Raw genomic sequence first — 53467 nt, 5'->3', positions numbered from 1 at the left:
TGTCACCTGCCGAACGGGCCGACCTGAAAAAACTGCAAGACCGCCTTGCTTTCACGCTCGACGCGCAGCGCCCCGAAGCGGTGGCCAAGCGCCATGCAAATGGCCTGCGCACCGCGCGCGAAAACATCGCCGATCTGTGCGACCCGGATTCTTTTGTGGAATACGGCGCATTGGCCGTGGCCGCGCAAAGCCGCCGCCGCAGTGCCGACGACCTGATGCGCAACACGCCCGCCGACGGCATGGTCACCGGCATCGGCTGCGTGAATGGGCGGCGGGTGGCCGTCATGGCCTATGACTTCACCGTGCTGGCGGGCACGCAAGGCATGCGCAACCACCAAAAAACCGACCGCATGCTGGGCGTGGCCTTGCAAAACAAGCTGCCCGTGGTGCTGTTCGCCGAAGGCGGCGGCGGCAGGCCGGGTGATGTCGATGTGGCCATCGTGGCGGGCCTGAACCTGGCCACCTTCGCCTCGTTTGCGCGCCTGAACGGCCGGGTGCCGGTGGTGGGCGTGGTGGCGGGGCGCTGCTTTGCGGGCAACGCGGCTTTGCTGGGTTGCTGTGACGTGATCATTGCGACGGCAGGCAGCAACATCGGCATGGGTGGCCCGGCCATGGTCGAAGGCGGGGGGCTGGGCTTGTTCAAGCCCGAACAGATCGGGCCGAGCGAATTGCAGCACGGCAACGGCGTGATCGATGTGTTGGTGGATGACGAAGCGCAGGCGGTGTCGGCAGCGCGGCATTACCTGTCGTTTTTTCAAGGCGCGCAAACCGAATGGCAAGCCCCGCCCGCCGAGGCCCTGCGCCATGTCGTGCCCGAAAACCGCCTGCGTGTATACGACACCTGCGCCGCCATGCAGGGCATCGCCGACGAGGGCAGCTTGCTGCATTTGCGCACCGGCTTTGGCGTGGGCATCCACACCGCGCTGGCGCGCATTGGTGGCCACCCAGTTGGCCTGATGGCCAACAACCCGCTGCACCTGGGTGGCGCGATCGACGCCGATGCTGCCGACAAAGCCGCCCGCTTCATGCAGCTGTGCAATGGGCATGGCCTGCCCATCGTGAGCTTGGTGGACACACCCGGCTTCATGGTCGGGCCGGACACCGAAGCCACAGCACAGGTGCGCCATGTCTCACGCATGTTTGTGGCGGCCGCGCACCTGCGGGTGCCGCTGCTCAGCGTGGTGCTGCGCAAGGGCTATGGCTTGGGCGCAATGGCCATGACGGGCGGGGGCTTTCACGAAACGCTGGCCACCGTGGCATGGCCCACGGGAGAATTTGGCGGCATGGGCCTGGAAGGTGCGGTGCGGCTGGGTTACCGCAAAGAGCTGGAGGCCGTGCCCGAAGGCCTTGATCGAGAGGCTTTGTTTGACCAGCTGTTGGCACAGCAGCACGACAACGGCAGCGCGATCAACATGGCGGCCACGCTGGAGATCGACGCGGTAATCGACCCAGCCGAAACGCGGGCGTGGTTGGTGGCGGGTCTGGAGGCTGGGCGGGTTCGGCCCGACGATGGCGCGCTGGCCATCGACACTTGGTAAGGACATTCACAACCGCTGATCCACAGACATGGAGCGTTAACCCATGAAACAGCACCGGTTCATCTCATCTTGATACTGAGTTGATGAAAGCCGCTTGGCCCGAGGTTACCAATTAAAGGTCAGGCTGTCCGTGAAGGCCTAGCCGAGCCTGCGTGCAGTGTTCAGCAGAGGTGTGACGCCCAACTCGCAGCACGCTTTGTGCGCGCGGGTCGCACTAAAACATCAAGCCAACGGTAGTCGTAATGCTCTGGGTTCTGACCCAGGTAAATGGTGATGCTGCCGCCCTTGTCGCGCAAGACGGCTTCGTCCTCGATCACGAGAACTCGGGCTTGTGGTGTGTTGCGTTGTTGCAAGCGATCAGTTTGGCGGATTTGTTTCAGCCATTGAACGAAATCATCAGCCGCAATCAACTGCAAAACTCTGATCAGAGATTGACGTTGGCTTAAAGAAATTTTTCAAGAATAACTACAAATCGTATAAACATTACCGGAAAATGTATAGAATCTAAAAAATTCATAAACTCGGAGTGATCATGAGATTTTTTCTTAAACTTTTAGCAGTAATTTCATTTTTCTTTGTAAGTTTGGTCAACGCCCAGGTAACCATACCTTTTAACAATACTCTAGGTCCCAATCAATTCATAGACATTACGCCAGTTGGCGGTTTCGCTGCAGGAACAACGCTTTCTTCTTTTTCAATAACAATGACAAACTATGTCGCTTCTGGCGGATCAGTGCTTGAAGATTTGGCAGTTGCAGTTGCCCCAGCGACGCCAACCTCAGCAAACGCTGTTTTTGTTACTGACAACGCTGGGGGATTAACTGCACCAGCGATGGCAAATTGGACTCCGGGTCTGGCAGTACCTGGAACTGGAGCCGTAAATCTGACTACACCCATCCCTTTATTCGGTATGAAACTCTGGATTGGAAATGCATATCCCGCCGCCACCGCCACTTGGGCTGGATCGTTTACTTACCCGTCAATACTAGCTACTCCGGCACCAACTGTTACATCAATTACTCCTGTGCAAGGTTCGACTACAGGTGGCACTTCTGTCACATTGACTGGTACCAACTTAACGGGTGCCACCTCCATCACTGTTGGCGGGGCGGCTTGTACCAGCGTCTCGGCTTCAGCCACTTCGGCTACTTGCACAACGCCTGCCGGCACAGCGGGCACAGCGAGCGTACTTGTTACTACACCCGGAGGAACCAATGCTGCCAACACGCTGTTCACATATGAAACCCCGGTTGCGGCCCCCATTCCCACCTTGTCCGAATGGGCCATGATATTGCTGGCCAGCTTGATGGGCATGTTCGCATTTGCCCGGATTCGCCGTCAAAGCTGATCGGACTTGGGTCAACTGAATAAGCCCGCCTCGGCGGGCTTTTTTTCGGGCTGTCGTGTTTCTGAAAATTAAAACAACGCCGTCCAAGTTCACCGGGGTGCGCCACCCCAAACCGTCCCATTTGCCTATGCCCAAGTCGTGCATTTCATGCGCCCATGTTTTGGTCACCGACTCTGCCCCGACTGGCTTTCGGTGTGGAGAAACTTATATCAGCCAGCGCCCTGCGGAGCGCAAGATGCTGCGCATGGAGACCTATCCGCAGACGCATGAAGACGCAGTGTGTGACCGGCACCAAGACCGTGATCGCAAATTGCGCACCGACCTCACAGCGCGGGGAAGATAACGCTGATCAAGAGCGAAAGATTTGCCTAGCTGGAACTTCTGACGTGGGCAAAGCATCAACGTCCATTGAACGTGTAGATTTTAGAATTAATCACACTAATTCTGAGGAAAGTAATATGGAATTGACAACTGAAATGGTCAAAAAATCTGTCCCAACCAACAACATGAATCTGCATTTTTTAAAACCGATCTTAGCTGTCTGCTTGGTCTCGCCAACTTTTTCATTTGCTCAAGTTTGTACTGGTCAGACGGGGACCATCGGTGCATTTGCAGTCACTGCTTCGTGTAGTAATGGCGCGCAAACGGGTGTGAACCAAGCTCGGATCCAAAACTGGAATCATTCATGCACGTTCAGTTTTTCACCTGCAGCAACACCCGCAGACTTTTCTATAAGTATCCAAGGCCTAAACAATGCGCCCTATGAAGTCGTCTCGTTTGTTTTCAATGGCGGCTCCACCCCTTACTCTTTAAGTGCATCTGAGTTATCACCTGGTTACGTCTTGTCAGGTTCCGGTGCCTCAACGAATACAAGTGCTGCTGCAGATGGCACCAGTTATTTTTCTTTTGCCAATGCGCCCTCCTCAGTCAGTTCCATCACCAGCAATCAAGCAGGGGCTGGTGGAACTTTTTAAGCGGGCTTGTGTATGACACCTGCTTCTGCCACTGCGGCTCCCATCCCCACTTTGTCCGAATGGGCCATGATCTTCCTGGCCAGCTTGATGGGCATGTTCGCCTTCACCCGGATTCGCCGTCAAAGCTGACAGTACTTATGTCTTGTGACCCAGCCCGCTTCGGCGGGCTCCTACCAAGACAACCTTAGCAGCCCCCTCCAGCACCATCTTGCCCCACATGCCCAAGCCCCTTGGTTTTAGGCCTCGGTTCGGACAAGAATCGCTGGCCCCTTGCATCTGGTGAAGGCATCCAGATCAGCTGGCGCCCCATATGGACGTATGGTTACCTTGGACTTGCCAAACAGTAACGCATGGCGTTATTATGCAAGGGATGGCGATCCGCTCTTTTTCATGCACAGACACGCAAAAGCTGTTTGAAGGTGTGCGTGTGGCACGTTGGGTGGCCATCGAACGCCCAGCTCTGCGCAAACTGGAACAGCTGGATTGGTCGATCATTTTGGAAGATTTAAGAGCACCACCGGGCAATCGACTAGAAGCCCTGAAAGGCGACCGAAAAGGCCAGTACAGCATCCGCATCAATGACCAATGGCGCGTGTGCTTTAAATGGACCGCAGAAGGTGCTTTCAATGTCGAAATTGTCGACTACCACTGACTCAAGGGGATTCAACATGAGAACCGTTGCACCTGTAACACCCGGCGAAATGCTGGAAGAAGAGTTCCTCAAGCCGATGGGTTTGAGCAAGTACCGCTTGGCCAAAGACATTGGCGTGCCCGCCCAGCGCATTGGCGACATCGTGGCAGGCAAAAGGTCCATCACCGCCGACACGGACTTGCGCTTGTGCCGCTATTTTGGATTGAGCGATGGCTGGTGGCTGCGTGGCCAGAGTAATTACGACATGGCCGTGGCGCGCGAAAAAATGGGGGATGCCTTGTCAAAGATTCAGCGCTGCACTTTGTTGGTCGCTTGACCCAGAAGCCCGTTGTCACAGACAAACGCCGTCACGGCGGGGGTTTTTGGGGCTGAGTTTTGTCATCTCGGGCGAAGTTTTTTGTAGGAGCCCACCCCTGTGGGCGATGGGGGTGGCACACGCCGTGCAAGCCATCGCCCACAGGGTGGGCTCCTACGAAGGCAGCTGTAGCCGCTTTATTTACTGAGGCTTGCTGCGCTGGCCCGCCTCGGCGGCCCCCACCAGCACCATTTCCACCCACAGCTGGCGGAGGAAGGCGCGGTCCAGAATCAGCCACAAAATGACCGGCATCAGGGGCGTGATGACCAGGAAGCCGAGTTGGTCGAAATAGGCGATGACTTCCAGCATCCAGCGGGGCACGCCGGTGTAGCTGACCCTTTCCACACCGCCGCTCAACAAAGCCTCGCGCAGCCAGCGAAAGCACATGCTGAAGACCTGAGACGGCACCAAAATCAAGGTGCCCAGTGCCATCTTGCCCCACATGCCGACAGGGCGCGATGCAATCAGCAGGGCCCAAAACAGCACCAGCCCGTAACCAAAGGTTCGGTAGTTGACCTCGGGGGCCAACTCGCCAATGACCATGCGCCCTTGCTGGTTGACCAGCACTTTCAAAGAGGTGATCAGGGTGCCCACGGTCTCATGGCGCTCATAGCCCTGCACCCAGACAAACATGAAGTCCATGAGTTGACCCGCCACTGAAATCACCGGGGCGGCTAGGTAGGGCGACAGGTAGTACCAGGGGATGATCAGCACCACCAGCGCCAGCACACTGGTCACCAGAAAGCGAAACAGACGGCTATACGGCAAGGTTGGCCCCTTGGTTTCGGGCCACGGCCCGAATCCACAGCAACCACACCACCAGCACATCCAGCATGATCAGCGCCTGCCACAGGTACAGGTGCGCAAAGTCAAACACCTCTTTGTCCCACTTGCCCAAGTAATACAGGCTGATCACGCGCAAGATGTTGGCCGCCTGCACAGCAATGCAACCGGCCGCAATGCCCGCCAGCTTGAGCCTGAGCGGCGATGGAAATGCCACCATGCCCGCGATCAAGATGAGGACGGCCTCGACACCGTTGCACCCGGCTTCAATCGAGACACCAAAGCCTGCGGCTTGGCTCTGGATGACGCGGCCGTGGCTGATGACGTCCGAATCGAAGACGGTCATGATGCCTGCACTGAACCACGCCAAAAAGCTGGTCCAAGGGGTGATCAGGGCCACCTGCACGGGGTTGAGCTTTTCGATGCCAAAAAGCACGGCCAAAACAATCAGGAACAACGCGATGAAACGCCACATGATCAAACGAGCTTTCTCGACAGGAGCTTATCGGGTGGGGCGGCTCAGGCGCTGGAGTTCTTGCTCCGAGATTTCCTCAAAGACGCGCACCACCTTGGTCACGCCGCTCATGCCACGGGCGATGTCCGTGGCGCGTTTGGCCTCGCGCGCCGTCACGCGGCCCATCAAGTAGACGATGCCGCGCTCCGTCACCACCTTGACGGCGTTGACCTGCAAATCCTTGGCGTCCACAAAGGCCGCCTTGATCCTGCCGGTGATGACGATGTCCTTGGAGCGCTGGGTCAGTGAGCTGACAGGCATCACAACCAAGTCGTTGACCACCGCGTTCACGTTTTCTTGGCTCGAAGCGAGTTTTTCGGCACGCTCCTTGTCGGCCGCGGTGCGCACCTCGCCACTGAGCAGCACTTGGCGGTTGAAGCTGGTCACATTGAGGTGAACGCGATCACCCAAGTCTTGGCGCACGGCGCTGGCCACTTTGATCTCGATGCTCTCGTCTTCGACCTGCGTGCCTGTGGTGCGGCGGTCAGTGACCATCACACTGGTCATGACAGCGCCCCCCACGATCAAAGGCGCGCAAGCGCTCAGGCTGGCCAAAGAGGCCAGCAACACGGCACCATAGACCACTGTTTGAAGTTGACGTTTCATTTAATAAGACTCCTGTTCACCCAACAACTGGGTGTCAATGCCATCACACAAACAGTGCAGCACCAACTGCTGCACCTCGCGAATTCGGGCCACGCGCTCGTGGGGCACGCACACATGCACATCGGTCTCGCGCAGTTGGCGGGCCAATGCGCCGCCCTGGTGACCTGTGAGTGCCACCACGCTCATTTCACGCTCGTGCGCGGCTTGCACCGCCTGCACCATGGCGTTTTCCGAGCCTTGAGAGCTGATGAGAAAGAGCACATCCCCGGTGTGGCCCAAGGCACGCACCTGGCTGGCCAGCCCCTGCTCTTCGGGCCATAAAGTGGCCATCTGGGCATCGGCCGACAAGGCCATGGCCGACAGGCCCGGTCTTTCTCGCTCAAAGCCGCCCACCAGCAGCCCCGCCAAATATTGCGCCAGACCCGCCGATGCACCCAGCCCAGCCGTCAGCACCTTGCCGCCACCAGTGACGCAAGCCAAAACGGCCTGAACAGCCGCATCAACAGGCTTGGCCAAGCCATCGGCCACCTGGTAGTGCAGGTCGGCACTGTCGATGAAATGCTGTTGTATGCGCAGGTCTAACATAAGCCGGCATGATAACCCCGCCAGCCCGGGGCAGAGCCTATTTAGCCCGAGTGTGTGTGCCCAATCACTTGCGATGCGCGGTCAAAGCTGCTTTATGGATACGGCTTGATGAAGTTTGAATGGCCCATGTGGGTTTCGTCCATGCGGCTATTGTTGACTTTGTAGGAGCCCACCCTGTGGGCGATGGTTTGCAGGACGTGTTCCACGTCCATCGCCCACAGGGGTGGGCTCCCACAAAAAACCCATCGCCCACAGGGGTGGGCTGCTACAAAAATGCGATCACTTGGATGCTGCTGAAGACTTCAAGGAGCCGAATCACTGGCTGGCGTCAAAGGCCGCCTGCAGCCACTGCGGCCCCTGGCCTTCCAGCGTCACCACATCAAAGCGGGCAGGCGGCAGTTTCCGCCAACTGAGCAGGTAATGCCGGGCCGCAAACACAATGCGCCGCTGTTTGACAGCCCCGATGGTGGCGGCCGCACCGCCAAAGTCACTTCGGCTGCGTTTTCGCACCTCGACAAACACCACCGTGCCGTCCGGACTTTGCATGATCAGGTCTATTTCGCCCCCGCCTCGGCCCGGGGTCCGATAATTGCGCTGCAGCAGCCGCAAGCCGCGTGCTTGCAAAAAGGCCAACGCCTCGTCTTCGCCCGCGTCGCCCCGGGCTTTGGTAGAGGGCTGACCCACTTTGTCTTTTTTGAGGAATTGCATTGACTCCGTCTCCCTTGTCTGCCTCGTTTGCCAACGCCTTGGCTGCTGCGCACGAAGCCGCTGGTGCACAAAACCACCCAGCCAGCACACTGTATGTCGTGGCCACCCCGATTGGCAACCTGGCCGACATCAGCCTGCGCGCCTTGCATGTGCTGGCCCGGGTAGACGTGGTGGCCTGCGAAGACACCCGCCACACGCAGCAATTGTTACGCGCCTACGGGCTGGACCGCCCGGGCAGCCAACTGTTGGCGGTGCACCAACACAACGAAGCCGAAGCCGCCCACAACGTGCTGGAGCGCTTGGGCCAAGGCCTGCGCGTAGCCTATGTGAGCGACGCAGGCACCCCCGCCATCAGCGACCCGGGAGCGCGGCTGGTGGCCGCTGTGCGGCAGGCTGGTTTTAGGGTGATGCCCTTGCCCGGCGCCAGCAGCGTGACCACTGCTCTGAGCGCATCGGGGATGACCGGTGACAGCGGCTTTGTGTTTGCCGGATTTTTGTCCAGCAAAGCCACCGAACGCCAATTGGCCGTGCAACAGCTGGCCCAAGAAAGCCGCGCCGTGGTGCTGCTGGAGGCGCCGCACCGCATCGAAGCCTTGGCCCAGGCGCTGGCCGTGTTGGGCCAGCGCCGCGTCACGCTGGGGCGCGAGCTGACCAAGCAATTCGAGCAAATCGAAACCCTGCCCGCGCAAGATTTGAGCGCTTGGCTGGCCGAAAAGCCCGAGCGCCTGCGGGGTGAATTTGTGCTGGTGCTGCATGACGCGCCGGTGGACGACACCACGGGTGAGGGCTTGCGGGTCTTGCATCTGCTGCTGCCCGAATTGCCCCTCAAAACAGCGGTCAAACTGGCGGCCGAGATCTCGGGCGAATCCAAAAACACCTTGTACGACCTGGCCTTGGCTCTGAAAAAATCCAGCTGATGGCGACCCCCACTGCGTCAGCAAGGCACAATCGGCCCCCATGAATTTCACCCGAATCCTCACCCTCGCCGCCATCGCCGTCCTGACCGTTGGGGCTTGGCAAGCCTTTGGCTGGCCGGGCATTGCCCTGGCCGTGGGCGGCATCGTCATGTGGGTGCTGCTGCACTTCACGCGCTTGCTCACCATCCTCAAAAAAGCTGCCGACCGCCCGATCGGCCATGTGGCCAGCGCGGTGATGCTCAATGCCAAGCTGAAAAAAGGCGCCACCTTGATGCATGTGATCGCCATGACCCGCGCCCTGGGCGAGCTGCAAACCGAAAAAGACGCCCAACCCGAGGTCTACCGCTGGACCGACACCGGCCAGTCGAGCGTGAGCTGCACCTTTGTGGGCGGCAAGCTGACCGAATGGACACTGCAGCGGCCCGAGCAGCCAAACCCTTAAAATCTCTTTTTGCACTAATTTAATGCCCCTTCTTCAAAGGACACTTTCATGAGCGTTGTCATTCCCTCCATGTCAGACCGTGACGGCAAAATCTGGATGGACGGCCAGATGGTCGATTGGCGCGATGCCAAGATCCATGTGCTGAGCCACACCTTGCACTACGGCTGCGGCGCTTTTGAGGGCGTGCGCGCCTACAAAACCGAGCAAGGCACCGCCATCTTCCGCCTGCAAGAGCACACCGAGCGCCTGTTCAACAGCGCCAAAATTTTGCGCATGAACATCCCCTTCACGCAAGATCAGGTCAACGAAGCGCAACGCGCCGTGGTGCGCGAGAACAACTTGGAAAGCGGTTACATCCGGCCCCTGACCTGGATTGGCGACAAAAAGCTGGGCGTCAGCCCCAAAGGCAACACCATCCACCTGATGGTCGCCGCCTGGACCTGGGGCGCCTATTTGGGCGAGGAAGGCATGAAGCGCGGCATCCGCGTGAAAACCAGCAGCTACACCCGCCACCACGTCAACATCACCATGACGCAGGCCAAGGCGGTGAGCAACTACACCAACAGCATTTTGGCCAACATGGAAGTGACCGACGAAGGCTACGACGAAGCCCTGCTGCTCGACACTTCGGGCTTTGTGTCCGAAGGCGCTGGCGAAAACATTTTTGTGGTCAAAAACGGTGTGATCTATACGCCCGATTTGTCAGCCGGCGCCCTGAACGGCATCACCCGCAACACGGTGTTCCACATCGCCAAAGATTTGGGTCTGGAGATCGTGCAAAAGCGCATCACGCGTGACGAGGTTTACATCGCTGACGAAGCGTTCTTCACGGGCACTGCCGCCGAAGTCACGCCGATTCGCGAACTTGACCGCATCGAGCTGGGCAAGGGCGATTACGTGGGCAGCCGCGGCCCGATCACCGAAAAAATCCAGAGCGGCTTCTTTGACATCGTCAACGGCCGCAACCCCAAGTACGCGCATTGGCTGACCCAGGTTTGAACCATGAGCACCGCGACTGTTGAACTGCTGACCGCCGACCTGAACCCCCAGGGCGGTGTGTTCTGCCCAAGCCCCAAGGCCGACATGAAAATCTGGAACAGCCACCCCAAGGTCTACCTGGACGTGGCCAAAACCGGCCAGGCCAAGTGCCCTTATTGCGGCACCTTGTACAAACTCAAAGCTGGCGAGGTGGTGGGGCACCACCACTGAAAATCAAACAAGGCCATCCCTGCGGTGGCTGGGCACGCGCACGGCGAACCCTCAGGGGTTCGCCGTTTTGCTTTGGGGCAAATCCACCTCAAAGCAGGCACCGCCACCGGGGCGGTCTGCGCACCTTACCCGCCCGCCATGGCGCTCTGAAATCGACTTGACGAGCGAGAGCCCCAAGCCCACACCGCCCACACGCTCACTGGCCCCAGGCAATCGGAAAAAGGGCTCAAAGATCCGATCTCGGTAGTCAGAGGGCACGCCCGGGCCGTGGTCACACACCCGAATTCGGACCGTCTGGCCTTGCTGAGTCAAGCTCAGGGCAATGCCCTGGCCTTGCGCGGTTTCGTGGCCGCTGGCACCGTGCCGCCCTGCGTTTTCCAGCAGGTTGCGCACCAGGCGGCGCAGCAGCTTGGCCACCCCCAGCACCTCCAGCTGCGACTGGCCTGGTGGCACTTCCAGCTCGGCCCCCACGCGCGCGCACTCTTCAGCACACAGGCCCACCAGGTCCACCGCCTCCACGGTGCCGATATCCGCTTCTTTCGCGTCAAGGCGACTGGCCAGCAAAATCTCGTCGATCAGCTGATCCAGCTCGGCCATGTTGCGCAAAATTTCGGTGCGGCTGCGGGCATGCGCGTCCGAGTCGGCAGCGGGGCCGTTCAACAGCTCCAGCCCCATGCGGATGCGTGCCAGTGGCGAACGCAGCTCATGCGAGGCGTTGGCCAGCAAGGATTTTTGCGAGGCCATCAGGCCTTCGATGCGCGCGGCCGCCGCGTTGAAACGTTCGGACAAATCGGCCACTTCATCGTCGCCTTGCACCGGCACGCGCGCCGACAAGTCGCCCTCCCCCCAGCGCTGCACGCCGCGCTGCAGGCCTTCAAGCCGCTGCGTGAGCCTGCGCACCACCGGGTACAGGCCCAGCGCCACGGCCAAGCCGATCAGGCCCAGCATCCAGAAAAACCCCGTGGGCTTGGCCCACCAAGGCATGTCTCTGCGCAAGTGGGGCGGTAAGTGGGGCGACTGGTGGGGCGGAAAGTGCCCTGGCGCGCCCGGCCCCATGCCAAGCATGCCCGGCCTGCCTTCTGAAGCGGGGGGGCGGTGGCGCTCACCGGCACGTTCGCCGCTGCGCTGGACCTGAAGCGCCAAGGTTTGGCCATCGGGCAAGGGCACCTCAAAGACCAAAGGTGCAAAAGGCCCCGCCCGAGTGGTGCTGGCCAACACATCACCCTGCGCGTTCAGCACCACCCATTCACGCGGGGCGGGCGGCGCGGCATGGTGCTCGACCGTGGCACGCCAGGCCCAGCCCACCACCAGCATCAACAGGGTCACGACACCCACAACCGCGAGCCAGATGCGCAGGTACAGGTGGCGTGACCAGCGGCGCGACAAAGCTTGGATCGGCATGCAATCAGTCTTGTTGGCGGGCAAACACATAGCCCACACCGCGCACGGTCAGGATGCGTTGCGGTGCTTTGGGGTCGTCCTCGATGGCGGCTCGGATGCGCCCCATGTGCACATCAATCGATCGGTCAAAGGCTTCGAGTTCGCGACCCCGCACAGCCTCCATGATCTGGTCGCGCGTCAGCACGCGGCCCGCACGCTCGGCCAGAACCACCAACAGGTCGTACTGGTGGGAAGTCAAATCGCATTCCTGCCCCTTGACGCTGACGCGGCGGGCATCTCGGTCAATCTCGAGCGAGCCAAATTGCAGCAGCTTTTGGGTCGTGTCATGGACGGTGTTGTGGCGGCGCAAGATGGCTTTGATGCGGGCCAGCAATTCGCGGGGCTCAAAGGGCTTGGGCAAATAATCGTCAGCCCCCATTTCCAGGCCAATGATGCGGTCCATCGGATCGCCTTTGGCCGTGAGCATGAGCACAGGCACTTGGCCCAAAGCGCCGGGCAGGGCGCGGATGCGTTGGCACACCTGCAGGCCATCCAGGTCGGGCAGCATCAGGTCAAGGATGACCAGCTCCACGCCCGCGCTTTGCAATCGGGCCAGACCTCTTTGCGCGTTGGGCGCAAGGCTGACGCCAAAACCGTTTTGCCCCAGGTAGTCCGCCACCATGCCCGCGAGGCGCGCATCGTCTTCGATCATCAAGAGTTGTTGCATGGCTTGATCATCCACTCTGGTTCTGGGTCACGGGACATCCAAACGGTAAAGTTTGGTAAACGTAATATGGATGGCCGCGTCGCTTCGCTCCTCGCCATGACAAAACAGTGGTCATTGCGAGGCACTAAGCAATTGACCCATGTCATTGCGAGGCACGAAGCAATCCATGGACTGCCGCGCTTCGCTCGCAGTGACGGGAGAGCCGTCATCGCTAGGAATGAAGCGATCCATGTTCCGAAGAACGCGCATGCACCCTCGAGGCAAAGGCCACCAGCACAAGCACCGGCAAGCCCAGCCAGGCCGTGGCCGTGAAGAAGCTGGCGTAGCCATGCGCATCCACAAATTCCCCCGAAAATCCGGCGATGAACTTGGGCAGCAGCAGCATCATGGAGCTGAGCAGCGCGTATTGCGTGGCCGAATAGCTGATGTTGGTGAGCGAGGACAAATAGGCGATGAACGCGGCAGAGGCAATGCCGCTGGCCAGGTTGTCTGCCGAGATGACCCACACCAGCGCTTGTACGTCGTGGCCCACGCCACTGAGCCAGACAAACAGCAAATTGGTGAGCGCACTTAAGGCCGCCCCCAACATGAGCACCCGCATGACGCCCAGCCGCGCCGACAGCACACCGCCCACAAACGCGCCCACCAGGGTCATGATGACGCCGTACAGCTTGGTCACGCTGGCCACTTCGCTTTTGGTAAAACCCATGTCCACATAAAACGGGTTGGCCATGATGCCCATGACCACGTCACTGATGCGGTAAACCGCGATCAGCGCCAGCAGCAACACCGCCTGCCAGCGGTAGCGCAGCCAGAAATCGGCAAAGGGCTCGACCACCGCGCCCTTGAGCCACTCGGCCACATTGCGCGCAGGCGCAAAGGGTGCAGGCACCGGTTCGGGCGAAGCCAGAACCACCCACATGCCTGGCAGCATGCTCAGTGCCATGACCAGGTAGGCCGCTTGCCAAGCCGACTGCGCATAGCCGGGCGTTTGCTCGCCTTGGGCCAAAGCCGCGATCCACAGCACGCCCGCCCCGGCCCAGATCATGGCCAAGCGATAACCCGTTTGGTAGCTGGCCGCCAAGGCGGCTTGGGCGTTCACCTCGGCCGACTCAATGCGGTAGGCGTCCAGCGCAATGTCTTGCGTGGCTGAAGCGATGGCCACCGCCAAAGCACAAGCCACCAACGGACCGAGCAATTGCGAAGGGTCGTTCAGGGCCATGCCCACCAGCCCGAACGCGATCACCAGCTGCGACACCAGCAACCAGCTGCGCCTGCGACCCAGCTGCCGTGTGAGCCAGGGAATGGGCATGCGGTCCACCAGCGGGGCCCACATCCACTTCACGCCATAGGCCAGCCCGACCCAGCTGAGGTAACCAATGGTGCTGCGATCAATGCCCGCCTCGCGCAACCGAAAACTGAGCGTGCCCAGCACCAACAGCAGCGGCAAGCCCGCTGAAAAGCCCAGCGCCAACATGCGCAGGCTGGCGGGCTGAAGGTAAAGGCGCAGCGCCTCGCGCCAGGTGCGCACCGTGGCAGGCGGCGTGTTGTCGTTGGGGGCGGCAGTTGGGGCAAGGTCAGACATTGGCGGATTATCAACTGCACAAGGCCCAACGGCTGGGTGACTTGCAGCCGCTGACATTTGCCAACGAATCGAATGCGTGAAAGTATTCAAGACCCGCTGCATTCGTTATGATTTGCATACCATGTGCTTTATTTGCAACCTCAAAACCTCCGCCGCCCACGCCCACGCCCACGCTGACACCGACATCGACGCTGCGGCCCCTTCATCGCCGCGCTGGCAAGCCCGCCGGGCCTTCCTCTTGGCCGCTGGTGCGGGCGCTGCAGGCTCCGCAATGGCCCAGGTCGATGTGGGCTCGTCCTCAAGTTTGCGCAAACTGGTTCCGGCCGAGACACTGGAAAATTCGGCCCGCCAGCAATACGCGAAAGTCTTGGCAGAAGCCCGCGCTCAAAACGCATTGGCGTCCGATGGTCACCCGCAACTGCAACGTCTGCACGCCATCGCCCAAAAACTCATCCCGCACACCACGCCCTGGAACCAGCGCGCACGTGATTGGAAGTGGCAGGTCAATCTGATCGGCAGCAAGCAGATCAATGCCTGGTGCATGCCCGGCGGCAAGATCGCGTTTTACACCGGCATCCTGGATCAGTTGCGCCTGAACGACGACGAAGTGGCCATGATCATGGGGCATGAGATGGCACACGCCCTGCGCGAACACGCCCGCGAGCGCTTGGCCAAAACCCAGGCCACCGGCATAGGCTTGTCAATCGCTTCGCAATTGTTGGGACTGGGCTCTTTGGGTGATGTGGCCGCCAGTTTGGGCACCCAATTGCTCACCTTGAAGTACAGCCGCGACGACGAAACCGAGTCCGACCTGGTGGGTCTGGAAATCGCAGCGCGTGGCGGCTACCGGCCCGAAGCCAGCGTGACTTTGTGGCAAAAGATGCAAGCGGCCAGTGGCAATGGCGGGCCATCGTTTTTGTCCACCCACCCCAGTGGCAACAACCGCATCGAAGAGCTGCAGGCCAACCTGCCCAAGGTGCAGCACCTCTACGAACAAGCGCGTCGGGGCTGAGCAACGGTCATAGCACCATAGACTGCCGCGTCGCTTCGCTCCTCGCAGTGACGGGGGTACGTGTTAGGCAGCTGCAACGTTCGTCAGAACACAGTGCAAAGCAAACTTGTATCCCATCCCGTCATTGCGAGGCACGAAGCAATCCATGGACTGCCGCGTCGCTTCGCTCCTCGCGGTGACGGGAGCGCTTGCTAGCAAGCTGTAATGAGCTGCAGCTAGGTCTCACTTGTCCCGAACGTAGGGGTTGCTCTGCCGCTCACGCCCAAAGGTGCTTTCCGGTCCGTGCCCTGGAATGAACACCGTGTCATGGCCCATGGGCCACAGACGCTGAGTGATGCTGGCGATCAGATCGTCGTGATTGCCTTGCGGAAAATCGGTGCGGCCAATGCTGCCCGCAAACAACACATCGCCCACAAAAGCGCGCTTGATTTCAGGCGAATAAAACACCACATGGCCGGGCGTGTGGCCCGGGCAGTGGCGCACCTGCAAAGTGTGTGACCCCAGCGTGACGGTGTCACCATCGGCCAGCCAGCGCGTGGGCTTGAAGACCCGCGCAGGCGGAAACCCATAAGCCGCTGCCGCCGCAGGCAATCCATCGATCCAGAACTGGTCTGCAGGATGCGGCCCAATGATGGGCAAGCCCCCCAGTTGTTCGGCCAGGTCGGCCGTGCCCGAAGCGTGGTCCAGATGGCCATGGGTGATCCAGATTTGCTCCAGCGTGACGCCATGGCGGCGCACGGCGTCCAAAATCAAATCCAGATCGCCCCCCGGATCAACGACCGCCGCCTGGCGACTCTGGTCGTCCCAAACGAGAGAACAGTTTTGCTGGAAGGGCGTGACGGGAATGGTTTGGTATTGCAGCATGCTCCGGATTATCCCAAAAGCCAAGGTGCAAGGCATCCCACTCTGCTAGGCCTGGTGTACATTGCTCATCAGCCAGCGCCTTTTGATCATTGGCTTGCGCGCTGCAACGATTGTTTTTTTGCAAACCAGTTCACCCGGCTACCTGACCCGTCAGGAATGCATCGCGGTTTCGGGCGTGGATGACCTGCTCATCCGTTCCTTGCTCGATAAAAACCAGTTCCACGACCCTTTGGACGAGGCCCTTAACTTGGGCATTTCCTCAGCCAATTGGCCCCTTTTCGGCCTCTTGTGGCCCTCGGGCATCCGCATGGCCGAACGCATGGCACGCCGCCCCGTGACGGGGGAGCGCATTTTGGAAATCGGTTGCGGCTTGGCATTGTCCAGCCTGGTGGCGCACCGCCGCGGCGCGCTGGTCACAGCCAGTGATTGCCACCCGCTAACCCATGCGTTTTTGGACGAGAACACGCGCATCAATGGCCTCTCCCCCATCACTTACCGGCACGGTTTGTGGGGCACGGCCGCGCTTCGCCAAGACGGCTTGCCTGTGCTGACAGAGGCCAAGGATGCGGCCGTGTGCGGTGAATATGACCTGATCGTGGGCAGCGATATCCTCTACGAACGCGATGATGCGGGCACGCTGGCTCAGTTCATTGTTGAACACGCCGCCCGCAGTTCAGAGATCTGGGTGATCGACCCCAACCGGGGCAACCGCGCCGCCTTTCACAAACACATGGCGCATGAGGGTTTTGCGATGCATGAACAGGTGCTGGACCAGGCCGCACACGACGGCGTGGAGGCTTACAAGGGCCGTATGCTGACGTACACGCGCCATTGATCCGGCCCAATGAAATTGAAACATCCATGAAACTTTTGTCATCTCGGGCGAAGACCCGGGATCCAGTGCGCACCACGCCACAAGTCACAAACTCATGTCGTAGCCGATCGTGATCGGGGCGTGGTCCGAGAACTTCTCACCCTTGTAGATGTGCTCGGTGCGGGCCTTCTCGGCCACAGCAGGTGTGGCCAGGTGGTAGTCCAGCCGCCAGCCCACGTTGTTGGCATAGGCTTGGCCCCGGTTGCTCCACCAGGTGTAGCAATCGTCGGTGGTGTGCGGCTGCAGTCGGCGGTACACGTCCACCAGACCGCCTTCGGTGGTCAGCTGTGTCATCCAGGCGCGTTCTTCGGGCAGGAAGCCACTGTTTTTCTGGTTGCTGCGCCAGTTTTTCAAATCAGCCTGCTGGTGCGCGATGTTCACGTCGCTGCAGACGATGAATTCGCGCTCGCCCTTGAGGGCCATCAGGTGCGGGTACATCACACTCAGAAAGCGGAACTTGGCCTCCTGACGCTCAGGGCCCGATGAGCCGCTGGGAAAGTAGCAACTGATGATGGACATCTTGCGCGTGGGCGTGTCAAAGCGCAGCTCCACATAGCGGCCCTCCGCGTCGAATTCGCCGCCGTCAAAGCCGGCCACCACATCGCTGGGTTCGTGGCGGGTGTAAACACCCACGCCCGAGTAGCCTTTTTTCTCGGCAAAGTGAAAGTACCCCTTGAGGCCCGCGAGCTCTTCAAACTTGCCCGCCACATCGGGGGCTTGAGCTTTGACCTCTTGCACGCCAATACAATCGGGTTTTTCTTGCGCCAGCCAGGCTTCAACGCCCTTGGTCGTGGCCGAGCGGATGCCGTTGAGGTTGAGGCTGGTGAGTTTGAACAAGGATTTCCCCATGGTGACAGGTCAGGCAAGCAGCGCCGAGATGCAGGCGCTTGCTCAGGAATTTGTGCAGTTTGCGGTGGATTCGGGCGTGTTGCGCTTTGGGCAATTCAAGACCAAAGCCGGGCGCATGAGCCCTTACTTTTTCAACGCCGGTCTGTTTGACGATGGCGCCAAGCTGAGCCGACTGGCGCAATTTTATGCAAAAGCTTTGCTGACCAGTGGGATCGAGTTCGACATGATCTTCGGCCCGGCCTACAAAGGCATCCCGCTGGGTGCGGCCGTGGCCATCGAACTGGCCCGCTTGGGGCGCAACGTGCCCTTTGCCTACAACCGTAAGGAAGCCAAGGACCACGGCGAAGGTGGCTCATTGGTGGGTGCGCCCATTCAAGGACGCGTTCTGATCGTGGACGATGTCATGAGCGCGGGCACTGCTGCTCGCGAGTCGATTGCGCTGATCAAGGCAGCAGGGGCCACACCGCATGCCATCGCGATTGCACTGGACCGTCAGGAAATGGCCACCGAAAAGCAAGACGACGGCTCGGTCAAGGATGTGCCGCACAGCGCGGTTCAGTATGTGCGCCACACCTTGGGCATGCAGGTGTGCACCATCGCCCAGCTGTCGGACCTGCTGGCCTTTTTGGCCCGACAGAGCCAGCCTGAGTTGCTGGCCCACTTGGCCCCTGTGCAGACCTACCGGGACCGTTACGGCGTCTGATCCGGCCTTTTTTGACTTTAGCGTGTCGCTTTGCATTCGCCCAGATGCGAGTGGGCTTCGCCGGTGCGCTTCAATTCTCGACGAAGCGAAGCACCTCTACTGTATTGGCCTTGACGTTATATTTATTGATAAATGATAACTATTTTATCAATAAATATTCATATTAACTATTAATATAGTATTATCAGCTCCTTCAAACGCTGTTGACGTTTCGGAAAATCTAAATTCAGATTCTTTCAGGTACGGGGCGATCTTGCCAGATTGCCCTAATGCTTGTTCTTCATCAAGCAAGCTCCTTCGTTGCCCCTTTTTTCTCCGCAGCGTTGAGGTGCCCAACATCTTTTTTTCACGAAATCACCATTTTTGGCTATTTATTTGGCAGGAGTACGCCAATTGGAGGTTTTATCAATCTTTTTTTTTGGAGAGAATTTCATTTTTACTGTAAATAGTATTTCACCCGCAATGATCCGTCGAAAATACATTCTTTGGTGTACAAAGCAGCAAAAGCTTTTTTTTGGGTCTTTTGCCACTTACACGGCCGCTTGCCTCACTTTGGTGGGCGCCCTTGTGCCTGTTACGTTGCATGCGCAGACATTGCCTCAAGTGGTGAATCAGGCCTTACAAACCTACCCTGCCGTTTTGTCTGCTTCCGCACGTACGGCAGCCGCCCGCAGCGACATCGCACGAGCGCGCAGCGCTCATTACCCCCAACTCGGCGTCAGCGCGACGGCCAATGGCGGTACCCTGTCCGCTGGCACACAGCGAACCGCCATCACCCCAACAGCCCGAGTCAACCTCTGGTCAGGCGGCAAGATTGAAGCCGAAGCACAGCGAGCAGAGGCATTAACTTTGGCCTCCGAATACCAGCAAGCCAACACGCTGGATGAAGTGGCGCAACTGGCTGCTGAAGCCTATATCAATTGGGACAAAACCGCCGATTTGTACAGCCTGGCCGTGCGCAACGTGAACGCCCACCGCGAAACCCTGAACGACATTCAAAAAATTGCCCAAGCCGACACTGGACGCCGGGTGGATTACGAGCAAGCCTTGGTGCGCATGGAAAACGCCACGTTGGCTTTACAGCAGCGCAAGTCAGATTTTGCGCAAGCCATGCAACGCTTGCGCCGCTTCTGGAAAGGCGAAATGGATGCACGTCCCATGAACTTGGACGCGGCCATGTCCGACTCTGGTGTTTTGGGACGCATCCCCACCTCTTTGAGCAAGGCCATTGATCTTGTCTCCGAGGACTTGGCGCCCATTGCGCAAGCTCGCGCCCAACTCCAGGCGGCACAGGCCAGTGTTCGACAGGCCAAGGGGCAATACTGGCCCACCGTCGACTTGGCACTGTCACGTCAAAACAACATCTTGACCGGCAAACAAGAAGCCTTGACCCAACTCCAGGTCAATGCACCCTTTTACAACGGCGGCGGCACCTCGGCATTGGTTGAAAGTGCTGTCAACCAAGTGAAATCAGCAGAGTTTGCATTGGAAGAAGCTCGCCTGCTGGCCCGTGAAAAAGCAGCGCTTGCCTGGCAAGAGTGGGCTTCGGCCAAAGGCCGTTCTGATACGGGCAGTGCACAGACCCTTGTGGGCGACAAACTGGTTGACGCCTACCGCCAGCAGTTTCGGGTCGCCAGGCGTTCCTTGCTGGATCTTTTGAACATCCAGGCCGACACCTTCGGTTACCGCAGTGCTGCCAGAGCCGCTTTTCACGATGAGCGTCTTGCTCGTGTGCGCGTGCTGGCGGCAACCGGTGAACTGGCCAAACGATTTTCAGCCGAGCCCGGTCTGGTGACTGCACCAACCCAATGAACGACGTACTGACCCACATGAATTCAACATGGCCAAATTGATTCCATTGCCCACCACGGGCGGTACTTCATCCCACACCATAGACGATGCCCCGCATCGCCCTACCCAGGGATCTGACGCGATGGCCGACCCCTTGCTGCTGTGCATGACCATGGCCGCGAAACTGTTGGGGCGGCCCGTTCACTATCAAGTGATGCGAGCGGGATTTGCTCTCGACAGTCGAAACCGAGTGCCCTTGTCCGCTTACCCCGACATGGCCCACAAAAACGGCTTGATGGCCGCGTGGTCAAAGGTTCGCTTGTCCGAGATTCCACCCTACGTTCTCCCCGTGTTGATGCCCTTGATCGACGGACGCGCCTGTGTCCTGCGCCACATTCAAGGCGACGAAGCCATCGTCTTGTGGGCAGACAAAGGCATGGAGGACCAACGGATTTCTATGGCCGAATTACAAGCCTTGGCACGCCCCGAGGTCTTGGCCCTGAAACTGCCACCGACGCGTCATGACCAAACCTTGACCCCCATGCAAGGCTCTGCCTTCAACTGGTTTTGGGGAACGCTGTGGCGCTTTCGTGCTTTTTACGTGGAGTCCATGGTGGCCACTGTGGTGGCCAACGTCCTCACGCTGGCCTCGATCTTTTTCACCATGAACGTTTACGACCGTGTGGTGCCGACGGGTGCCTACACTTCCTTGTGGACCTTGGCCATTGGCACATCTGTCGCTATTTTCCTGGAATTCATCATGCGCTGGCTCAAAGCCCGCCTGGTCGATCTGGGGGGCAAAAAGGCTGATCTGGCCATCAACGCAACGCTCTTGCGCGAGATCATGGCCATTCGCCTGGAGCATCGACCCCAGTCTGCAGGTATTTTTGCCAGCTCCATGAGGGACTTCGAATCCTTGCGTGATTTCTTCTCATCGGCCTCTCTCGTCCTGTTGGCGGATATGCCTTTCGTCTTGATGTTTCTGGCCTTGATCGCCATGGTAGGAGGTCCACTGGTCTGGATCCCTGCTCTGGCCGTACCTGTATTGATCATCATCGGGTTGCTGGCACAAAAGCCGTTGATGACCGCCATGCGGGAGAATATGAAGGAGTCGGGTGACAAGCAAAGCGTTTTGGTGGAGTCTGTCCTCAACCTCGAATTGCTCAAAGCCCATAACGCCGAAAGCTATTTGCAGCGGCGCTGGGAAATGTCCAACCTAGCGGGTGCCGACTCCTACAAACGTATTCGCAGTTTGACCAACTGGATCATGGGGCTGACCACATCGGTTCAGCAAATGATCACAGTGGCCATGGTGGTGGGTGGTGTTTACCTCATCCACGCCAACCAGTTGACCTTGGGTGGTCTGATCGCATCGGTGATTTTGGCGGGGCGTGCCATTGCGCCTTTGGCCAGCGTCATGTCCTTGGCATCTCGTTACCAGCAAGCTGCCACGTCGTTGGAAACACTGGATGGCCTGATGAAGCGTCCTCGCGATCGCGTCCATGGTCGAAATTATTTAGTCCCCGACAGTATCCAAGGGGCGCTACAAGCCGATGCACTTGAGTTTGCATACCCTGGCGAACACAAGATCCCGGTGATCAAAAAGTTGTCTATTCAAATTGGCCCGGGTCAAAAAGTCGCCATGCTCGGCCGCGTCGGCAGTGGCAAAAGCACCTTGTTGCGGTTGATGGCGGGTCTTTATGCCCCCGGTGCCGGCAGTATTCGACTCGACGGCGTGGATTTGCAGCAAATCGAGCCCAGCGAGGTTCGCAGCCGCATAGGTTACGTGGGCCAAGACCCACAGTTGTTCATGGGCACTGTGCGCGACAACTTGATCCTGGCCGACAGCTGGATCACCGATGTCAAGATCATTGAAGTGCTCAAAGCTTTGAATATTTATGACATCGTCGCCACTCACCCGCTGGGCTTGGACATGCCTGTCACTGAAGCGGGGGGTGGGTTGTCGGGTGGCCAACGCCAATTGCTCTCCATCGCTCGCATGATGCTGCGCAACCCTCAATTGGTTTTCATGGACGAGCCTACCTCCAACATGGACCAAAACACAGAAGCGCGCGTCATCGCTGTCCTGAAGGATTGGTTGCAAGGACGAACACTCCTGATGGCCACCCACAGGCCCCAACTCCTGGAGTGGGTGGATTTGATTGCCGTCGTCGACAGTGGCCAATGCGTGGCCATTGGACCCAAGCAGGAAATGATTGACAAGTTGTCGCGTGGCATTGATGTCAATGGTGTCAAGAACCAAGGAGCATCGACATGACCATGCGCAAAGCCAGCCGTTCAGGCTTTGGCGTCAAAACTGTTGAAGATGACGAACGTCACGCCAGCCAGATGTTGGTCTGGGCTACCGGGCTGACTTTGGTTTTGGCCTTGGTTTGGGCCGCCATGTTCGAGCTTGACGAAATCACACGCGGCCAAGGCAAGGTGATCCCCACCAGCCGAGAACAAGTTATCCAAAGTCTTGACTCTGGGGTCTTGAGTGAATTGTTTGTCAAAGAAGGCAGTATCGTTGAAAAGGATCAGGTTCTTTTGCGCATCGACGATGCACGAACAGGCGCTGTTTTCAGGGAGGCGCAGGAAAAGTTCCTCTCCTTAACCGCCTTGTCTGCTCGGCTCAAAGCAGAGGCCTATGGCACTGCTCTCGTTTTCCCAACTGCCCTCAATGCACAACCCGACTTGATACAACAAGAGCTACAGGCTTTCAATGCCCGAAAGCGCTCGTTGACCCAGTCTTTGCAAGCTTTGGACACCTCCTTGGCTGCCGTCACTCGGGAGTTGACCATCACAGAACCCATGGTGCGCCAAGGCGTGATGTCTGAAGTTGAGCTGCTCCGCCTTAAACGCCAGCAATCGGAGCTGATGGGACAACGTGCTGAAAGACAAAACCGTTATCTCACAGATGCCAACAATGAGCTGACACGGGTGGCATCGGAGCTTTCCCAGACCAAAGAAAACGCCTCTGCGCGGGAAGATGCATTCCTCCGCACAACGATTCGCTCCCCCATGAAAGGGGTCGTTAAAAATGTACAGATCACCACCGTGGGTGGCGTTGTCCAAGCGGGTCAACCGATTTTGGAAATCGTTCCCACTGAAGATGTGATGCTGGTGGAAGCTTATGTCAAGCCTTCTGAAGTGGCATTCTTGAAAGTTGGCCAAGCAGCTGTGGTGAAGCTGACCGCTTATGACTTCAACAAATATGGCGGACTCGAAGGTATTTTGGAGCATCTGAGTCCCGACACCATGCGCGATGAAAAACAAAAGAAGCCCGGCAATCCTGTGGAGCTGGAAGAAGGCTTCTACAGGATCATCGTTCGCGTGAAAGAGACAACAGATTTGCGCAACGGTTTGCGTCTGACCCCTTCACCCGGCATGACGGCATCTGTAGAAATCCGCACGGGCTACAAGACCGTTCTTGAATACCTTTTCCGCCCTCTGCAGAACGTCACGCAAGCTTTGCGTGAACGGTGAAATAACAACTTAGAAATGGAGCGTCAACATGTCCGATGAATCTACCCCTGTAATCGAAACTGATCGCCCTTACACAGCCCACAAAACCAGTTCTCCATCCAAGACAGTGTCTCAGACGCCTCAATTTTTGAGTACGGCAGAAGCTGCGCGCATTCTCGGTTTGTCCACCACTTTGGTGCAAACTTTGGTCGACCAGGGTGACCTCAAAGGATGGAAAACCCGTGGCGGACATCGCCGCATATCGCTGGACTCGATCATGGAGTACCAAACTGTTTCACGACATGTAGTGGGGGCTCAATACAAACCCCCACACAAGCCCAATGTCACGGTCGTGATCGAATCACCCTCTTTGTTTTTGGAACTCAAAGCGGAATGCGTTTTATGGAAATTGCCGATTGGTGTTAATTTCTTTGATTCGGTAACAGAGGCTTTGCTGGAGTTGTCAAGCCTCAAACCGGACATGATCGTGGTCGAAATGTCAATGCCAAGGCCCCAACAGGAAAAGACTTTCCAGGCTCTTGAAAACTTTAACCAGCGCGGAAATATGCCTTTGTCGGTCGTGTTGATTACAGCCGAAAAAGATTTGAAAGCCAGCATGCCTGCAGGCGCCAGTTCATCAATCCAGGTGGTATCAGGCCCCATGTCGGCGGTCTGGTTACATGCCTACCTCACTGGCGTGATCGCCTCTTGCAGACACTGAATCCTGGAGACGTTTGCTTGGATCCTGCAAAAAGACTCATGTCCATCTATGGGCATTGCGATACCTTAGCCTGCTGAGTCTTCACAAGGCTTCCAAGAAACCCAATGGTGCGGCTGGCGGGGATCGAACCCACGACCCTTGGCTTCGGAGGCCAATACTCTATCCACTGAGCTACAGCCGCACTTCAATGTTTGGATTATGTCACGCCCGCACTCAAGATCACCTGATTTGAAAGTTCGATGAAGGGTGCAACGCTATAATCCGAGGTTGATTTTTGACCTACACATTGGCCCTTGTGGTCACGCCCCAATAGAGGATCTCATGAGCGACAACAGCCACGAACAGCACGAAGCCCACACGGGTCCCGTCAAAACCCCTAAGCAGATGCTTTTGCTGAGTTTCGCCTCTTTCGTCATCCCCGTGTTCATCATCATTGGCTTGGTGTATTACGTGACTTCGGGCAACAAGCCTGCTGCAGGTGCGGTCAATACCGAAAAAGCCACGGCCATGCGTATCCAGAAGGTGGGCGTTGTTGAAGTGCGTGATGCCAATCGCCCCCTCAAACCTGGTGCTGACGTTTACAAAGCGCAGTGTGCTGCATGCCATGACGCCGGTGCGGCTGGCGCGCCGAAGTTTGCAGATGCCGGTGCATGGCGTGCACGTTTGGGCCAAGGCCTTGAGGGCTTGGTGAACTCCGCCCTCAAGGGCAAGGGCGCCATGGGAGCGCAGGGTGGTGGTGATTTCAACGATACCGAAATTGCACGTGCTGTGGTGCACTTGGCCAATGCAGGCGGTGCCAAGTTCGACGAGCCCAAAGCCCCGGAAGCGGCCAAATAAATTACCAACTTTCCATCAAACCGACGTATACCGTCGGTTTTTTTTATGCCTGCTTTTGTCCAGCTTTCAGCTTGAGTGGGCTCAGTTCATACGCATATCGGCCAGGCAAATCCTTTGCTAAAGCATCCTCCAAAGTCCATCGACCCATCTCTATCGCTTGCGCTGCCCTTGCCACATCCAGTGTGTGCACCAGCCCCAAACCCAGCGTGGTGTTCAAGTAGACCATGCCGTTTTCGTCTACCAGAATTTTGTGAACCTCTGCCGTAACCCCGGTGTGCGCCATCACGGTAAAGTCATTTTCAATGCGCCAAATGTAGGGCGTTATTTCGAGTTCGACGTAAACCCTTTGCGGACCGTTCTGGAAATACCATTGCCCTTTCGCATCGAACTCATAGTTGCGTTGGATGAAATCGATCAGTTTTTCATGTCTCAACAACGAGCCTTTGACGCCAGGCTGACCACTTTGGAAAGCGCCCATTGCCTGCACTCGGTCATCGCGCATCCACCATTGCCCCCGACTGTCCAGACCCAGCCAACCATAACAATCCGGGACATCGGGCCATTTGACCATGGCTTGCCGTACGATGTCATCCATGTCTTGCCTCCCCTGTCTTTGTGCCCTGTCCTACGGCCTGCAACAGCCATCCGCCGACAGCTTCAGGTGCTGCACTCAAATGCCCCGGCCAAATCCCTTTTGCAAAACCAACATGTCCGCCTTGCTCGGGTTGCCAGAGGGTCACGCTGTTTGACACATCGCCTTGAACAGGAAGACTGTTGGCGGGTACAAAAGGATCATTCAAGGCATTGAGCGCGAGCGCGGGCAATCGAATGTCGCGCATCAGGGGCTTAGCTGAAGCATTTGTCCAGTAATCGTCGGTTCCCTTGAATCCATGCAAAGGGGCGGTGAAGACGTTATCAAATGCATAGAGATCTTTGGCTGCCATCAAGGCCGTCTTGTCAAACAGGCCCGGGTGTTGCGCCCATTTGGCCAGGGCTTTGGGTTTCATGCTGCGTAAAAACATGGGCGTGTAGATCTGCCGGTTCAACCCCCGACCTATGGCGAGTCCACTTTGCATCAGGTCAAGTGGTGCGCAGATGGCGGCTATGGCATCGGCTTTGAGCGCAGCTTGATGACCTTGCAACGCGGCCCAACGCATTAATGCATTACCACCCAGGGAGATGCCAACGACCAGCAGTTTTTGACCACCAGCGGCCTGGTGCTCGCTGCGAAGTCGCTCCAATACCCAGTTGATCTCTGCATGATCTCCTGAATGGTAGGCGCGCGGTGCAAGGTTCAGCTGGCCACTGCATCCCCTGAAATGGGGCACTGCAAAATTCATGTCTTGCGCGTCAGCCCAACCGGCAAATGCCTGTGCATAGTGGCTCATCGAAGAGCCTTCTAAACCATGAAAAAGAACAAGCATAGGCCGATCTGCTCGAGTGGCCGTCTGTTTGTCGATGTCCAGAAAATCAGCATCGGGTGTTGTCCACCTTTCTCTGATCATGGGTTGGATAGGCCCCGATCGTCTGCGCGCATACAGTGCAGGCCAAATCGTCTGGGCGTGTCCACCGGGCAGCCAGGCGGGTGCTTGGTACTGCATGCGCTTTTCAGTGCAAGACCGTGGGTTTGGCGCCCACATCGACGGCATCTTGGGGCGTGCCTGGACTGGCGTGGTGGGCCACCATGCGCCAGCCTTGCGGGGTCTTGTGATAAACATTCGTGGCGATCACATAGGCCTGCCTTGCCCCTTGCGGTGTGATGACCTCCACCCTTTCTACCAAGTGGTGCACTGAACTGGCCAATGATTCCACCTTGTAAACCCGTTCGGGAAATGCCTGAACACTGCCATTGTTGAACATGGCCTCGAATGTGGCGCGTATCGCCCCCGCCCCGATCATGCGTCCTCCTCCCGGATGCACGCAGACAATGTCGTCCTCTTCTGCCCAGCATGACATGAGTTTTTCGATGTCGGCTTTGTGCAGGGCTTCGTAAAAGGCCTGTTCAATGTCATCAGGCGTGCCGCCGACCACTGCCGCTTGGAGTTTTGCGCGTTTCATGGGCTTGTTCTGGTCCAGCAATTCATCGCGACATTTTGCACTGTTTACTGTCCAATAAAAAACCCGGTCACAAGGGACTGTGCCGGGTTTTGGTCATTTTCTGGATGCCAAGCTCAGACTGGCATGAACAAATGCTGATTACTTTTTACGGTATTTACGCAGGGCTGACAACTGGGCTGCCAGCACCGCCAATTCAGACTGCGCTACGGCCAAGTCGATTTCGCTGTTGGCGTTGCGCAGAGCTTCTTCGGCCAATTGTTTGGCAGCATTGGCTTTTTCTTCGTCGAGGTCTTTGCCGCGAATCGCGGTGTCCGACATCACGGTCACGCAGTCAGGTTGCACTTCCAAAATGCCACCGGCCACGAAAACGAATTCTTCGCCGCCGTCGGCCTTCTCGATGCGAACCGACCCGGCTTTGATGCGGGTGATCAGTGGCGTGTGGCGTGGGTAAATGCCCAGTTCGCCAGACTCACCGGGCAAGGCCACAAATCGGGCTTCACCCGACCAGATGGACTCTTCGGCGCTGACCACATCAACGTGGATGGTGTTCATGTTTTCTCCTTAAAAAGGTGCTTTCAAGCGGGCAGCAGGAAGGCACTGATTGGCCACCCCGCGGCACTGCTTTAAGCTGCCTTTTTGGCCTTTTCGAATGCTTCGTCGATGGTGCCGACCATGTAGAAAGCTTGTTCTGGCAGGTGATCGCACTCGCCAGCCACAATCATCTTGAAGCCCCGGATGGTTTCGGCCAATGTGACGTACTTGCCAGGGGAGCCGGTGAACACTTCAGCCACGTGGAAAGGCTGCGACAGAAAACGCTGAATCTTGCGGGCACGGGCCACAGCCAACTTGTCTTCGGGTGCCAAGTCGTCCATGCCCATGATGGCGATGATGTCGCGCAGTTCGCGGTAACGCTGCAAAGTACCCTGAACAGCACGGGCTGTTTCGTAGTGATCTTGACCCACAACCAATGGGTCGAGCTGACGGCTGGTGGAGTCCAGTGGATCCACCGCTGGGTAAATACCCAACGATGCGATGTCACGAGACAACACAACAGTGGAGTCCAAGTGCGCGAAAGTAGTGGCAGGCGATGGGTCAGTCAAATCATCCGCTGGCACGTAAACGGCCTGAATGGAGGTGATCGAGCCGACTTTGGTCGATGTGATGCGCTCTTGCAAGCGACCCATTTCTTCGGCCAAGGTAGGCTGGTAACCCACAGCAGAAGGCATACGACCCAACAATGCGGACACTTCGGTACCGGCCAAGGTGTAACGGTAGATGTTGTCCACGAAGAACAAAACGTCTTTGCCTTCGTCGCGGAAAGATTCAGCGATGGTCAGACCTGTCAGAGCAACGCGCAGACGGTTGCCTGGTGGCTCGTTCATCTGACCGTACACCATGGCCACTTTGGACTCGGGCAGGTTCTCGAGGTTCACAACGCCGGAGTCGGCCATCTCGTGGTAGAAGTCGTTGCCTTCACGGGTACGCTCACCCACACCTGCGAACACGGACAAGCCGCTGTGCGCTTTGGCGATGTTGTTGATCAGTTCCATCATGTTCACGGTCTTGCCCACACCGGCACCACCGAACAAGCCAACCTTACCGCCTTTAGCGAACGGGCAAACCAAGTCAATCACCTTGATGCCGGTTTCCAGCAGCTCTTGTGAAGGGCTCAGTTCATCGTAAGCAGGCGCTTTGCGGTGAATCGATGCAGTCAGTTCTTGGCTGACGGGACCACGCTCGTCGATGGGTGAGCCGAGCACGTCCATGATGCGGCCCAGTGTGGCTTTGCCCACGGGGACGGTGATGGGGTTGCCGGTGTTGGACACGATCAAACCGCGGCGCAAACCGTCGGATGAACCGAGCGCAATGGTGCGCACGATGCCGTCGCCGAGTTGCTGCTGCACTTCAAGGGTCAGCGCAGAGCCGTCCATTTTGAGCGCGTCATAAATTTTGGGCATCTGGTTGCGTGGGAATTCCACGTCGACCACGGCACCAATACACTGGACAATTTTTCCTTGGGCTTGCATTTTTCGCTCCAAATAATTTGAATTTGCTGAACTGGGAATCAACCGCTGATCGCGGCTGCGCCAGAGACGATTTCCGACAGTTCTTTGGTGATGGCGGCTTGACGTGTCTTGTTGTAGACGAGTTTGAGTTCGCCAATCACATTGCCAGCGTTGTCTGTGGCGGCCTTCATGGCCACCATCCGTGCTGCGTGTTCTGAGGCCATGTTTTCGGCCACAGCTTGATAAGCCAGAGCCTCTGCATAGCGGATCAACAAATCGTCAATGACCGATTGGGGATCGGGTTCGTAGATGTAATCCCAAGCGTGTGTGTGACCCGCTGCTTTGGTTTCTGCCTTCATATCTGCGGCAGACAGGGGCAGCAGCATGTCGATGGTAGGCACTTGCGCCATGGTGCTGACAAACTTGTTGTAGCACAGGTAAACCGCACTCACTTCGCCAGCAGCGTACGCATCGAGCATGACCTTGACAGGGCCGATCAACTTGTCCAGGTGCGGTTTGTCGCCCAGTTGCGTCACATGAGACACCACCTTGGCATTGACACGGTTCAAAAAACCGAGACCCTTGCCACCGATGGCCACCGCCACAGGGGTTTTGCCCTGTGTTTGTGTTTCACGCAATTGAACCGTCACGGCACGCAACAGGTTGGTGTTCAAGCCACCACACAAACCCTTGTCCGTGGTGACCACAATAAAGCCCACCGACTTGCCGTCGTTGCGCTTCATGAAGGGGTGCACATACTCAGGGTTGGCCTGACCAAGATGGCTCGCAATGGTGCGAATCTTCTCGCTGTAAGGCCGGGCCGTGCGCATACGCTCCTGCGCTTTGCGCATTTTGGAGACGGAAATCATCTCCATGGCCTTGGTGATCTTCTTGGTGTTTTCCACCGATTTGATCTTGGTGCGTAGTTCCTTGCCCGATGCCATCAGAGGCTCCTTTTGATCAGGTGGAAATTAAGCAAAGCTTTTCTTGAAAGCGGCCACGGCGGTGTGCAATTCGGCTTCTGCCTCTTTGTCCAACGCTTTGCTGCTTTCGATCTTGGCCAACAAAGCAGCGCACGAATCTTTCAAGTAAGCGTGCAAGCCGTGCTCGAAAGCCAAGACCTTCTTGACGTCGATGTCGTCCATGAAGCCTTTGTTCACCGCAAACAAGCTGGCGCCCATCAGGCTGATGGACAGCGGGCTGTACTGGGCTTGCTTGAGCAATTCCGTCACGCGGGCACCGCGGTCCAGCTGCTTGCGTGTGGACTCGTCCAAATCGGACGCGAACTGCGCAAACGCAGCCAATTCACGGTATTGGGCCAAGTCGGTACGGATACCGCCGGACTGACCTTTGATGACTTTGGTCTGAGCCGAGCTGCCCACGCGCGAGACCGAGATACCGGCGTTGATCGCAGGTCGGATGCCGGCGTTGAACAAACTGGTTTCCAAGAAAATCTGACCGTCGGTGATCGAAATCACGTTGGTGGGCACGAATGCAGACACGTCACCGGCTTGGGTTTCGATGATGGGCAGAGCCGTCAAAGAACCTGTCTTGCCCGTCACAGCGCCTTTGGTGAAGGCTTCGACGTAGTCGGAGTTCACGCGGGCAGCGCGTTCGAGCAGACGGCTGTGGAGATAGAACACATCGCCAGGGTAGGCTTCGCGGCCTGGTGGGCGGCGCAGCAGCAGCGACACTTGACGGTAAGCCACGGCTTGCTTGGACAGGTCGTCATAAACGATCAAGGCGTCTTCGCCGCGGTCACGGAAGTATTCACCCATCGTGCAGCCGGAGTAGGCGGACACGTACTGCATCGCAGCAGATTCGGAGGCAGAAGCAGCAACGACGATGGTGTATTCCATCGCGCCAGCTTGTTCCAGAGCGCGCACCACGTTTTTGATCGAAGAGGCTTTTTGGCCAATCGCGACATAAACGCAGGTCATGTTCTGACCTTTTTGGTTGATGATGGCGTCGATCGCGACGGCAGTTTTGCCGGTCTGACGGTCGCCAATGATCAATTCGCGCTGACCACGGCCCACGGGCACCATGGAGTCGATCGACTTCAGGCCGGTTTGCATCGGCTGGTCAACCGATTTACGTGCGATCACGCCAGGGGCGACTTTTTCGATCACATCGGTCATCTTGGCGTTGATCGGGCCTTTGCCGTCAATCGGCTGACCCAGAGCGTTCACCACACGGCCAATCAATTCGGGGCCGACGGGCACTTCCAGAATGCGGCCAGTGCACTTGACTGTGTCGCCTTCGGAGATGTGCTCGTACTCGCCCAAAATCACGGCGCCGACTGAGTCACGCTCGAGGTTCAGGGCCAGGCCGAATGTGGCGATGCCATCGGCTGTAGATGGGAATTCAAGCATTTCGCCCTGCATCACATCAGACAAGCCGTGGACGCGAACGATACCGTCGGTCACAGACACCACGGTGCCCTGGTTGCGGATATCGGCGCTGGCGGACAGCCCTTCAATGCGGCTCTTGATCAGTTCAGAAATTTCTGCGGAATTGAGTTGCATGACTCTTTCCTTCTTTCTTTAAATATGTCCGGTCTCAATCCGCATCAAGCGGTGAGGGCCGATTTCATTTGTTCCAGTTGGGCCTTGACAGAGGTATCGAGCACCTCGTCGCCCACCACCACACAGATGCCGCCAATCAAGGTGGCATCGAGCTCGACAGACACATTGAGCTTGCGCGCAAAGCGTTTCTCGAGCGTGGACGACAAGTCGGCCAAGGCCGATGCGTCAATGGGGAATGGGCTGTAGACCACCGCGTCAGCGGTGCCACTTTGCGCATTCACAAGGGCCCTGTACTGCTGTGCAACGACAGGCAGCGCACTGAGACGGCTATTTTCGATCACCAGTTGCAGGAAATTCTTGCCAGCCTCGGGCAGTGCAGTGCGCAGCAAGCCAGAGATCAGATCGAATGCCTGCGCATCGGACACTTTGGGGCTGTCGACAAACTGTTGCAGTTGCGCGTTCTCGGCAATGGCCGCAAGTTCGTCCAGCCAAGCGGCCGTGCCAGCAAGATCGGATGCCTGCGCTTTGAAAAGCGCATCGGCATAAGGGCGGGCGATGGTAGCAAGTTCTGCCATGGTCTTCTCTGGCTGGAGCTTCTTACAGCTCGGTCTTGAGGCGGCTCAGCAGATCAGCGTGGACACCAGCGTTGACTTCCTTGCGGAGAATCTGCTCGGCACCCTTGACCGCCAAAGCTGCGACCTGCTCTCGCAGACTCTCGCGCACTTTGACAGCTTGCTGCTCAGCCTCGGCTTTTGCAGCAATGATGATCTTGTTGGCTTCTTCGGTGGCTCGTGCTTTGGCTTCTTCAACAATGCCATTTGCACGGCGCTCGGCATCGGCCAAACGCGATGCGGACTCATTGCGCGACTGGGCCAGTTCGGACTCCACACGCGCATTGGCGTTGCTGAGTTCGGCTTTGGCTTTGTCTGCGGCAGCGAGACCGTCAGCGATTTTCAGTGCCCGTTCGTCAAGCGCTTTTGTGATTGGGGGCCACACGAATTTCATCGTGAACCACACCAAAATCGCAAAAACGATCATCTGTATGAACAGAGTAGCGTTAATGTTCACGGTTCGGTCCTTCTTCTAGGGGAAGAGGTGCGTGAATCACTTCAGAATGAAGGGATTGGCGAAAGCGAACAACAACGCAATGGCCACACCGATCAAGAAGGCGGCGTCAATCAAACCAGCCAGCAAAAACATTTTGGTCTGCAACTCGTTCATCAATTCAGGCTGACGTGCACCGGATTCGAGGAATTTGCCACCCATCATGCCAATGCCAATGGAGGCACCCAAAGCGCCCAAACCAACGATCAAACCGCAAGCCAATGCCACCAGGCCGAGAATGTTTTCCATGTGAAGCTCCTAAAGTGAGAGGAAAAAAGAAACAAGAAACGAAAAAAATGTCATCAATGCGCGTCGTGCGCTTGGCCTGTGTAGACCAGCGTCAACATCATAAAGATGAAAGCTTGCAAAGTGATCACCAAAATGTGGAACAAAGTCCACACCGTGCCACCGATAATGTGGCCAATGGCCAAGCCCACACCGGTTGCTGACAATGCCCAGCCGCCGCCCATGAGGGCAATCAGCATGAACACCAACTCACCTGCAAACATGTTGCCAAACAGCCGCATGCCATGCGAGACCGTCTTGGCCAGATATTCGATCATCTGCATCAAGAAATTGATAGGGTACAGCGACCAATGGTCACCAAAAGGCGCCGAAATGAGCTCATGCACCCAGCCGCCGAGGCCCTTGATTTTGATGTTGTAAAACAAACAAATCAACAACACAGAGCATGACAAACCCAAAGTTGTTGACAAATCAGCGGTTGGGACCACACGCATGTAATCTTTGAAACCCAATGCAGGACCCACTGCATGCCATGCGCCTGGGAGCAAGTCCACCGGCAGCATGTCCATGGCATTCATCAGAAAAATCCAAACAAAAACCGTCAGAGCCAGCGGTGAAATCAGCTTGCGGCTGTTGGCGTTGCGAATAACCCCTTTGGCTTGGTTTTCGACCATTTCGGACAGCAACTCAACAGCCGCCTGGAAGCGCCCCGGCACACCCGATGTGGCTTTGCGGGCAGCCGACCACAAAAGAAAGCAACCTACCACACCCAAAAACACCGACAGAACAACCGAGTCGAGGTTGAACAAACTGAAATCCACAATGCTTGTTTGCTTAACACCTTCAAATGAAAAGTTCATTTGCAAGTGCTGCAAGTGATGCTGGATGTACTCTCCAGCCGTTGGGGCGTGCGCGCCAGCGTTTTCAGCAGCCATAAATCACCAATCAGTTCAAAAAATAGTCGGCTTCGATTTCCGTTGCATATAGCCCAGCGCCATGGCCAGCCAATACACCTTGATCGTCACCACAAAGCCAGCCACCAGGGCGAGCCAGCTTAAATTCGAAATCACTTTTGGCGCCACCAAGAGCAACGCCACGGTCAAGATGATCTTGACCAACTCCCAAAAGAACAAACCCGCCAAGACAACTTTAGGTTGAATTTGTCGCATTTGCCTGCTCAAAGCCCTGATGAAAACCACAGCAGGGATCACAGCCGATGCGCAACCCCAAGCCACAGATGCGGCCAAATGGAATTCTCGGCTGAACAATCCGGTCAACATCACCATCAAAGCGCCTATCCCTATTTGCAGGAACAAGACATGCCATGGTGAGGTTTGAGGATGGCTTAACCGCCAAGCCGCCGCCTCTTCGGCTGACAAAGTCTTGAATTCATCATCCGAGACTTCGGCAGCACCGTCTTTAACTTGCGGATTGTTTTGCGATGATGCAATTTTGACCATCTCAAATTACAATCAGGTTACAGATCAGTTGACGACCACAAAGCATAAAATTATAACTAGAAACCCTTGCGTGCTCGATTTTTTACATCAATTTTTTCACCTTTCAAAAGCCAAGCTCAGTCCCTGAGGACACAATGGCGTATCGCGTTGGCTGAGAATTTCTTTTATCCACGCGAAATCAGGCGGTTTTCATGTACGAATGGCTTAAATTTTTCCACCTTGCCGCCGCTATCGTTTGGATGGGTGGCATGGCTTTGGTCATATTGGCGCTGCGCCCTGTGGTCATTGCCCAAATGGCACCGCCTGAACGCTTGACCCTGATGGCGGGCGTTTTGTCGCGCTTTTTCAACATGGTCTGGGTGTCGGTCGCTCTGATTTTGGCGTCGGGCTTCTGGATGCTGTCCATGACCGACATGAAACTTGCCCCCCGAGGTTGGCACGCCATGTCGGGGCTGGGTGTCTTGATGTGCCTGATCTTTGCGCACATTTGGTTTGCCCCGTTTCGGCGCCTGAAAGCTGCCGTGTCGGTGTCCGACTGGCCTGCGGCTGGCAAGGCTTTGGGGCAAATTCACCCCATGGTGCTGACCAATTTCGCCTTGGGCTGGTTGGCGGTTTTGGCCGTGCTGGTGTGGCGTTAATCTGGCGAACCGAACGACATTTTCCATGAGCGCCTCCACCACCCCGCCCAACGGCAAAGACCCGCGCAAAGACACCCTGATCGAGTACCCATCGGTCTTTCCGATCAAGGTCATGGGTGCGATGGTGGACGGCTTTGCCGAAGCCATGTGCCAAGTCGCCCTGCAGTTTGACCCCGGCTTCGACGCCCGCTCCATTGAGTTGCGCCCCAGCAAGGGCGGCAACTATTTGGGCGTGACGCTCAACATCACGGCCACCAGCCGCGAACAACTCGACGACCTCTACCGCGCACTGACCTCGCACCCGATGGTCAAAATCGTCCTCTGAACATGGACATCCGACTGCTCGGGCGGGTGGACTACTTGCCCACCTACGCGGCCATGCAGGCCTTCACCGCAGAGCGCAGCGCCGACACGCCCAACGAACTCTGGATTTGCGAGCACCCCCCGGTGTTCACGCAGGGGCTGGCGGGACAGGCCTCACACCTGTTGATGCCTGGCGACATTCCGGTGGTGCAGACCAATCGGGGCGGGCAAATCACTTTTCATGGCCCCGGCCAGGTCATGGCCTATCCCTTGGTCAATCTGCAGCGCGCCGGTTACTACGTCAAGGAATACGTTTTCAAGCTCGAGGAATCGATCATCCGCACCTTGGCCCACTTTGGCGTTACCGGCCACCGCGTGGCGGGCGCACCGGGTATTTACGTGAACCTAAACGACCCTTACAGCCATGCGGCACTGGTGGGCCCGTCCTTGGCCAGCGACCCGTTCAAGGGCCTGGGCAAGATCAGCGCTTTAGGCATCAAGGTTAGCCGCCATTGCACTTACCACGGCGCGGCCCTGAACGTGGCCATGGACCTTCAACCCTTTGAGCGGATCAATCCCTGTGGTTATGTCGGGTTAAAAACCGTGGACCTTTTTACAATCGGGGTAGAGACCACCTGGCAAGAGGCCGCACAGGTGCTGGCCGCCGAACTGGCCGCACGCCTTTGAAGCCACCCCGAGCCCCCTAACCCATTCACACCGACAGGCCACAACGCCGCCTAGCGGCGACCGAAAGAAAGCCATGAGCAACACCCCCACCGAACGCCCCGTGGTCCGCGAAGTCCAAACCCTTGAAAACTACGACCCCATGGCCAAGCAAAAAGCGGCGGCCAAACTCTCGCGCATTCCGGTCAAAGTGGAACAGGCCGAAGTGCTGAAAAAGCCCGAATGGATCCGCGTCAAAGCGGGCTCGCCCACCACCCGCTTTTACGAAATCAAGGACGTGCTGCGCGCCAACAAACTGGTCACCGTATGCGAAGAAGCCAGCTGCCCCAACATCGGCGAATGCTTTGGCAAGGGCACGGCCACCTTCATGATCATGGGCGACAAGTGCACACGCCGCTGCCCTTTTTGCGATGTGGGCCATGGCCGACCCGATCCGCTGGACGTGAACGAGCCCGACAACCTGGCCAAGACCATTGCGCAGCTCAAACTGAAATACGTGGTGATCACCAGCGTGGACCGCGATGACCTGCGCGACGGCGGTGCGGGCCACTTTGTGGAATGCATCCGCAAGACCCGCGAGTTGTCACCACAAACCCAAATCGAGGTGCTGGTGCCCGACTTCCGGGGGCGCGACGACCGCGCCCTAGAGATTTTGAAAGCCGCGCCGCCTGACGTGATGAACCACAACATGGAAACCGTGCCGCGCCTGTACAAAGAAGCACGCCCCGGCTCGGACTACCAGTTCTCGCTGAACCTGCTGAAAAAATTCAAGGCGTTGCTTCCAAATGTGCCTACCAAAAGCGGCCTGATGGTCGGCCTGGGCGAGACCGACGAAGAAATTCTGGACGTCATGCGCGACATGCGCGCGCACAACATCGAAATGCTGACCATTGGCCAATACCTGGCCCCCAGCAACAGCCACCTGCCAGTGCGCCGCTATGTGCACCCCGACACCTTCAAAATGTTCGAAACCAAGGCCTACGAAATGGGCTTTTCGCACGCGGCTGTGGGTGCGATGGTGCGCAGCAGTTACCACGCAGACCAACAAGCCCACTCGGCGCAAATGAGCTTGGCCGAGAAGGCCTGAAGCCCCATTTTTTGATCAACCGCACTTGGACCTTCAACACCATGACCGACGCCAGCACTTACACCCCTCCCTCCGTGTGGACTTGGAACAAAGCCAACGGCGGGCGCTTTGCCAATATCAACCGCCCTATCTCTGGTGCGACGCACGAACAAGACCTGCCGCGCGGCAAACACCCGCTTCAGTTGTACTCGCTGGGCACGCCCAACGGCGTGAAGGTGACGGTCATGCTCGAAGAGTTGCTGGGCCTGGGGCACGCAGGTGCTGAATACGACGCTTGGCTGATCCGCATTCAAGAGGGCCAACAGTTCAGCAGCGGATTTGTGAGCGTGAACCCCAACTCCAAAATTCCTGCGCTGTTGGACTGCAGCGGTGAGCAATCCGTGCGGGTGTTCGAGTCAGGGGCCATTTTGCTGTACTTGGCCGAAAAGTTCGGCGTCTTGGTGCCCACCGATCCGGCTAAACGCGCCGAGTGCATGTCATGGCTGTTTTGGCAAATGGGCAGCGCGCCTTATTTGGGCGGTGGTTTTGGCCATTTTTACGCCTATGCGCCGGTCAAGATCGAATACGCCATAGACCGCTTTGCCATGGAGGTCAAACGCGAGATGGATGTGCTCGACCGCCGCCTGGCCGAGCACCGTTTCATCGCGGGCGACGACTACACCATCGCCGACATCGCCATCTGGCCCTGGTACGGCGCCCTGGCCAAAGGTCTGCTTTACGGCGCGGGTGAGTTCTTGCAGGTGCAGGAATACACCCATGTTCAGCGCTGGGCCAATGAGCTCGCGCAACGCCCAGCCGTACAACGTGGGCGCATGGTGAACCGCGTGATGGGCACCCCAGAGTCACAACTGCACGAACGCCACGACGCCAGCGATTTCGACACCCGCACCCAGGACAAACTCAACAAGGCTTGAGTTCAGGCACGCCTCAATGTGTTTGAGTCACGCCTGTGCCCGCTGTTTTCAGCGGGCCATGTAACTCGCCGGGTCATCGCTGTCCAAAACCTGCTCAGCCCATAGCGCCAGCTTGGCGCAATCCGAGCGCAACACCTGTTGCTTGACCGACAGAATTTGCGAAGGATGCATGGAGAAGCTGCGCAAGCCCAAGCCCAGCAACAACCGGGTCATGGCCACATCGCCCGCCATCTCACCGCACACTGAAACGCTTTTGCCCTGCCGATGGCTTTCGGCAATGGTGTCAGCGATCAGGTGCAACACGGCCGGATGCATGGGATCGTACAAATGCGCAACAGACTCGTCAGCGCGGTCAATGGCCAAGGTGTACTGAATGAGGTCATTGGTGCCGATGGACAAAAAGTCAAAGTGTTTGAGAAACAAGCGCAAAGACAAAGCCGCCGCCGGGATTTCGATCATCGCGCCCAATCGCACCGGACCATGGGCTTCGCCGCGGCGGTCCAGTTCGTGGCGGGCTTGCGCGATCAGGGCCAGCGTTTGACGGATCTCGCTGCCATGCGCCAACATGGGGACGAGCAAGTTGACTTGACCATGCGCTGCAGCACGCAAAATAGCACGCAATTGGGTCAAGAACATGGCCGGGTCGGCCAAGCACCAACGAATGGCGCGCAAGCCCAGCGCAGGGTTCAGGTGAGAAGCTTCATGACGGGTGTCGTCCAGCGGTTTGTCGGCCCCCACGTCCACCGTGCGGATGGTCACTGGCAAGCCATTCATGCCTTCCACCGCACGGCGGTAGGCTTGGTATTGCGCCTCTTCGTTAGGCAAATGGCCCTGGCGGCCCATGAACAAAAATTCACTGCGGAACAGCCCCACACCAACCGCGCCCGCCGTGATTGCAGCCACGGTGTCTTCAGGCATTTCGATGTTGGCCAACAGCTCGATTTTTTGACCATCGAGCGTGACGGACGGGGTATGGCGCAAGCGCGCCAGGCGCTCACGCTCCAGATCGCCCTGCCGCTGCTTGAAACCGTAATCGGCCAAGATGATGGGTGAAGGGTCCACGATGACCACGCCCGCATCACCGTCGATGATCACCCAATCGTCTTGTTTGACCAACTGGCTGGCGGTGCGTGCACCCACCACCGCCGGAATATCCAGGCTGCGCGCCACGATGGCCGTGTGCGAGGTCTTGCCGCCGACATCGGTCACAAAGCCAGTGAAAACACTTTGTTTGAACTGGAGCATATCGGCGGGCGACAGGTCGTGCGCCACGAGCACCAGGGGCACATCGGTGTCGCCCAGTTGCAGCTCTTGCTGGGGCCGCTGGGGTCGCTTGGTTTGCGCCACCATGGGCCCTGTGCCCTTGAGGCAGTGCAGCACCCGCTCGCCCACTTGCTCCATGTCGGCCTTGCGTTCGCGCAGGTAAGGGTCTTCCATTTCCTCGAACTGACGCACGATGATGTCGAGCTGACTGGTCAGTGCCCACTCGGCGTTGTACAGGCGGGTTTTGATCCATTGCACCACGCCAGAGGTCAGCTCTTCGTCTTGCAGCAGCATCAAGTGCACATCCAGCAGGGCATCTAGCTCGTGCGGCGCGTCCTTGGGCATGTCTTTTTGGAGGCGCTGCAGCTCGTCAACCACCGCATCGCGGGCCACGCGCAAACGTTGGATTTCGGCGTTGACCTGGTCGGGCTTCACAAAGTAGTGGGCCACATCGGCCCGGCTGGAGGCCACCAAAACGGCACGCCCGATGGCGATGCCGCGCGCCACTGCCAGGCCATGGATGCTGAAGGTCATGGCTTATTCGCCTTCGCCAAACTTGTCGTCGATCAGGGCCAACAGCGCCGTCAAGGCTTCTTCTTCTCGCTCGCCCAGGGTCTCAACCATCACCTCACTGCCCAGACCGGCGGCCAACATCATCACGCCCATGATGCTTTTGCCATTGATGCGCCGCTCACCCTTGCTCATCCAGACATCGCAAGGAAAGCTGCCCGCCAGTTTGGTCAACTTGGCCGATGCGCGGGCATGCAAGCCCAGTTTATTGCTGATGGTCACGTTGGCTTGGGGCATGTCTCTGTCCGGTTTGGTTTTGGGGTGCGGTGCTGCCCACGGGCATCACGCCCTGGGTGCCGCCTGCGTGGGCGCGTGCGGCCAGCGCATCCAGGCTTTCGTGTCGATAGCACACGCTGCGCAGCAGCATGGGCAAATTGGCCCCGGCTACCAGACGCGTGTGCAGCCCATCGCCCAGCTGCTGGGCCACATTGCAGGGCGTGGCACCAAACACGTCACTGAGCAGCAACACATCTGGCGTGTCCAGCGCGGCCATGGCCTCGCGCGCGCGGGTCAGGCTGTCTTCGGGTGTGTCGTTGGGCAACACGTCCAGCGCCAGCACGCCATTGGCGCAATCGGGAAAGACGTGCAGGGCGCACTCGCGCAAGGCGGTGGCCAGCGGAGCATGGGCGATGATGAGGATGCCGATCATGGTGGGGTCTGATTATCGACTCTGCGCGGGGTTTTCAGCACGAAGAACGCCCAAGAAGCCACCGATGCAACGCCGAAACAGGCCAGTGCCACCTGGTAGGCCTGGGCATTGGCCAGGCCCAGGCCGCGCCCGGCATCGACCAGCAAGCCTATGCCCCACTGCACCACAAAAATGCCCGCAAAAATCACCAGGTTGTAAGCCGACAAAGCGCGCCCCGCCAAGTGCGATGGAAAAGCCATGCCAACTGCCGGCTGGGCCAGCGACACGAAGGTGCTGCTGACGCAAAACAGCGCCACGCCCACGGCCGCGGCGTCGCCTATGGCAGGGCCAATCCCAACCAGGGCCGCGATGACCCCAAAACTCAATGGCAATCCCCAGGCGATCAGGCGCTCGACCGGGATGCCCCGGCGTGCCAGTCCCGGCGTGATGAGGCCCCACAACCAAAAGGTCACCAGCATAGCCAGGTTAATCAGGAACAAGCCCGATGCCGCCTCAGACGCCGTCCAACCCGCCACCTGCGTCATCCAAGGGCCCGCCCACAGGGTCTGAATGGCCACCATGCCGCCGTAGGTAAAGAAGCCAATCGGTGTCATGCGCCAAAAATAAGCGCTGCGCCAGATTTCGCGGTAACTGCCGTCGTCGTCGAGTGGCGTTTGCAATGTGGCTACCGTGGGCGTGGACTTTTGCCATACCGGCACCAACAAGGCGATCAACAACATGGCGATGGCGATCATCACGCCCAGCATCACAAACAGGGCGCGCCAGCCCCAGATGGGCATGAGCCACTGCACAGGCAAGGTGGCCGCCAGCATGCCCAAAGACCCCGTCATCAGCATCCACGAGTTGGTGCGCAACTGGGTGCTGGCGTCAAACCACCGCCGGTAACCTGTGAGTGGGGCCATCAAACAAGCACTCACGCCCATGCCACACAACACGCGCGCAGCCAGCAAGCCATGAAAACTGTCGGCCCACGAGAAAGCCAGGCAACCCAGCACCGCAAAGCTCAAAAAAGCCAGGATGACTTTTTTGGGTCCGTGCTGGTCCAGCCAGCGCCCTAAAGGCAGTTGGGTGAGCGAAAAGCCCAAAAAGTACCCTCCTGCCAGCAGGCCGAGGTCTTGCGCACTCAGGCTGAATTCGCTGGTCAAGGTGGGCGACAGGGTGGCGGTGATGGCCCGAACCAGGGCAGAGAAAAAATAGGCCAGCGCAAAGGCCAGAAACACCACCACCGCCATGCGGCGCGGCAAGTGGTCGGGATGCGTCAATGTGTTGCTGCTCACGATGGTGACGCTCATGGTTGGATACTTTCAAACAAGGTCATGGACAATTCCACGGCGATTTTGCGGTCATAAATAACGGCATGGACCAGCCTCACCCGCTCTCCTTCAGCCACCGCTCCCCACACAGCGTCCATGTTCACCGGCTCGCCATTGGCGCGCAGGCCCGGGGCTTGTACCCGCAAAGAAGTCGCCAAGGGCAACTGGCCAGGGCGATGCCAAGCCTGCTGCCGCCCGGCCGCCAAGGGTTGTGTCACGCGGGCATTGTCCAGGGTGACTTTTTGCCAGGCGGCCATCACCGCGCTGGCGTCGGACCCGGCAGGCAAGGCAGCGCTCATCACCGCCACCATGGCAGTGCCGCTTTCGCAGCCCACGACTTGCAAGTCGACAGGCAAGCCGCCCAAGGGCACGCTGCGGGTGGTTCGGTCAGGTTTGCAGGGCAATTGAACTTTGAGCGCACTGCCCTCAAAAGTCACGTCCCGCCAGTTTTGTTCAGGGCTGCAAGCGCTCAAAGTCAGGGCCCCTAAGAGGCAGGCCATCAGGGCCGAGGAATGAATTCGCATGGGGTGATTATCCTGATCAGCAGCCGCATTGGGTTTTGGCGACAATGTGTCCCATGAATTCACTTGACGGCATCCGCGTTCTCGACCTCTCCCGCGTTCTGGCGGGCCCTTGGTGTACCCAGACTTTGGCCGACCTGGGGGCCGATGTCATCAAGATCGAGCGCCCCGGCACTGGCGACGACACCCGCACCTGGGGGCCACCCTTTTTGAAAAATGCCCAAGGCCAAGACACCGCCGAGGCCGCCTATTACTTGGGGGCCAACCGCAACAAGCGGTCGGTGACCTGCGACATCGCCCAAGCAGAGGGTCAAGCCCTGATCCGGGAATTGGTCAAGCATTGCGACGTCTTTGTTGAAAATTTCAAGGTCGGCGACATGGCCCGTTACGGCTTGGACTACGCCAGCCTGAGCGCCTTGAGCCCCAAACTGGTGTATTGCAGCGTAACCGGCTTTGGCCAGACCGGCCCTTACCGCGAGCGGGCAGGTTACGACTACGCTGTTCAGGGCATCGGCGGCCTGATGAGCGTGACCGGCGAACGGGACGACTTGGGCGGAGGCCCGCAAAAAGTGGGCGTGGCTGTCGCCGACCTGTTCACCGGCATGTACGCCACCGTAGCCATCTTGGCGGCACTGCGCCATGTCGAACGCACCGGCCAAGGCCAGCAAGTGGACATGGCCTTGCTCGACACCCAGGTGGCCATGCTGGCCAATTTGGGATCCAACTACCTCGTCAGTGGCAAAGTGCCGGGTCGCGCTGGCAACGCGCACCAAAACATCGTGCCCTACCAAGTGTTCGAAGTCATGGCCCCGACCGGCTCAGCGCCCGGCAGCCGCGACCACCTGATTTTGGCAGTGGGCAACGACGGGCAGTTTGCCAAGTTCTGCACCGTAGCGGGTTGCCCCGAACTGGTGCAAGACGCACGCTACGCGCTGAACGCTGACCGGGTTCGCCACCGTGACACGCTGGTGCCCCTGCTGGAGGGCATCCTGAAAACCCGCACCAAGGCCGACTGGCTGGCAGCCCTCGAAGCCGCCAAGGTGCCTTGTGGGGCGATCAACACCCTGAGCGAGGTCTTTGTGGACCCACAAATCCAGGCCCGCGGCATGGTGCAGGATTGGCAACACCCCATCAAACCTGACCTGAAACTGGTGGCCAGCCCTATCAAGATGAGTCGCACCCCTGTTCGCCAGGACTTACCACCTCCCATGCTGGGCCAGCACACTGCCGAAGTTTTGTCCGAAGTACTCGGCTGGAATGCTGAAAAACTGGGCCTTCTGCGTGACAAAGGGGTGATTTGATGGCCAACTTCTTGCTGGTTCACGGGGCTTGGCACGGCGCATGGTGTTGGCAGCGGGTCCTGCCAGGCTTGATGGGTGCCGGGCACCGCGCCCATGCCGTCACCTTGACCGGGGTGGGTGAACGCGCCCATCTGCTCCACCCCAGCATCGATCTGGAAACGCACATCACGGACGTGATGGCCGCCATGGACGCCGAAGAAATGGACGAGGTGGTTCTGGTGGTGCATTCGTACGCTGGCATGCTGGGTACCGCCATGGCCGACCGCAGACCCGAGCGCTTACGCCAACTTGTGTATCTGGATGCAGTACTGCCCAAACCCGGCGAAAGCTGGAGCAGCACCCACGCTAGCACCACCCGGAACGCCCGCATCACTGCTGCGCAAGGCCATCCCTTGCACGCCTTCCCCGCGCCCGACCCTTCGGTTTTTGGCTTGAGCGATGCCGACCATGCCTGGGTACAAAGACGTCAAACCCCACACCCGGGCGGCCCTTACACACAAGTGCTCGACTTTGATCCGCAGCGCGTCGCCAGCGTACCGCGCACCTTCATCAACTGCACCTCGCCGCCTTTGGGCACCATCGATGTCAGCCGCCTGCGCATGGTGGACCCTAAATTCTGGGATGGATCTTGGCTGCCAGGCGCACAAGTGTTGGAGATGCACACCGGTCATGATCCCATGGTCAGTGACCCGCAAGGTCTGTTAGCGCTTTTGCTGGGTCTGGTTTGAAGTTAACTGCTGCTTCCGTGCATCTGCGCGATGAACGGCAGTCATGGGCAGCCGCAATGCCCCCATACCGGCTGACGTGGCAAACGGATTAAACTTTCAACCATGAAAACGCTGCTGGCCATGCTCTTGAATCTGCGACTTATAGGTTGCCGTTTGTTGTTCTGGAGTGGGTTACTGGGCGTGACTTTGGCCCTTTGGGGCTGCTCTGGTGACCGCGCGCCTGAATCCACCTTTGTTTTACTCGATGGCTCCCAGGTCACCTCCAAGCAATTGCAGGGGAAAGTCGCTTTGGTGAATTTTTGGGCCACCAGTTGCACCTCCTGTGTGGCCGAGATGCCAGAACTGGTGGCCACTTACAACAAGTTCAAAGACCGCGGCTATGTCACCTTGGCTGTGGCCATGAGCTACGACCCACCCAGTTATGTGGTCAATTTCGCCCAATCGCGACAACTCCCCTTTGGGGTGGCCATTGACAATACAGGCAAAGTCGCTCGCGAGTGGGGCGAAATCAAACTCACGCCCACCACGTTTCTCGTCAACAAGCAGGGCGAAATCGTCAAGCGCTTTGTGGGGACGCCTGACTTTGCAGAGCTGCACAAACTGATTGAAAAACTCTTGGCAGAAACCTGAGCAGCAGGCCCTTTGGCCCGCTGCTCAGGAAGCCTTCATCAATCTTTGCGGAAGTTGTCGTGGCAGGCTTTGCAAGACGCTGCGGCTGGGCCAAAAGCAGCTTTCAAGGCGTCGATGTTGCCTGCCTTGGCAGCCACATTCAATTTGCCCATTTCAACTTGCATTTTGTCTGCCGCGTCCTTGTACTTGGCAGACTCTTTCCAGATTTCTGGCTTGGCGCGGGTGTCGCCTTTGTCTGTACCCTCGCCAAAGGCGGCCCAAGGCAACTTGGACAGAGTCAATGCCACATCGGCATTTTCGGCAGCGGCTTTGGCGTCATAGGGCACGCGTCCATTGGCCATCGCACCCAATCGGCCAAAATGAGCGGACATCACCGTGAAACTTGCTTTGCGGTACTTGACCGCATCCTCCGGCTTGGCAAACTGCGCTTGAGCAGGTAAGGTCACGGCCATCGCCATGGCCAAGCTAAAAAGACCTGACATTCTTTTCATGTTCAACTCCAAATGAGATATGTGTTGGCCAAAGTGCAATGCTCTGACTGCAACATAGTTTCTCATATCTTGGCTTTAATCGCATCCATGAAAGTCCTTATGGTTCAAGTTCACATCTGGGATCTTCCCACCCGCCTTTTTCACTGGGGGCTGGTGCTTTGTGTGACTGGCCTGGTCATCACGGGCAATATAGGTGGCAACGCCATGCAGTGGCATTTCCGTTTGGGTTATTGCGTTTTGACACTTTTGCTGTTTCGCGTTCTCTGGGGTTTTTTTGGCGGCTACTGGTCTCGCTGGTCACAGCTGCCCATCAGTCCTTCGCGCGTTTGGGCTTATCTTCAAGGTCGCGACAAGTTCACTCAATTTGCGGGTCACAACCCTTTGGGATCCTGGTCCGTCGTGGCTTTTCTACTGATTTTGTTCTTGCAAGTGGGCACGGGTCTCATCAGTGACGATGAAATCGCCAACATGGGGCCGTTGTCCTCACTGGCTTCCGGCCAATGGGTCGCTCTGGCCACCAGCTGGCACAAAGGATGGGGCAAGACCACTTTGATCTTTTTGGTCTGCATTCATTTGCTGGCCTTGACCTGGTACCGCTGGCGAAAAAACCAGGCGCTGGTGCCCGCCATGTGGCATGGGGACAAGTCCATGTCTGATCCGTTTGTCCCCTCAGCCGACCATGGCCGCTCGCGTGCTTGGGCCTTGGTGCTGCTGTTGGTTTCGGCCATGGCTGTTTTCGGCCTTGTCTCCATAGGCAGCTGAGCCCATGACGGCCACTCGGCTGCAGCTACACTGTGGTTTGGTTTTTTAGTCCAACTTGCTCATGCCAATCGTTCTATTGCAGCAACCGGCCAGTTCTTCTGACTGGGAGTTGACGCGCGCCATCTTTCAGGACTATGCACAAAGCCTGAAAGTGGATTTGTGTTTCCAAGGTTTCGAAAACGAACTTCAAAGTTTGCCTGGTGAATACACCGAACCTCGGGGCGCACTCTTGTTGGCTTGGGTTGACGATGCTTTGGCAGGGTGCTGCGCCTTGCGCCCCTTGGACAGTTCTGATTACGCCAATGCAGCTGAAATGAAACGCCTCTATGTCCGCCCAGCTTTCAGAGGTTTGGGTTTGGGCCGTCGATTGACCGAAGGCATTCTCGACGCCGCCCGCAAAGCGGGTTACAACTGCGTCCTGCTCGACACACTGGATGACATGGAGTCAGCCCGGGCCCTTTACGAAGACTTGGGCTTTATGGAGATACCGCCCTACTATCACAACCCCTTCGCGGGGGCCCACTACCTCAAAGTCGACATCGCTTGAGCCGCCCAAGAGGAAAAAAAGGGATCCAAGGTCCCTTTTTTTTGGCCAGTGGCATTCAACCTTTGGCTTGCGCCAGCAGCGTCGCCGCATCGCTGACTTCAAATTTACCAGGACCTTCGTTGTTCAAGCTTGCGACTTTGCCGTCTTTCACGAGCATGGAGTAGCGGTTGCTGCGCACGCCCATGCCACGACCCGTCAGGTCCAAGCTCAAGCCGGTGGCCTTGGTGAAATCGGCACTGCCGTCACCCAACATGCGAACTTTGGCACCTGTTTTTTGTTCACGGGCCCATGCACCCATGACGAAAGCGTCGTTCACGCTCACGCACCAAATTTCATCGACGCCTGCCGCTTTCAAGGCATCGTGGTTTTCTACGTAACCTGGAACATGCTTTGCCGAGCAGGTGGGCGTGAAAGCGCCAGGCAAGGCAAACAGGGCAATGGTTTTTCCTGCTGTGGCTTTGGCCACGTCCACCGGATTGGGGCCAATGCTGCAGCCGTTGCCCTCCACTTCAACGTATTCCATCAGGGTGACTGCTGGCAATGTATCGCCGACTTTGATCATGTTGTGCTCCATTTGAATGTTTGGCTAATGCGCCGAAGGTAAAAAAAAACGACCCACCATTGTGGGTCGTTTTCAGAAAGTTTGCACAAGTCCGGGTTTTAAACTCAGACCGCTTCGGCTTTCTGCACCAGGCGGCTGGCCACCCAGTTTTTGGTCTTCGAAATCGGACGGCTTTCCGTGATTTCGATGGTGTCGCCCAGGTGGTATTGACCTGTTTCGTCGTGCGCGTGGTACTTGCTCGACTTGGCCACGATCTTGCCGTAAAGCGCGTGTTTCACACGACGCTCGACGAGCACGGTCACGGTCTTGGCACGCTTGTCGCTGACCACCTTGCCAATCAAGGTGCGCTTGAGGGATGTTTTAGCTTCCGTCATGGTCACTCCTTACTTGGCGGCTTGCTTTTGGGCAAGGATGGTTTTGGCACGAGCGATCGAGCGACGGGTTTCGCTCAACGTTCCGGTATTGCCGAGTTGTTGCGTGGCTTTTTGCATACGCAGGCCAAAGTGGGCTCTTTGGAGCGCTTTGATCTCGTCTTTCACACCAGCAACGTCTTTTTGGCGCAATTCAGCAGCGTTCATTTCTTGTTTCTCCTGAATTATTGGCCAATCATGCGTGCCACAAAAGTGGTGCGCAAGGGCAACTTGGCAGCGGCCAATTTAAAGGCTTGGCGGGCCAACTCTTCTGGAACGCCTACGATTTCGTAGAGCACCTTTCCGGGTTGGATCTCAGCTACATAGTATTCGGGGTTACCTTTACCGTTACCCATACGCACTTCAGCAGGCTTAGTGGAAATCGGCTTGTCAGGGAACACACGAATCCAGATACGACCGCCACGCTTGACGTGACGGGAAATCGCACGACGTGCGGATTCGATCTGGCGGGCCGTCAAACGGCCACGGTCTGTGGACTTCAGGCCGAAGTCACCGAACGCCACCGTGTTGCCACGGGTAGCGACGCCGGTGTTACGGCCTTTCTGTTCCTTGCGGAACTTTCTGCGAGCAGGTTGCAGCATGTAATTACTCCTTATTGACCGTCAGCTGCTGCAGCTGGCGCGGCGACTGTGCGTACGCGCTTAACGGCGGGTTTGGCATCACCACCTGCGCCGGCAGGCTTGTCGCTGCCATCGGTAGGTGCTGTGTTGGTGCCAGCGGGGCGACGTGGGCCGCCTCGGCGATCGCCTGCGGGGCGCTCACCTGGACGTGCATCACGGCGTGGACCACGTGGGCGGCGTTCTTCTTCGGCACGAGGCTCGGCCAGTGCAGGAGCGTCATTGCGACCCAAGGTGTCACCTTTGTAGACCCAGACCTTGACACCGATGATGCCGTAGGTGGTCTTGGCTTCGGAAGTGGCGTAGTCGATGTCAGCGCGCAGGGTGTGCAATGGCACACGGCCTTCGCGGTACCACTCGGTACGCGCAATTTCGATGCCGTTCAAGCGGCCAGCCGACATGATCTTGATGCCTTGGGCACCCAGACGCATGGCGTTTTGCATGGCGCGCTTCATGGCGCGACGGAACATGATCCGCTTTTCGAGCTGTTGCGTGATGCTGTCAGCGATCAGTTGCGCATCGATTTCAGGCTTGCGCACTTCTTCGATGTTCACGGCCACTGGCACACCCAGACGAAGAGCGAGTTCTTTCTTGAGCAACTCGATGTCTTCGCCTTTCTTGCCGATCACCACACCTGGACGAGCCGAGAAAATGGTGATGCGGGCGCTCTTGGCTGGACGCTCAATCAGTACGCGGGAAACCGCGGCATTCTTGAGCTTGGCCTTGAGGTACTCACGCACCTTGATGTCCTCAGCCAGCATGCCGGCGAAGTCTTTGTTGCTGGCGTACCAACGGCTGGACCAGTTACGGCTCACGGCCAAACGGAAGCCGGTAGGATGGATTTTTTGTCCCATGTTTCTTCCCTGGCTTAGTTGCCGACCGTCACATACACATGGCATGTGGGCTTGCTGATACGGTTGCCACGGCCTTTGGCACGGGCTGTGAAACGCTTGAGCGTGGTGCCTTGTTCGACGTAGATGGTTTTCACCTTCAACTCGTCAATGTCGGCGCCGTCATTGTGCTCAGCGTTGGCGATGGCGGACTCGAGAACCTTTTTGACGATGCCCGCAGCTTTTTTCTGCGTGAATGTCAGGATGTTCAGAGCTTGATCCACTTTTTTACCGCGAATCAAATCGGCGACCAAGCGGCCTTTATCGACCGACAAACGGACGCCCCGGAGGACTGCACGTGTTTCCATGGTCTTTCCTTATTTCTTCTGGACTTTTTTGTCCGCAGGATGACCCTTGAATGTCCGGGTCAGTGCGAATTCGCCCAATTTATGACCAACCATTTGGTCGGTCACATAAACAGGAACGTGTTGCTTGCCGTTGTGAACGGCGATGGTCAGACCGATGAAATCGGGCAGAACCATGGAGCGACGCGACCATGTCTTGACGGGCTTTTTGTCTTTGGTGGCAACGGCTTTTTCAACCTTTGCCAGCAAATGGTGGTCAACGAAGGGACCCTTTTTGAGAGAGCGTGTCATTGTCTAACCCTTACTTCTTGCGACGCGACACGATCATGACCTGTGTGCGCTTGTTGTTACGGGTACGGTAGCCCTTGGTGAGGTTGCCCCACGGGTCTACTGCATGACGGCCTTCGCCGGTACGGCCTTCGCCACCACCGTGCGGGTGATCCACAGGGTTCATGGCTACGCCACGAACCGTTGGGCGGATACCCATCCAACGCTTGACACCGGCCTTGCCCAATTGGCGCAGGCTGTGTTCTTCGTTGGCGACTTCACCAATCGTGGCGCGGCACTCGATGTGGATCTTGCGAACTTCACCGGAGCGCATACGCACCTGAGCGTAGATGCCTTCACGAGCCAGCAAGGTAGCCGAAGCACCTGCCGAGCGTGCGATCTGGGCACCCGCACCGGGCTTGAGCTCGATGCAATGGATGGTCGAACCCACGGGGATGTTACGAATAGGCAAGGTGTTGCCAGCGCGGATCGGGGCTTCTGCACCCGACATCAGCGTTGCACCGGCTTCAATGCCACGAGGTGCAATGATGTATCGGCGCTCGCCATCGGCGTAACACAACAAAGCAATGTGCGCAGTACGGTTGGGGTCGTACTCAATGCGCTCGACTTTCGCCGGAATCGCATCTTTGTTGCGCTTGAAATCGACCACACGGTAGTGGTGCTTGTGACCACCGCCTTTGTGGCGAGTTGTGATATGACCGTTGTTGTTACGGCCGGACTTCTGATGCTGGGGTTCCAGCAACGGCGCGTAACCTTCACCTTTGTGCAGGTGGTCACGCGTGACTTTCACCACGCCACGACGGCCTGGGGATGTCGGTTTGATCTTGATGACAGCCATGATTACGCGGCCTCCCCAGACAGGTTCAGCTCTTGACCTGGTTGCAGCGTGACATAAGCCTTGCGAATGTTGTCGCGACGGCCAATGGTCTTGCCAAAACGCTTGGTCTTGCCCTTGGTATTCACCACAGACACGCCTTTGACCTCGACCTTGAACATCAATTGCACAGCGGCTTTGATTTCAGGCTTGGTAGCGTCCTGCAGCACTTTGAAAGTCACGGTGTTGGTTTTTTCAGCAACCATGGTGGCCTTTTCGGACACGATGGGGGCCACCAGCACGGACATCAGACGACCTTCGTCAAACTTCACGGCGCTCATGCAAACATCTCCTTGAGTTTGTCCATGGCGCCTTTGGTCACGAGGACTTTCTTGAAGTTCACCAAAGACACGGGATCGGCGTAACGTGGTTCAACAATCAGGATGTTGATCAGGTTGCGCGATGCCAGGTACAAGTTTTCGTCGACTTCGTCGGCGATCACCAGCACGTTGTCGAGACTCATAGCCTTGAACTTGGCAGCGAGCTGCTTTGTTTTGGGCGTGTCAACCTTGAAAGAATCCACCACGGCCAGTCGACCTTCGCGGGCCAACTGGGAGAAGATCGAAGTCATACCCGCGCGGTACATCTTCTTGTTGATTTTCTGTGTGAAATTTTCGTCGGGCATGTTCGGAAAAATCCGACCACCACCACGCCACAAAGGCGAGGAAGTCATACCAGCACGAGCGCGACCCGTACCTTTTTGTTTAAAAGGCTTCTTGGTGGAGTGGTGAACTTGTTCACGGTCCTTTTGAGCGCGAGTGCCTTGACGGGCATTGGCCTGGTAAGCCACCACGATTTGGTGGATCAGGGCTTCGTTGTATTCACGACCGAACACAGTCTCGGGCGCGTCCACTTTGGATGCGGCTTGACCTTGGTCGTTCAGGAGTTCGAGCTGCATCAGTTCGCTCCTTTAACTTTAACGGCGGGACGCACAGTCACGAAGCCGCCTTTAGAACCAGGAATGGCGCCCCTGATCATCAGCAGACCACGGGCTTCGTCAACGCGGATGACGGCCAGGTTCTGCGTGGTGCAAGTGACATCTCCGAGGTGACCCGACATTTTTTTGCCAGGAAACACGCGGCCAGGATCTTGTGCCATCGAAATCGAACCAGGCACGTTGTGCGAACGGCTGTTACCGTGCGATGCGCGCTGTGATTTGAAGTTGTGACGCTTGATCGTGCCTGTAAAGCCTTTACCGATGGAGGTGCCTTGCACGTCCACTTTCTGGCCCACAGCAAACACGGCTGCGACAGGCACAGTAGCGCCTGCGGCGTACTGGGCTGCTGTGTCAGAGGTCACGCGGAATTCTTGAATGATTTCACCGGCTTCAACACCGGCTTTGGCCAGGTGACCAGCGATGGGCTTGGTCACGCGCGATGCCTTGCGGGCACCAAATGTCACTTGCAAAGCGACATAGCCATCGTTCTCTTGGGTTTTGACCTGGGATACACGGTTGTTGGACACATCCAGCACTGTGACAGGAACGGAATCCCCATCATCAGTGAACAGACGCATCATGCCCACCTTGCGACCCAGCAACCCGAGGGAGTTACTAAGACTCATTGTTTTCTCCAAAACTTCCACCGTGGCCACTTCAATTGGCAGCCACGTTTGGTGTGTGAAAGACTGTTAATAAATCTCACCTTTATCAAGTGAGCCTGAAATTATAGCTCGACTCGCCATTTATGGCAAGTCGGACTCTATTTCAAGTGTTCGGATGGCTTTTCAGCCATCCCAAACTGCATCACTGCAGCTTGATTTCTACGTCCACGCCTGCAGGCAGATCGAGCTTCATCAGGGCGTCGACTGTTTTGTCAGTCGGATCCACGATGTCCATCAAACGCTGGTGCGTACGGATTTCCAACTGGTCACGGCTGGTCTTATTGACGTGCGGTGAACGCAAGATGTCAAAGCGCTTCATGCGGGTTGGCAAAGGCACAGGGCCCTTGACAATCGCGCCTGTGCGCTTGGCGGTATCAACGATCTCGGCAGCGGACTGGTCGATCAATTTGTAGTCAAACGCCTTCAGGCGGATGCGGATTTTTTGCTTGGATGACATGTCAATTCCTTGTGGTGAGTATTCTGCTTGCTACAGTGCAAAGGCCAATCCTTTGCACTGCTGCGCCACAAAAGAATTAAGCGATGATCTTGGCAACGACGCCAGCGCCAACCGTGCGGCCACCTTCGCGGATGGCAAAGCGCAAGCCCTCTTCCATCGCAATGGGGTTGATCAACTTCACAGTGATCGACACGTTGTCACC

Annotated in this window: 69 protein-coding genes, 1 tRNA gene and 1 pseudogene (1 of these 71 cut by a window edge); 28 read left to right on the top strand and 43 right to left on the bottom strand. The window is 57.7% G+C overall.

Going from position 1 to position 53467, the window contains the following annotated elements:
* Positions 1-1538, top strand: the 3' portion of a protein-coding gene (locus tag B9Z49_RS06345; protein WP_369913496.1) for a carboxyl transferase domain-containing protein. The gene continues 262 nt to the left of window position 1, outside the view; the window shows 1538 of its 1800 coding nt (coding positions 263-1800); its start codon lies off the left edge, out of view; the stop codon is at positions 1536-1538.
* A gap of 161 nt (positions 1539-1699) precedes the next feature.
* Here B9Z49_RS06345 and B9Z49_RS06340 read toward each other — a convergent pair whose 3' ends face one another.
* Entirely contained in the window at positions 1700-1891 is a 192-nt protein-coding gene (locus B9Z49_RS06340) for a hypothetical protein (protein ID WP_146188482.1), read from the bottom strand.
* 179 nt (positions 1892-2070) lie between these two features.
* Here B9Z49_RS06340 and B9Z49_RS06335 point away from each other — a divergent pair, with 179 nt between their 5' ends.
* From B9Z49_RS06335 to B9Z49_RS06320, 5 genes are all read left to right on the top strand, one after another.
* On the top strand, positions 2071-2886 hold the full coding sequence (locus B9Z49_RS06335; RefSeq protein ID WP_108352798.1) for an IPTL-CTERM sorting domain-containing protein: 816 nt from the start codon (positions 2071-2073) through the stop codon (positions 2884-2886).
* Positions 2887-3167: 281 nt separating this feature from the next.
* Positions 3168-3860 (top strand): hypothetical protein, encoded by a 693-nt coding sequence (locus B9Z49_RS21530; RefSeq protein WP_146188481.1) that lies wholly within the window; start codon positions 3168-3170, stop codon positions 3858-3860.
* Between the two features lie 12 nt (positions 3861-3872).
* On the top strand, positions 3873-3989 hold the full coding sequence (locus B9Z49_RS06330) for an IPTL-CTERM sorting domain-containing protein (RefSeq protein ID WP_108352596.1): 117 nt from the start codon (positions 3873-3875) through the stop codon (positions 3987-3989).
* A gap of 241 nt (positions 3990-4230) precedes the next feature.
* A complete protein-coding gene (locus tag B9Z49_RS06325; RefSeq protein WP_108352797.1) occupies positions 4231-4512 on the top strand; it encodes a type II toxin-antitoxin system RelE/ParE family toxin in 282 nt (93 codons plus the stop codon).
* A 16-nt stretch (positions 4513-4528) separates the two neighbouring features.
* Entirely contained in the window at positions 4529-4828 is a 300-nt protein-coding gene (locus B9Z49_RS06320; RefSeq protein WP_108352595.1) for a HigA family addiction module antitoxin, read from the top strand.
* Positions 4829-5008: 180 nt separating this feature from the next.
* On the opposite strand, the gene B9Z49_RS06315 is transcribed toward B9Z49_RS06320, so the two are convergent.
* The 5 genes from B9Z49_RS06315 to B9Z49_RS06295 form a co-directional block, all read right to left on the bottom strand.
* The gene (locus tag B9Z49_RS06315; protein WP_146188480.1) at positions 5009-5635 is read right to left on the bottom strand and encodes an exosortase H-associated membrane protein; all 627 of its coding nucleotides are present in this window, start codon (positions 5633-5635) and stop codon (positions 5009-5011) included.
* Entirely contained in the window at positions 5625-6125 is a 501-nt protein-coding gene (gene xrtH / locus B9Z49_RS06310; protein WP_108352593.1) for an exosortase H, read from the bottom strand. The genes B9Z49_RS06315 and xrtH overlap by 11 nt, the downstream gene beginning before the upstream one ends.
* A gap of 27 nt (positions 6126-6152) precedes the next feature.
* Complete coding sequence (locus B9Z49_RS06305; protein WP_108352592.1) at positions 6153-6770, bottom strand: BON domain-containing protein; 618 nt, start codon at positions 6768-6770, stop codon at positions 6153-6155.
* Complete coding sequence (locus tag B9Z49_RS06300) at positions 6771-7355, bottom strand: SIS domain-containing protein (protein ID WP_108352591.1); 585 nt, start codon at positions 7353-7355, stop codon at positions 6771-6773.
* Between the two features lie 315 nt (positions 7356-7670).
* Positions 7671-8063, bottom strand: a complete 393-nt coding sequence (locus B9Z49_RS06295; RefSeq protein ID WP_108352590.1) for a YraN family protein — start codon at positions 8061-8063, stop codon at positions 7671-7673.
* Positions 8064-8077: 14 nt separating this feature from the next.
* Between B9Z49_RS06295 and rsmI the strand changes: the two genes are divergently transcribed.
* Genes rsmI through B9Z49_RS06275 form a run of 4 tightly spaced genes read left to right on the top strand, consistent with a single transcriptional unit; the run spans position 8078 to position 10631 of the window.
* A complete protein-coding gene (gene rsmI, locus B9Z49_RS06290) occupies positions 8078-8980 on the top strand; it encodes a 16S rRNA (cytidine(1402)-2'-O)-methyltransferase (RefSeq protein ID WP_108352589.1) in 903 nt (300 codons plus the stop codon).
* A 40-nt stretch (positions 8981-9020) separates the two neighbouring features.
* Positions 9021-9422, top strand: coding sequence for a glycerate kinase (locus B9Z49_RS06285; RefSeq protein WP_108352588.1), 402 nt, complete (start codon positions 9021-9023; stop codon positions 9420-9422).
* Between the two features lie 48 nt (positions 9423-9470).
* A complete protein-coding gene (locus B9Z49_RS06280; protein WP_108352587.1) occupies positions 9471-10421 on the top strand; it encodes a branched-chain amino acid transaminase in 951 nt (316 codons plus the stop codon).
* Positions 10422-10424: 3 nt separating this feature from the next.
* Entirely contained in the window at positions 10425-10631 is a 207-nt protein-coding gene (locus tag B9Z49_RS06275) for a zinc-finger domain-containing protein (protein ID WP_108352586.1), read from the top strand.
* Positions 10632-10682: 51 nt separating this feature from the next.
* Here B9Z49_RS06275 and B9Z49_RS06270 read toward each other — a convergent pair whose 3' ends face one another.
* From B9Z49_RS06270 to B9Z49_RS06260, 3 genes are all read right to left on the bottom strand, one after another.
* Positions 10683-12032 (bottom strand): HAMP domain-containing sensor histidine kinase, encoded by a 1350-nt coding sequence (locus B9Z49_RS06270; protein ID WP_233254534.1) that lies wholly within the window; start codon positions 12030-12032, stop codon positions 10683-10685.
* Positions 12033-12036: 4 nt separating this feature from the next.
* Positions 12037-12738 carry a response regulator gene (locus tag B9Z49_RS06265; protein ID WP_108352795.1) on the bottom strand — a complete coding sequence of 234 codons (702 nt, stop codon included), beginning with the start codon at positions 12736-12738 and terminating at the stop codon, positions 12037-12039.
* 211 nt (positions 12739-12949) lie between these two features.
* Complete coding sequence (locus B9Z49_RS06260) at positions 12950-14323, bottom strand: MFS transporter (RefSeq protein ID WP_199224999.1); 1374 nt, start codon at positions 14321-14323, stop codon at positions 12950-12952.
* 121 nt (positions 14324-14444) lie between these two features.
* On the opposite strand from B9Z49_RS06260, the gene B9Z49_RS06255 reads away from it, so the two are divergent.
* A complete protein-coding gene (locus B9Z49_RS06255) occupies positions 14445-15335 on the top strand; it encodes a M48 family metallopeptidase (protein WP_108352584.1) in 891 nt (296 codons plus the stop codon).
* Positions 15336-15557: 222 nt separating this feature from the next.
* On the opposite strand, the gene B9Z49_RS06250 is transcribed toward B9Z49_RS06255, so the two are convergent.
* Entirely contained in the window at positions 15558-16199 is a 642-nt protein-coding gene (locus B9Z49_RS06250) for an MBL fold metallo-hydrolase (protein WP_108352583.1), read from the bottom strand.
* Positions 16200-16317: 118 nt separating this feature from the next.
* Here B9Z49_RS06250 and B9Z49_RS06245 point away from each other — a divergent pair, with 118 nt between their 5' ends.
* Positions 16318-17034, top strand: a complete 717-nt coding sequence (locus B9Z49_RS06245) for a methyltransferase (RefSeq protein ID WP_108352794.1) — start codon at positions 16318-16320, stop codon at positions 17032-17034.
* An 84-nt stretch (positions 17035-17118) separates the two neighbouring features.
* Here the strand turns inward: B9Z49_RS06245 and B9Z49_RS06240 are convergent, their stop codons facing one another.
* On the bottom strand, positions 17119-17910 hold the full coding sequence (locus B9Z49_RS06240; protein WP_108352793.1) for an exodeoxyribonuclease III: 792 nt from the start codon (positions 17908-17910) through the stop codon (positions 17119-17121).
* 10 nt (positions 17911-17920) lie between these two features.
* On the opposite strand from B9Z49_RS06240, the gene pyrE reads away from it, so the two are divergent.
* The 5 genes from pyrE (at position 17921) to B9Z49_RS06215 (ending at position 24602) form a co-directional block, all read left to right on the top strand.
* Complete coding sequence (pyrE, locus tag B9Z49_RS06235) at positions 17921-18625, top strand: orotate phosphoribosyltransferase (RefSeq protein ID WP_108352582.1); 705 nt, start codon at positions 17921-17923, stop codon at positions 18623-18625.
* A 462-nt stretch (positions 18626-19087) separates the two neighbouring features.
* Entirely contained in the window at positions 19088-20437 is a 1350-nt protein-coding gene (locus B9Z49_RS06230) for a TolC family protein (RefSeq protein WP_108352581.1), read from the top strand.
* Positions 20438-20465: 28 nt separating this feature from the next.
* Positions 20466-22694, top strand: coding sequence for a type I secretion system permease/ATPase (locus B9Z49_RS06225; protein ID WP_108352580.1), 2229 nt, complete (start codon positions 20466-20468; stop codon positions 22692-22694).
* 2 nt (positions 22695-22696) lie between these two features.
* A complete protein-coding gene (locus B9Z49_RS06220; protein ID WP_158273430.1) occupies positions 22697-23902 on the top strand; it encodes an HlyD family type I secretion periplasmic adaptor subunit in 1206 nt (401 codons plus the stop codon).
* Positions 23903-23930: 28 nt separating this feature from the next.
* On the top strand, positions 23931-24602 hold the full coding sequence (locus B9Z49_RS06215) for a helix-turn-helix domain-containing protein (RefSeq protein ID WP_108352578.1): 672 nt from the start codon (positions 23931-23933) through the stop codon (positions 24600-24602).
* A gap of 105 nt (positions 24603-24707) precedes the next feature.
* On the opposite strand, the gene B9Z49_RS06210 is transcribed toward B9Z49_RS06215, so the two are convergent.
* A tRNA-Arg gene (locus tag B9Z49_RS06210) sits at positions 24708-24783 on the bottom strand.
* Between the two features lie 140 nt (positions 24784-24923).
* Here B9Z49_RS06210 and B9Z49_RS06205 point away from each other — a divergent pair.
* Complete coding sequence (locus tag B9Z49_RS06205; protein ID WP_108352577.1) at positions 24924-25439, top strand: cytochrome c5 family protein; 516 nt, start codon at positions 24924-24926, stop codon at positions 25437-25439.
* 43 nt (positions 25440-25482) lie between these two features.
* On the opposite strand, the gene B9Z49_RS06200 is transcribed toward B9Z49_RS06205, so the two are convergent.
* The 12 genes from B9Z49_RS06200 to B9Z49_RS06145 form a co-directional block, all read right to left on the bottom strand.
* On the bottom strand, positions 25483-26034 hold the full coding sequence (locus B9Z49_RS06200; RefSeq protein ID WP_108352576.1) for a DUF2946 family protein: 552 nt from the start codon (positions 26032-26034) through the stop codon (positions 25483-25485).
* On the bottom strand, positions 26027-27040 hold the full coding sequence (locus B9Z49_RS06195) for a YheT family hydrolase (RefSeq protein ID WP_108352575.1): 1014 nt from the start codon (positions 27038-27040) through the stop codon (positions 26027-26029). The genes B9Z49_RS06200 and B9Z49_RS06195 overlap by 8 nt, the downstream gene beginning before the upstream one ends.
* A 7-nt stretch (positions 27041-27047) precedes the next feature.
* Complete coding sequence (locus B9Z49_RS06190; RefSeq protein ID WP_108352792.1) at positions 27048-27497, bottom strand: nuclear transport factor 2 family protein; 450 nt, start codon at positions 27495-27497, stop codon at positions 27048-27050.
* A 138-nt stretch (positions 27498-27635) separates the two neighbouring features.
* Complete coding sequence (locus tag B9Z49_RS06185; RefSeq protein ID WP_108352574.1) at positions 27636-28049, bottom strand: F0F1 ATP synthase subunit epsilon; 414 nt, start codon at positions 28047-28049, stop codon at positions 27636-27638.
* Positions 28050-28120: 71 nt separating this feature from the next.
* On the bottom strand, positions 28121-29524 hold the full coding sequence (atpD, locus tag B9Z49_RS06180; RefSeq protein ID WP_108352573.1) for a F0F1 ATP synthase subunit beta: 1404 nt from the start codon (positions 29522-29524) through the stop codon (positions 28121-28123).
* Positions 29525-29562: 38 nt separating this feature from the next.
* On the bottom strand, positions 29563-30447 hold the full coding sequence (gene atpG / locus B9Z49_RS06175; protein WP_108352572.1) for a F0F1 ATP synthase subunit gamma: 885 nt from the start codon (positions 30445-30447) through the stop codon (positions 29563-29565).
* Between the two features lie 27 nt (positions 30448-30474).
* Entirely contained in the window at positions 30475-32028 is a 1554-nt protein-coding gene (gene atpA, locus B9Z49_RS06170) for a F0F1 ATP synthase subunit alpha (protein ID WP_108352571.1), read from the bottom strand.
* Positions 32029-32072: 44 nt separating this feature from the next.
* On the bottom strand, positions 32073-32603 hold the full coding sequence (locus B9Z49_RS06165) for a F0F1 ATP synthase subunit delta (RefSeq protein WP_108352570.1): 531 nt from the start codon (positions 32601-32603) through the stop codon (positions 32073-32075).
* 22 nt (positions 32604-32625) lie between these two features.
* Entirely contained in the window at positions 32626-33096 is a 471-nt protein-coding gene (locus B9Z49_RS06160) for a F0F1 ATP synthase subunit B (protein ID WP_108352569.1), read from the bottom strand.
* Positions 33097-33132: 36 nt separating this feature from the next.
* Positions 33133-33381, bottom strand: coding sequence for a F0F1 ATP synthase subunit C (gene atpE / locus B9Z49_RS06155; protein ID WP_108352568.1), 249 nt, complete (start codon positions 33379-33381; stop codon positions 33133-33135).
* Between the two features lie 53 nt (positions 33382-33434).
* Complete coding sequence (gene atpB / locus B9Z49_RS06150; protein ID WP_108352567.1) at positions 33435-34313, bottom strand: F0F1 ATP synthase subunit A; 879 nt, start codon at positions 34311-34313, stop codon at positions 33435-33437.
* A 15-nt stretch (positions 34314-34328) separates the two neighbouring features.
* The gene (locus B9Z49_RS06145; protein WP_108352566.1) at positions 34329-34838 is read right to left on the bottom strand and encodes an ATP synthase subunit I; all 510 of its coding nucleotides are present in this window, start codon (positions 34836-34838) and stop codon (positions 34329-34331) included.
* A 191-nt stretch (positions 34839-35029) separates the two neighbouring features.
* Between B9Z49_RS06145 and B9Z49_RS06140 the strand changes: the two genes are divergently transcribed.
* The 5 genes from B9Z49_RS06140 (at position 35030) to yghU (ending at position 38464) form a co-directional block, all read left to right on the top strand.
* A complete protein-coding gene (locus B9Z49_RS06140; RefSeq protein WP_108352565.1) occupies positions 35030-35476 on the top strand; it encodes a CopD family protein in 447 nt (148 codons plus the stop codon).
* A 25-nt stretch (positions 35477-35501) separates the two neighbouring features.
* Complete coding sequence (locus B9Z49_RS06135) at positions 35502-35801, top strand: DUF493 family protein (RefSeq protein WP_108352564.1); 300 nt, start codon at positions 35502-35504, stop codon at positions 35799-35801.
* A gap of 2 nt (positions 35802-35803) precedes the next feature.
* Positions 35804-36466 carry a lipoyl(octanoyl) transferase LipB gene (gene lipB, locus B9Z49_RS06130; protein ID WP_108352563.1) on the top strand — a complete coding sequence of 221 codons (663 nt, stop codon included), beginning with the start codon at positions 35804-35806 and terminating at the stop codon, positions 36464-36466.
* A 73-nt stretch (positions 36467-36539) separates the two neighbouring features.
* Positions 36540-37550 carry a lipoyl synthase gene (lipA, locus tag B9Z49_RS06125; protein WP_108352562.1) on the top strand — a complete coding sequence of 337 codons (1011 nt, stop codon included), beginning with the start codon at positions 36540-36542 and terminating at the stop codon, positions 37548-37550.
* A 41-nt stretch (positions 37551-37591) separates the two neighbouring features.
* Positions 37592-38464 (top strand): glutathione-dependent disulfide-bond oxidoreductase, encoded by an 873-nt coding sequence (gene yghU, locus B9Z49_RS06120; protein ID WP_108352791.1) that lies wholly within the window; start codon positions 37592-37594, stop codon positions 38462-38464.
* Between the two features lie 48 nt (positions 38465-38512).
* Here the strand turns inward: yghU and ptsP are convergent, their stop codons facing one another.
* Genes ptsP through B9Z49_RS06095 form a run of 5 tightly spaced genes read right to left on the bottom strand, consistent with a single transcriptional unit; the run spans position 38513 to position 42783 of the window.
* Complete coding sequence (gene ptsP / locus B9Z49_RS06115; protein WP_108352561.1) at positions 38513-40261, bottom strand: phosphoenolpyruvate--protein phosphotransferase; 1749 nt, start codon at positions 40259-40261, stop codon at positions 38513-38515.
* A 3-nt stretch (positions 40262-40264) separates the two neighbouring features.
* Positions 40265-40534 (bottom strand): HPr family phosphocarrier protein, encoded by a 270-nt coding sequence (locus tag B9Z49_RS06110; RefSeq protein ID WP_108352560.1) that lies wholly within the window; start codon positions 40532-40534, stop codon positions 40265-40267.
* Complete coding sequence (locus tag B9Z49_RS06105; RefSeq protein ID WP_108352790.1) at positions 40503-40946, bottom strand: PTS sugar transporter subunit IIA; 444 nt, start codon at positions 40944-40946, stop codon at positions 40503-40505. Before B9Z49_RS06105 ends, B9Z49_RS06110 begins: the two co-directional genes overlap by 32 nt.
* Positions 40943-42238 carry an MFS transporter gene (locus B9Z49_RS06100; protein ID WP_108352559.1) on the bottom strand — a complete coding sequence of 432 codons (1296 nt, stop codon included), beginning with the start codon at positions 42236-42238 and terminating at the stop codon, positions 40943-40945. Before B9Z49_RS06100 ends, B9Z49_RS06105 begins: the two co-directional genes overlap by 4 nt.
* Positions 42235-42783 (bottom strand): hypothetical protein, encoded by a 549-nt coding sequence (locus B9Z49_RS06095; RefSeq protein ID WP_108352558.1) that lies wholly within the window; start codon positions 42781-42783, stop codon positions 42235-42237. The genes B9Z49_RS06100 and B9Z49_RS06095 overlap by 4 nt, the downstream gene beginning before the upstream one ends.
* Positions 42784-42836: 53 nt before the next feature.
* Here B9Z49_RS06095 and B9Z49_RS06090 point away from each other — a divergent pair, with 53 nt between their 5' ends.
* The 3 genes from B9Z49_RS06090 to B9Z49_RS06080 all read left to right on the top strand — a co-directional run bounded on the left by B9Z49_RS06090 (position 42837) and on the right by B9Z49_RS06080 (position 45439).
* Complete coding sequence (locus B9Z49_RS06090) at positions 42837-44081, top strand: CaiB/BaiF CoA-transferase family protein (RefSeq protein ID WP_108352557.1); 1245 nt, start codon at positions 42837-42839, stop codon at positions 44079-44081.
* The gene (locus B9Z49_RS06085; RefSeq protein WP_108352556.1) at positions 44081-44809 is read left to right on the top strand and encodes an alpha/beta hydrolase family protein; all 729 of its coding nucleotides are present in this window, start codon (positions 44081-44083) and stop codon (positions 44807-44809) included. The genes B9Z49_RS06090 and B9Z49_RS06085 overlap by 1 nt, the downstream gene beginning before the upstream one ends.
* A 102-nt stretch (positions 44810-44911) precedes the next feature.
* Positions 44912-45439: a peroxiredoxin gene (locus B9Z49_RS06080; RefSeq protein ID WP_233254533.1), complete on the top strand. Its 528-nt coding sequence runs from the start codon at positions 44912-44914 to the stop codon at positions 45437-45439.
* 38 nt (positions 45440-45477) lie between these two features.
* On the opposite strand, the gene B9Z49_RS06075 is transcribed toward B9Z49_RS06080, so the two are convergent.
* A complete protein-coding gene (locus B9Z49_RS06075; protein WP_108352555.1) occupies positions 45478-45930 on the bottom strand; it encodes a cytochrome c in 453 nt (150 codons plus the stop codon).
* Between the two features lie 99 nt (positions 45931-46029).
* Here B9Z49_RS06075 and B9Z49_RS06070 point away from each other — a divergent pair, with 99 nt between their 5' ends.
* Entirely contained in the window at positions 46030-46692 is a 663-nt protein-coding gene (locus B9Z49_RS06070) for a cytochrome b/b6 domain-containing protein (protein ID WP_108352554.1), read from the top strand.
* A 61-nt stretch (positions 46693-46753) separates the two neighbouring features.
* The gene (locus B9Z49_RS06065) at positions 46754-47239 is read left to right on the top strand and encodes a GNAT family N-acetyltransferase (protein ID WP_108352553.1); all 486 of its coding nucleotides are present in this window, start codon (positions 46754-46756) and stop codon (positions 47237-47239) included.
* 55 nt (positions 47240-47294) lie between these two features.
* Here B9Z49_RS06065 and B9Z49_RS06060 read toward each other — a convergent pair whose 3' ends face one another.
* From B9Z49_RS06060 to B9Z49_RS06000, 13 genes and pseudogenes are all read right to left on the bottom strand, one after another.
* Positions 47295-47801, bottom strand: a complete 507-nt coding sequence (locus B9Z49_RS06060; protein ID WP_108352788.1) for a peroxiredoxin — start codon at positions 47799-47801, stop codon at positions 47295-47297.
* Positions 47802-47905: 104 nt separating this feature from the next.
* Positions 47906-48175 carry a 30S ribosomal protein S17 gene (rpsQ, locus tag B9Z49_RS06055; protein WP_053172811.1) on the bottom strand — a complete coding sequence of 90 codons (270 nt, stop codon included), beginning with the start codon at positions 48173-48175 and terminating at the stop codon, positions 47906-47908.
* A gap of 9 nt (positions 48176-48184) precedes the next feature.
* Complete coding sequence (gene rpmC / locus B9Z49_RS06050) at positions 48185-48379, bottom strand: 50S ribosomal protein L29 (RefSeq protein WP_108352552.1); 195 nt, start codon at positions 48377-48379, stop codon at positions 48185-48187.
* A gap of 17 nt (positions 48380-48396) precedes the next feature.
* Entirely contained in the window at positions 48397-48813 is a 417-nt protein-coding gene (gene rplP / locus B9Z49_RS06045; protein WP_108352551.1) for a 50S ribosomal protein L16, read from the bottom strand.
* 11 nt (positions 48814-48824) lie between these two features.
* Positions 48825-49703, bottom strand: coding sequence for a 30S ribosomal protein S3 (rpsC, locus tag B9Z49_RS06040; RefSeq protein WP_108352550.1), 879 nt, complete (start codon positions 49701-49703; stop codon positions 48825-48827).
* Positions 49704-49717: 14 nt separating this feature from the next.
* Complete coding sequence (gene rplV / locus B9Z49_RS06035) at positions 49718-50047, bottom strand: 50S ribosomal protein L22 (protein WP_019426902.1); 330 nt, start codon at positions 50045-50047, stop codon at positions 49718-49720.
* A gap of 9 nt (positions 50048-50056) precedes the next feature.
* Entirely contained in the window at positions 50057-50335 is a 279-nt protein-coding gene (rpsS, locus tag B9Z49_RS06030; protein WP_007847809.1) for a 30S ribosomal protein S19, read from the bottom strand.
* A 10-nt stretch (positions 50336-50345) separates the two neighbouring features.
* Positions 50346-51170, bottom strand: a complete 825-nt coding sequence (gene rplB, locus B9Z49_RS06025; RefSeq protein WP_019426904.1) for a 50S ribosomal protein L2 — start codon at positions 51168-51170, stop codon at positions 50346-50348.
* A gap of 2 nt (positions 51171-51172) precedes the next feature.
* The gene (gene rplW, locus B9Z49_RS06020; RefSeq protein ID WP_108352549.1) at positions 51173-51487 is read right to left on the bottom strand and encodes a 50S ribosomal protein L23; all 315 of its coding nucleotides are present in this window, start codon (positions 51485-51487) and stop codon (positions 51173-51175) included.
* Positions 51484-52104 carry a 50S ribosomal protein L4 gene (gene rplD, locus B9Z49_RS06015; protein WP_108352548.1) on the bottom strand — a complete coding sequence of 207 codons (621 nt, stop codon included), beginning with the start codon at positions 52102-52104 and terminating at the stop codon, positions 51484-51486. The genes rplW and rplD overlap by 4 nt, the downstream gene beginning before the upstream one ends.
* Positions 52104-52769 (bottom strand): 50S ribosomal protein L3, encoded by a 666-nt coding sequence (gene rplC / locus B9Z49_RS06010; RefSeq protein WP_108352547.1) that lies wholly within the window; start codon positions 52767-52769, stop codon positions 52104-52106. The genes rplD and rplC overlap by 1 nt, the downstream gene beginning before the upstream one ends.
* 181 nt (positions 52770-52950) lie before the next feature.
* Positions 52951-53265: a 30S ribosomal protein S10 gene (rpsJ, locus tag B9Z49_RS06005; protein ID WP_019426908.1), complete on the bottom strand. Its 315-nt coding sequence runs from the start codon at positions 53263-53265 to the stop codon at positions 52951-52953.
* 76 nt (positions 53266-53341) lie between these two features.
* Positions 53342-53467, bottom strand: a pseudogene (locus B9Z49_RS06000) (elongation factor Tu); the annotation flags it as partial.

The organism is Limnohabitans sp. 2KL-51 (assembly GCF_003063645.1).
Taxonomy (GTDB): domain Bacteria; phylum Pseudomonadota; class Gammaproteobacteria; order Burkholderiales; family Burkholderiaceae_C; genus Limnohabitans_A.
Note: the sequence above shows the minus strand (reverse complement) of the source record. Positions and strands in the feature narration are given on the sequence as shown.

Excerpts from the sequence above, each read along its gene's own strand:
- B9Z49_RS06335 (WP_108352798.1), top strand. The coding sequence starts at position 2,071 with ATGAGATTTTTTCTTAAACTTTTAGCAGTAATTTCATTTTTCTTTGTA.
- B9Z49_RS06330 (WP_108352596.1), top strand. The coding sequence starts at position 3,873 with ATGACACCTGCTTCTGCCACTGCGGCTCCCATCCCCACTTTGTCCGAA.
- B9Z49_RS06325 (WP_108352797.1), top strand. The coding sequence starts at position 4,231 with ATGGCGATCCGCTCTTTTTCATGCACAGACACGCAAAAGCTGTTTGAA.
- B9Z49_RS06320 (WP_108352595.1), top strand. The coding sequence starts at position 4,529 with ATGAGAACCGTTGCACCTGTAACACCCGGCGAAATGCTGGAAGAAGAG.
- xrtH (WP_108352593.1), bottom strand. The coding sequence starts at position 6,125 with ATGTGGCGTTTCATCGCGTTGTTCCTGATTGTTTTGGCCGTGCTTTTT.
- B9Z49_RS06305 (WP_108352592.1), bottom strand. The coding sequence starts at position 6,770 with ATGAAACGTCAACTTCAAACAGTGGTCTATGGTGCCGTGTTGCTGGCC.
- B9Z49_RS06300 (WP_108352591.1), bottom strand. The coding sequence starts at position 7,355 with ATGTTAGACCTGCGCATACAACAGCATTTCATCGACAGTGCCGACCTG.
- B9Z49_RS06295 (WP_108352590.1), bottom strand. The coding sequence starts at position 8,063 with ATGCAATTCCTCAAAAAAGACAAAGTGGGTCAGCCCTCTACCAAAGCC.
- B9Z49_RS06285 (WP_108352588.1), top strand. The coding sequence starts at position 9,021 with ATGAATTTCACCCGAATCCTCACCCTCGCCGCCATCGCCGTCCTGACC.
- B9Z49_RS06280 (WP_108352587.1), top strand. The coding sequence starts at position 9,471 with ATGAGCGTTGTCATTCCCTCCATGTCAGACCGTGACGGCAAAATCTGG.
- B9Z49_RS06275 (WP_108352586.1), top strand. The coding sequence starts at position 10,425 with ATGAGCACCGCGACTGTTGAACTGCTGACCGCCGACCTGAACCCCCAG.
- B9Z49_RS06270 (WP_233254534.1), bottom strand. The coding sequence starts at position 12,032 with ATGCCGATCCAAGCTTTGTCGCGCCGCTGGTCACGCCACCTGTACCTG.
- B9Z49_RS06265 (WP_108352795.1), bottom strand. The coding sequence starts at position 12,738 with ATGCAACAACTCTTGATGATCGAAGACGATGCGCGCCTCGCGGGCATG.
- B9Z49_RS06260 (WP_199224999.1), bottom strand. The coding sequence starts at position 14,323 with ATGTCTGACCTTGCCCCAACTGCCGCCCCCAACGACAACACGCCGCCT.
- B9Z49_RS06255 (WP_108352584.1), top strand. The coding sequence starts at position 14,445 with ATGTGCTTTATTTGCAACCTCAAAACCTCCGCCGCCCACGCCCACGCC.
- B9Z49_RS06250 (WP_108352583.1), bottom strand. The coding sequence starts at position 16,199 with ATGCTGCAATACCAAACCATTCCCGTCACGCCCTTCCAGCAAAACTGT.
- pyrE (WP_108352582.1), top strand. The coding sequence starts at position 17,921 with ATGGTGACAGGTCAGGCAAGCAGCGCCGAGATGCAGGCGCTTGCTCAG.
- B9Z49_RS06230 (WP_108352581.1), top strand. The coding sequence starts at position 19,088 with ATGATCCGTCGAAAATACATTCTTTGGTGTACAAAGCAGCAAAAGCTT.
- B9Z49_RS06225 (WP_108352580.1), top strand. The coding sequence starts at position 20,466 with ATGGCCAAATTGATTCCATTGCCCACCACGGGCGGTACTTCATCCCAC.
- B9Z49_RS06220 (WP_158273430.1), top strand. The coding sequence starts at position 22,697 with ATGCGCAAAGCCAGCCGTTCAGGCTTTGGCGTCAAAACTGTTGAAGAT.
- B9Z49_RS06215 (WP_108352578.1), top strand. The coding sequence starts at position 23,931 with ATGTCCGATGAATCTACCCCTGTAATCGAAACTGATCGCCCTTACACA.
- B9Z49_RS06205 (WP_108352577.1), top strand. The coding sequence starts at position 24,924 with ATGAGCGACAACAGCCACGAACAGCACGAAGCCCACACGGGTCCCGTC.
- B9Z49_RS06200 (WP_108352576.1), bottom strand. The coding sequence starts at position 26,034 with ATGGATGACATCGTACGGCAAGCCATGGTCAAATGGCCCGATGTCCCG.
- B9Z49_RS06195 (WP_108352575.1), bottom strand. The coding sequence starts at position 27,040 with ATGCAGTACCAAGCACCCGCCTGGCTGCCCGGTGGACACGCCCAGACG.
- B9Z49_RS06190 (WP_108352792.1), bottom strand. The coding sequence starts at position 27,497 with ATGAAACGCGCAAAACTCCAAGCGGCAGTGGTCGGCGGCACGCCTGAT.
- B9Z49_RS06185 (WP_108352574.1), bottom strand. The coding sequence starts at position 28,049 with ATGAACACCATCCACGTTGATGTGGTCAGCGCCGAAGAGTCCATCTGG.
- atpD (WP_108352573.1), bottom strand. The coding sequence starts at position 29,524 with ATGCAAGCCCAAGGAAAAATTGTCCAGTGTATTGGTGCCGTGGTCGAC.
- atpG (WP_108352572.1), bottom strand. The coding sequence starts at position 30,447 with ATGGCATCGGGCAAGGAACTACGCACCAAGATCAAATCGGTGGAAAAC.
- atpA (WP_108352571.1), bottom strand. The coding sequence starts at position 32,028 with ATGCAACTCAATTCCGCAGAAATTTCTGAACTGATCAAGAGCCGCATT.
- B9Z49_RS06165 (WP_108352570.1), bottom strand. The coding sequence starts at position 32,603 with ATGGCAGAACTTGCTACCATCGCCCGCCCTTATGCCGATGCGCTTTTC.
- atpE (WP_108352568.1), bottom strand. The coding sequence starts at position 33,381 with ATGGAAAACATTCTCGGCCTGGTGGCATTGGCTTGCGGTTTGATCGTT.
- atpB (WP_108352567.1), bottom strand. The coding sequence starts at position 34,313 with ATGGCTGCTGAAAACGCTGGCGCGCACGCCCCAACGGCTGGAGAGTAC.
- B9Z49_RS06145 (WP_108352566.1), bottom strand. The coding sequence starts at position 34,838 with ATGGTCAAAATTGCATCATCGCAAAACAATCCGCAAGTTAAAGACGGT.
- B9Z49_RS06140 (WP_108352565.1), top strand. The coding sequence starts at position 35,030 with ATGTACGAATGGCTTAAATTTTTCCACCTTGCCGCCGCTATCGTTTGG.
- B9Z49_RS06135 (WP_108352564.1), top strand. The coding sequence starts at position 35,502 with ATGAGCGCCTCCACCACCCCGCCCAACGGCAAAGACCCGCGCAAAGAC.
- lipB (WP_108352563.1), top strand. The coding sequence starts at position 35,804 with ATGGACATCCGACTGCTCGGGCGGGTGGACTACTTGCCCACCTACGCG.
- lipA (WP_108352562.1), top strand. The coding sequence starts at position 36,540 with ATGAGCAACACCCCCACCGAACGCCCCGTGGTCCGCGAAGTCCAAACC.
- yghU (WP_108352791.1), top strand. The coding sequence starts at position 37,592 with ATGACCGACGCCAGCACTTACACCCCTCCCTCCGTGTGGACTTGGAAC.
- ptsP (WP_108352561.1), bottom strand. The coding sequence starts at position 40,261 with ATGACCTTCAGCATCCATGGCCTGGCAGTGGCGCGCGGCATCGCCATC.
- B9Z49_RS06110 (WP_108352560.1), bottom strand. The coding sequence starts at position 40,534 with ATGCCCCAAGCCAACGTGACCATCAGCAATAAACTGGGCTTGCATGCC.
- B9Z49_RS06105 (WP_108352790.1), bottom strand. The coding sequence starts at position 40,946 with ATGATCGGCATCCTCATCATCGCCCATGCTCCGCTGGCCACCGCCTTG.
- B9Z49_RS06100 (WP_108352559.1), bottom strand. The coding sequence starts at position 42,238 with ATGAGCGTCACCATCGTGAGCAGCAACACATTGACGCATCCCGACCAC.
- B9Z49_RS06095 (WP_108352558.1), bottom strand. The coding sequence starts at position 42,783 with ATGCGAATTCATTCCTCGGCCCTGATGGCCTGCCTCTTAGGGGCCCTG.
- B9Z49_RS06090 (WP_108352557.1), top strand. The coding sequence starts at position 42,837 with ATGAATTCACTTGACGGCATCCGCGTTCTCGACCTCTCCCGCGTTCTG.
- B9Z49_RS06085 (WP_108352556.1), top strand. The coding sequence starts at position 44,081 with ATGGCCAACTTCTTGCTGGTTCACGGGGCTTGGCACGGCGCATGGTGT.
- B9Z49_RS06080 (WP_233254533.1), top strand. The coding sequence starts at position 44,912 with ATGAAAACGCTGCTGGCCATGCTCTTGAATCTGCGACTTATAGGTTGC.
- B9Z49_RS06075 (WP_108352555.1), bottom strand. The coding sequence starts at position 45,930 with ATGAAAAGAATGTCAGGTCTTTTTAGCTTGGCCATGGCGATGGCCGTG.
- B9Z49_RS06070 (WP_108352554.1), top strand. The coding sequence starts at position 46,030 with ATGGTTCAAGTTCACATCTGGGATCTTCCCACCCGCCTTTTTCACTGG.
- B9Z49_RS06065 (WP_108352553.1), top strand. The coding sequence starts at position 46,754 with ATGCCAATCGTTCTATTGCAGCAACCGGCCAGTTCTTCTGACTGGGAG.
- B9Z49_RS06060 (WP_108352788.1), bottom strand. The coding sequence starts at position 47,801 with ATGATCAAAGTCGGCGATACATTGCCAGCAGTCACCCTGATGGAATAC.
- rpsQ (WP_053172811.1), bottom strand. The coding sequence starts at position 48,175 with ATGACGGAAGCTAAAACATCCCTCAAGCGCACCTTGATTGGCAAGGTG.
- rpmC (WP_108352552.1), bottom strand. The coding sequence starts at position 48,379 with ATGAACGCTGCTGAATTGCGCCAAAAAGACGTTGCTGGTGTGAAAGAC.
- rplP (WP_108352551.1), bottom strand. The coding sequence starts at position 48,813 with ATGCTGCAACCTGCTCGCAGAAAGTTCCGCAAGGAACAGAAAGGCCGT.
- rpsC (WP_108352550.1), bottom strand. The coding sequence starts at position 49,703 with ATGGGACAAAAAATCCATCCTACCGGCTTCCGTTTGGCCGTGAGCCGT.
- rplV (WP_019426902.1), bottom strand. The coding sequence starts at position 50,047 with ATGGAAACACGTGCAGTCCTCCGGGGCGTCCGTTTGTCGGTCGATAAA.
- rpsS (WP_007847809.1), bottom strand. The coding sequence starts at position 50,335 with ATGACACGCTCTCTCAAAAAGGGTCCCTTCGTTGACCACCATTTGCTG.
- rplB (WP_019426904.1), bottom strand. The coding sequence starts at position 51,170 with ATGGCTGTCATCAAGATCAAACCGACATCCCCAGGCCGTCGTGGCGTG.
- rplW (WP_108352549.1), bottom strand. The coding sequence starts at position 51,487 with ATGAGCGCCGTGAAGTTTGACGAAGGTCGTCTGATGTCCGTGCTGGTG.
- rplD (WP_108352548.1), bottom strand. The coding sequence starts at position 52,104 with ATGCAGCTCGAACTCCTGAACGACCAAGGTCAAGCCGCATCCAAAGTG.
- rplC (WP_108352547.1), bottom strand. The coding sequence starts at position 52,769 with ATGAGTCTTAGTAACTCCCTCGGGTTGCTGGGTCGCAAGGTGGGCATG.
- rpsJ (WP_019426908.1), bottom strand. The coding sequence starts at position 53,265 with ATGTCATCCAAGCAAAAAATCCGCATCCGCCTGAAGGCGTTTGACTAC.